This is a genomic window from Streptomyces pratensis (assembly GCF_037137275.1).
Lineage (GTDB): Bacteria > Actinomycetota > Actinomycetes > Streptomycetales > Streptomycetaceae > Streptomyces > Streptomyces pratensis_B.
In genome coordinates this window covers 1-49,856 of the sequence record NZ_JBBBEN010000045.1, presented here as the reverse complement: position 1 = coordinate 49,856, position 49,856 = coordinate 1, and the positions used below count along the sequence as shown (strand labels likewise).

41 protein-coding genes, 1 tRNA gene and 3 pseudogenes are annotated in these 49,856 nt (G+C 72.5%); 30 read left to right on the top strand and 15 right to left on the bottom strand.

Going from position 1 to position 49,856, the window contains the following annotated elements; translation table 11 throughout:
- Positions 1–858, bottom strand: an 858-nt coding sequence (locus V9U70_RS00735) for a questin oxidase family protein (RefSeq protein WP_336672422.1), incomplete at its 3' end; no start/stop codon positions are given.
- Positions 859–1,382: 524 nt separating this feature from the next.
- On the opposite strand from V9U70_RS00735, the gene V9U70_RS00730 reads away from it, so the two are divergent.
- Entirely contained in the window at positions 1,383–2,384 is a 1,002-nt protein-coding gene (locus V9U70_RS00730; RefSeq protein ID WP_336672421.1) for a sigma-70 family RNA polymerase sigma factor, read from the top strand.
- A 130-nt stretch (positions 2,385–2,514) separates the two neighbouring features.
- On the opposite strand, the gene V9U70_RS00725 is transcribed toward V9U70_RS00730, so the two are convergent.
- A complete protein-coding gene (locus V9U70_RS00725; RefSeq protein WP_336672420.1) occupies positions 2,515–3,588 on the bottom strand; it encodes a helix-turn-helix transcriptional regulator in 1,074 nt (357 codons plus the stop codon).
- 61 nt (positions 3,589–3,649) lie between these two features.
- Here V9U70_RS00725 and V9U70_RS00720 point away from each other — a divergent pair, with 61 nt between their 5' ends.
- A complete protein-coding gene (locus tag V9U70_RS00720) occupies positions 3,650–5,323 on the top strand; it encodes an MFS transporter (protein WP_419723908.1) in 1,674 nt (557 codons plus the stop codon).
- Between the two features lie 35 nt (positions 5,324–5,358).
- Here V9U70_RS00720 and V9U70_RS00715 read toward each other — a convergent pair whose 3' ends face one another.
- Positions 5,359–6,105 (bottom strand): DUF6227 family protein, encoded by a 747-nt coding sequence (locus V9U70_RS00715; protein ID WP_336672419.1) that lies wholly within the window; start codon positions 6,103–6,105, stop codon positions 5,359–5,361.
- A gap of 226 nt (positions 6,106–6,331) precedes the next feature.
- Positions 6,332–7,483, bottom strand: a complete 1,152-nt coding sequence (locus V9U70_RS00710) for a P1 family peptidase (RefSeq protein ID WP_336672418.1) — start codon at positions 7,481–7,483, stop codon at positions 6,332–6,334.
- A 205-nt stretch (positions 7,484–7,688) separates the two neighbouring features.
- Here V9U70_RS00710 and V9U70_RS00705 point away from each other — a divergent pair, with 205 nt between their 5' ends.
- From V9U70_RS00705 to V9U70_RS00680, 6 genes are all read left to right on the top strand, one after another.
- Positions 7,689–8,798 carry an MFS transporter gene (locus V9U70_RS00705; RefSeq protein WP_336672417.1) on the top strand — a complete coding sequence of 370 codons (1,110 nt, stop codon included), beginning with the start codon at positions 7,689–7,691 and terminating at the stop codon, positions 8,796–8,798.
- On the top strand, positions 8,795–11,122 hold the full coding sequence (locus V9U70_RS00700) for a molybdopterin oxidoreductase family protein (RefSeq protein WP_336672416.1): 2,328 nt from the start codon (positions 8,795–8,797) through the stop codon (positions 11,120–11,122). Before V9U70_RS00705 ends, V9U70_RS00700 begins: the two co-directional genes overlap by 4 nt.
- A gap of 6 nt (positions 11,123–11,128) precedes the next feature.
- Positions 11,129–11,731, top strand: a complete 603-nt coding sequence (locus tag V9U70_RS00695; protein ID WP_336672415.1) for a 4Fe-4S dicluster domain-containing protein — start codon at positions 11,129–11,131, stop codon at positions 11,729–11,731.
- Positions 11,728–12,522 (top strand): Rieske (2Fe-2S) protein, encoded by a 795-nt coding sequence (locus tag V9U70_RS00690; protein WP_336672414.1) that lies wholly within the window; start codon positions 11,728–11,730, stop codon positions 12,520–12,522. Before V9U70_RS00695 ends, V9U70_RS00690 begins: the two co-directional genes overlap by 4 nt.
- Positions 12,519–12,914, top strand: a complete 396-nt coding sequence (locus V9U70_RS00685) for a hypothetical protein (protein ID WP_336672413.1) — start codon at positions 12,519–12,521, stop codon at positions 12,912–12,914. Before V9U70_RS00690 ends, V9U70_RS00685 begins: the two co-directional genes overlap by 4 nt.
- Before the next feature lie 103 nt (positions 12,915–13,017).
- Positions 13,018–13,242 (top strand): hypothetical protein, encoded by a 225-nt coding sequence (locus V9U70_RS00680; RefSeq protein WP_336672412.1) that lies wholly within the window; start codon positions 13,018–13,020, stop codon positions 13,240–13,242.
- Positions 13,243–13,258: 16 nt separating this feature from the next.
- Here V9U70_RS00680 and V9U70_RS00675 read toward each other — a convergent pair whose 3' ends face one another.
- From V9U70_RS00675 to V9U70_RS00650, 6 genes are all read right to left on the bottom strand, one after another.
- Positions 13,259–13,786 carry a large conductance mechanosensitive channel protein MscL gene (locus tag V9U70_RS00675; RefSeq protein WP_336672411.1) on the bottom strand — a complete coding sequence of 176 codons (528 nt, stop codon included), beginning with the start codon at positions 13,784–13,786 and terminating at the stop codon, positions 13,259–13,261.
- Positions 13,787–13,899: 113 nt separating this feature from the next.
- A complete protein-coding gene (locus V9U70_RS00670) occupies positions 13,900–14,412 on the bottom strand; it encodes a hypothetical protein (protein WP_419723913.1) in 513 nt (170 codons plus the stop codon).
- Between the two features lie 384 nt (positions 14,413–14,796).
- Positions 14,797–15,687, bottom strand: a complete 891-nt coding sequence (locus V9U70_RS00665; protein WP_336672409.1) for an S-methyl-5'-thioadenosine phosphorylase — start codon at positions 15,685–15,687, stop codon at positions 14,797–14,799.
- A gap of 89 nt (positions 15,688–15,776) precedes the next feature.
- The gene (locus tag V9U70_RS00660) at positions 15,777–16,127 is read right to left on the bottom strand and encodes an FmdB family zinc ribbon protein (RefSeq protein ID WP_336672408.1); all 351 of its coding nucleotides are present in this window, start codon (positions 16,125–16,127) and stop codon (positions 15,777–15,779) included.
- A 66-nt stretch (positions 16,128–16,193) separates the two neighbouring features.
- Positions 16,194–17,474, bottom strand: a complete 1,281-nt coding sequence (locus tag V9U70_RS00655; protein WP_336672407.1) for an MFS transporter — start codon at positions 17,472–17,474, stop codon at positions 16,194–16,196.
- Between the two features lie 374 nt (positions 17,475–17,848).
- On the bottom strand, positions 17,849–19,447 hold the full coding sequence (locus V9U70_RS00650; protein WP_419723912.1) for a potassium/proton antiporter: 1,599 nt from the start codon (positions 19,445–19,447) through the stop codon (positions 17,849–17,851).
- A gap of 277 nt (positions 19,448–19,724) precedes the next feature.
- On the opposite strand from V9U70_RS00650, the gene V9U70_RS00645 reads away from it, so the two are divergent.
- A complete protein-coding gene (locus V9U70_RS00645) occupies positions 19,725–22,469 on the top strand; it encodes a penicillin acylase family protein (RefSeq protein WP_336672406.1) in 2,745 nt (914 codons plus the stop codon).
- 45 nt (positions 22,470–22,514) lie between these two features.
- Here V9U70_RS00645 and V9U70_RS00640 read toward each other — a convergent pair whose 3' ends face one another.
- Entirely contained in the window at positions 22,515–23,120 is a 606-nt protein-coding gene (locus V9U70_RS00640; RefSeq protein WP_336672405.1) for a 5-formyltetrahydrofolate cyclo-ligase, read from the bottom strand.
- Positions 23,121–23,214: 94 nt separating this feature from the next.
- On the opposite strand from V9U70_RS00640, the gene galU reads away from it, so the two are divergent.
- The 11 genes and pseudogenes from galU to V9U70_RS00585 all read left to right on the top strand — a co-directional run bounded on the left by galU (position 23,215) and on the right by V9U70_RS00585 (position 31,903).
- On the top strand, positions 23,215–24,117 hold the full coding sequence (gene galU, locus V9U70_RS00635) for a UTP--glucose-1-phosphate uridylyltransferase GalU (protein WP_336672404.1): 903 nt from the start codon (positions 23,215–23,217) through the stop codon (positions 24,115–24,117).
- 4 nt (positions 24,118–24,121) lie between these two features.
- A complete protein-coding gene (gene glp / locus V9U70_RS00630; protein ID WP_336672403.1) occupies positions 24,122–25,432 on the top strand; it encodes a molybdotransferase-like divisome protein Glp in 1,311 nt (436 codons plus the stop codon).
- 98 nt (positions 25,433–25,530) lie between these two features.
- The gene (gene moaC, locus V9U70_RS00625; RefSeq protein WP_336672402.1) at positions 25,531–26,031 is read left to right on the top strand and encodes a cyclic pyranopterin monophosphate synthase MoaC; all 501 of its coding nucleotides are present in this window, start codon (positions 25,531–25,533) and stop codon (positions 26,029–26,031) included.
- Positions 26,028–26,579: a MogA/MoaB family molybdenum cofactor biosynthesis protein gene (locus tag V9U70_RS00620; protein WP_336672401.1), complete on the top strand. Its 552-nt coding sequence runs from the start codon at positions 26,028–26,030 to the stop codon at positions 26,577–26,579. The genes moaC and V9U70_RS00620 overlap by 4 nt, the downstream gene beginning before the upstream one ends.
- 17 nt (positions 26,580–26,596) lie before the next feature.
- Entirely contained in the window at positions 26,597–27,226 is a 630-nt protein-coding gene (locus V9U70_RS00615) for a GNAT family N-acetyltransferase (RefSeq protein WP_336672400.1), read from the top strand.
- Between the two features lie 157 nt (positions 27,227–27,383).
- Positions 27,384–28,598, top strand: a complete 1,215-nt coding sequence (sepX, locus tag V9U70_RS00610; RefSeq protein WP_336672399.1) for a divisome protein SepX/GlpR — start codon at positions 27,384–27,386, stop codon at positions 28,596–28,598.
- An 87-nt stretch (positions 28,599–28,685) separates the two neighbouring features.
- Positions 28,686–28,759, top strand: a tRNA-Ala gene (locus V9U70_RS00605).
- Between the two features lie 181 nt (positions 28,760–28,940).
- Positions 28,941–29,526, top strand: a pseudogene (locus tag V9U70_RS00600) (TetR/AcrR family transcriptional regulator).
- A 132-nt stretch (positions 29,527–29,658) separates the two neighbouring features.
- A pseudogene (locus V9U70_RS00595) lies at positions 29,659–30,024 on the top strand (SDR family NAD(P)-dependent oxidoreductase); the annotation flags it as partial.
- Positions 30,024–30,203 (top strand): annotated as a pseudogene (locus V9U70_RS00590) (SMP-30/gluconolactonase/LRE family protein); the annotation flags it as partial. The pseudogenes V9U70_RS00595 and V9U70_RS00590, both read left to right, overlap by 1 nt.
- 491 nt (positions 30,204–30,694) lie before the next feature.
- Positions 30,695–31,903: a S1 family peptidase gene (locus tag V9U70_RS00585; RefSeq protein ID WP_336672398.1), complete on the top strand. Its 1,209-nt coding sequence runs from the start codon at positions 30,695–30,697 to the stop codon at positions 31,901–31,903.
- Between the two features lie 75 nt (positions 31,904–31,978).
- Here V9U70_RS00585 and V9U70_RS00580 read toward each other — a convergent pair whose 3' ends face one another.
- Positions 31,979–33,031, bottom strand: coding sequence for a helix-turn-helix domain-containing protein (locus V9U70_RS00580; RefSeq protein ID WP_336672397.1), 1,053 nt, complete (start codon positions 33,029–33,031; stop codon positions 31,979–31,981).
- Positions 33,032–33,224: 193 nt separating this feature from the next.
- Between V9U70_RS00580 and V9U70_RS00575 the strand changes: the two genes are divergently transcribed.
- Positions 33,225–34,715: a sigma-70 family RNA polymerase sigma factor gene (locus V9U70_RS00575; RefSeq protein ID WP_336672396.1), complete on the top strand. Its 1,491-nt coding sequence runs from the start codon at positions 33,225–33,227 to the stop codon at positions 34,713–34,715.
- A 44-nt stretch (positions 34,716–34,759) separates the two neighbouring features.
- Positions 34,760–35,221, top strand: coding sequence for a GNAT family N-acetyltransferase (locus V9U70_RS00570; protein WP_336672395.1), 462 nt, complete (start codon positions 34,760–34,762; stop codon positions 35,219–35,221).
- A gap of 143 nt (positions 35,222–35,364) precedes the next feature.
- Here the strand turns inward: V9U70_RS00570 and V9U70_RS00565 are convergent, their stop codons facing one another.
- Positions 35,365–35,850: a GNAT family N-acetyltransferase gene (locus tag V9U70_RS00565; RefSeq protein WP_336672394.1), complete on the bottom strand. Its 486-nt coding sequence runs from the start codon at positions 35,848–35,850 to the stop codon at positions 35,365–35,367.
- A gap of 49 nt (positions 35,851–35,899) precedes the next feature.
- Here V9U70_RS00565 and V9U70_RS00560 point away from each other — a divergent pair, with 49 nt between their 5' ends.
- A complete protein-coding gene (locus tag V9U70_RS00560) occupies positions 35,900–36,715 on the top strand; it encodes an exodeoxyribonuclease III (RefSeq protein WP_336672393.1) in 816 nt (271 codons plus the stop codon).
- 45 nt (positions 36,716–36,760) lie between these two features.
- Here V9U70_RS00560 and V9U70_RS00555 read toward each other — a convergent pair whose 3' ends face one another.
- Complete coding sequence (locus tag V9U70_RS00555) at positions 36,761–37,432, bottom strand: MerR family transcriptional regulator (protein WP_336672547.1); 672 nt, start codon at positions 37,430–37,432, stop codon at positions 36,761–36,763.
- A 168-nt stretch (positions 37,433–37,600) separates the two neighbouring features.
- On the opposite strand from V9U70_RS00555, the gene V9U70_RS00550 reads away from it, so the two are divergent.
- The 4 genes from V9U70_RS00550 (at position 37,601) to V9U70_RS00535 (ending at position 41,337) form a co-directional block, all read left to right on the top strand.
- The gene (locus V9U70_RS00550) at positions 37,601–39,211 is read left to right on the top strand and encodes a flavin-containing monooxygenase (RefSeq protein ID WP_336672392.1); all 1,611 of its coding nucleotides are present in this window, start codon (positions 37,601–37,603) and stop codon (positions 39,209–39,211) included.
- A complete protein-coding gene (locus V9U70_RS00545) occupies positions 39,208–40,152 on the top strand; it encodes an alpha/beta fold hydrolase (protein ID WP_336672391.1) in 945 nt (314 codons plus the stop codon). The genes V9U70_RS00550 and V9U70_RS00545 overlap by 4 nt, the downstream gene beginning before the upstream one ends.
- Positions 40,149–41,042 (top strand): SDR family oxidoreductase, encoded by an 894-nt coding sequence (locus V9U70_RS00540; protein ID WP_336672390.1) that lies wholly within the window; start codon positions 40,149–40,151, stop codon positions 41,040–41,042. Before V9U70_RS00545 ends, V9U70_RS00540 begins: the two co-directional genes overlap by 4 nt.
- Before the next feature lie 103 nt (positions 41,043–41,145).
- Complete coding sequence (locus V9U70_RS00535; protein ID WP_336672389.1) at positions 41,146–41,337, top strand: hypothetical protein; 192 nt, start codon at positions 41,146–41,148, stop codon at positions 41,335–41,337.
- Between the two features lie 365 nt (positions 41,338–41,702).
- Here the strand turns inward: V9U70_RS00535 and V9U70_RS00530 are convergent, their stop codons facing one another.
- Positions 41,703–45,092: a S41 family peptidase gene (locus tag V9U70_RS00530; protein WP_336672388.1), complete on the bottom strand. Its 3,390-nt coding sequence runs from the start codon at positions 45,090–45,092 to the stop codon at positions 41,703–41,705.
- Between the two features lie 186 nt (positions 45,093–45,278).
- Between V9U70_RS00530 and V9U70_RS00525 the strand changes: the two genes are divergently transcribed.
- The 3 genes from V9U70_RS00525 (at position 45,279) to V9U70_RS00515 (ending at position 49,818) form a co-directional block, all read left to right on the top strand.
- Positions 45,279–45,851 (top strand): TetR/AcrR family transcriptional regulator, encoded by a 573-nt coding sequence (locus tag V9U70_RS00525; RefSeq protein WP_336672387.1) that lies wholly within the window; start codon positions 45,279–45,281, stop codon positions 45,849–45,851.
- Between the two features lie 119 nt (positions 45,852–45,970).
- Positions 45,971–48,187: an MMPL family transporter gene (locus V9U70_RS00520; protein ID WP_336672386.1), complete on the top strand. Its 2,217-nt coding sequence runs from the start codon at positions 45,971–45,973 to the stop codon at positions 48,185–48,187.
- A gap of 395 nt (positions 48,188–48,582) precedes the next feature.
- Positions 48,583–49,818: an IS30 family transposase gene (locus V9U70_RS00515; RefSeq protein ID WP_419723911.1), complete on the top strand. Its 1,236-nt coding sequence runs from the start codon at positions 48,583–48,585 to the stop codon at positions 49,816–49,818.
- Positions 49,819–49,856: the final 38 nt, after the last annotated feature.

The window sequence follows — 49,856 nt, the reverse complement described above, 5'->3', positions numbered from 1 at the left end:
CGGGAGGGGAGCCGCCTCGCGGGGCGTGTACGCGGCGGTGACCGCCGCGCTCGCCGCCCAGGCCGCCCCCAGGCTCGGCGCCCACAGGGCCTCCGGGAGGGCCGGCAGGGTGCGCAGCACGGCGTTGGGCGCGGTGGCCGCGTGGACCAGCATGACCGGCGCGCCGTGCCCGTGGGCGGCGTACCGGTGGGTCGCCGCCCGGACCAGCTCGTCGAGCGCGGCGCGAGCCTCCTGCGGCCCGGCGGGCTCCTGCCCCGGCCACCGGGGGAACCCGGTCAGCTGCGGGAGCCGGGCCCGGATGCCCCCGCTGGGATCGGCCACCGGAGGCACCCGGTCCAGGGCCGCCGCCGCGCTCGGGGCGGGGCCGAGGAGCTCCAGGTCAGGCAGCGGCTGGTGCCGGGCCGCCCAGTAGCCGAGCGCGTGCGCGAGTTCCCGCACGCGCGGCGCGGTCTCCTCTCCCGCCAGCAGGGTCCGTACGGAGTGGCCCACCCGGATCACCGGATGCGTGGCGCCCGCCGCGATGCCGGGCAGCAGCCGGGGCCACCACTCGGCGAGGACGTCGCGCCAGGGCCGGCCGTCCGTCTCCTGTTCCAGGAACAGCGTCCAGTCGGCGACCCTGCGGGGGTCGCCCAGCGCCTCCCGCCAGTTGTGCGCGGTCACCGGGGCGACGGAAGCCGGCATGTCCTCCAGCTTGGGGCCGTACCGGTCCAGCCACCGGTGCACGGCCGGAGCCTGACCGTGCCGGACCAGGGCCTCCACCGCCATCGGCGCGTGGTTGCTGAGCCACCCCTCACGCTCCGGCCCCGAGGTGTGGAGGCGCGCCAGTGCTTCGTCGAGGGTGCCCGTGGTGTCATCCATGCCGTCACATGCTAGGGAGCCCCGGGCCGCGGCGGATCGGCCCGGAGTCCCGGCTTCCCTCGGTCCGCAGTCCCCCTCCCGGCGGCGCACTCCACCGGCTGCGGCGAGCCGGCGCGGCGACCGGCGCGGGGGCGCTCCCGGCTCCGGCGACCCTCCCGCTGAGCAACCAGGAGGTGGCATGGCCCGTCTTGAGGGTAGGAGCGCGATACCGGAAGCCGCTGCTCCGGAGCGTGAGGGCACCGGGTCGCGTGCGGGCGAGGAACCGTGCCGCATGTGAGCGCGGTCTCACGGCGAAGGCGTCGACGGATCGCGGTCAGGGGCGTCCCGCCCACCCCGAGACCGTTCTGACCTGCCCTTACGCGGGCGGATACGGCAAGCGGCCTCCCGTCGGAGTCGGACAGGGTACTGCATGATCGCGAAAGTGAATGCGTGGCTTGGGAATTCTGTCCGGATTCCAGTCGTTGTTTCCATCGGATGCAGGGCACCCGGAAGGGTGTCGCGACCTACTCAGCAAGGGAGCACGCATGGCAACCCGTGCCGTCGCCCGTCGTACGTCCACCGCCTCCGGTGAGACCGACCGGGCAAGCAGTGTTCGCGCCGTGGGCGGGGAAATCGCCGATCGCGACCTGGTCGGCATGTACCTGGACGAGATCGCCCGCACACCGCTGCTCGACGCCGCCAAGGAAGTCGACCTCTCGCAGGCCATCGAGGCGGGCGTCTACGCCCAGCGCATCCTCGACGGCGAGGTGGAGAGCGCCGCAGGTGGGGCGAAGCGTGAGGAACTGGAGGCGCTGGTCGCCGAGGGCGAGCGCGCCAAGGACATATTCATCCGCTCCAACCTCCGGCTCGTCGTCGCCGTGGCCCGCCGCTACCCGCGTGCGGGGCTCCCTCTGCTCGACCTGATCCAGGAGGGCAACGCGGGCCTGGTGCGCGCGGTCGAGAAGTTCGACTACGCCAAGGGGTTCAAGTTCTCCACCTACGCCACCTGGTGGATTCGGCAGGCCATCACCCGGTCCATCGCCGACCAGTCCCGCACGATCCGGCTCCCCGTCCACCTGGTGGAGGAGCTCGGCCGGATACGCCGCGTCCAGCGCGAGTTCAACCGTGAGCACGGCCGGGACCCGGAGCACGCGGAGATCGCGGCCGAACTCGACTCCAACGCCGAGCGCGTCGGCAACGTCCTGGACTGGGCCCGCGACCCGGTCAGCCTCAACATGTCCGTGGACGACGACGGGGACACCCAGTTCGGCGACCTGCTGGAGGACACCTCAGCGGTGTCGCCCGAGCAGTCGGTGATGACGCTGCTTCGCAGCGAGGAGCTGGAGGACCTGATCGGCAAGCTCGACAACAGGACGGCCTCGATCATCAAGATGCGGTACGGCATCGAGGACGGCCGTGAGCGGACCCTCACCGAAGTGGGCAAGCAGCACGGTCTCACGAGGGAGCGAATCCGCCAGATCGAGAAGCACGCGCTCCTCGAATTGAAGCGAATGGCTCACGACACGGGTTTTGACGCTGCGGCGTGAGCCAATAACCCGTAATCTCCCCATCAAGCCGGTTCGCACCGGCCGACCGACCGGGTCGTTCCGGTCGCCGACCGGTTTTTCGCCGGTCCCCGAGCTGAGCCCCGGCGCCCACCCCCCCCGGCGCCGGGGCTCACCCCTGTGCCGGGGCCGGCCCCTCCGCGGCCCCCGCCCCAGAGGCGGCGCGGGTCAGCCGGGCCCCCAGCCCCTCCAGGCACGCCACCAACCGCGACGGCCCCCGCACGGAGAACTCGCAGTCCACCAGGGCCAGCCGCAGCGCCACCCACTCCAGCGAATCGGTGCACGTCGCCCGCAGTCTGCACCCGCCCGTCCCGTCCGGCTCCGGCGCGCCGAGCATCGCGGGCAGCCGCGCCGCCACGAACTCCGCCGGAGCGCCGAACCACACGTCCAGGCGCAACTCCGGCTGCGACTGCCGCATCCGCCGCATCGACCGGGCCAGGAACGTCGCCGCGTCCCCCTCGCCGCTCCCGCCGCCGTCCCCCGGCCCTCGCCCCTCGCCGTGCCGGTCCCCCTGCGCGCCGTCGACGGGCAGGGGCCTGGGCGCGAAGCGGACCCCTGTCGCGAAGGGCTCATCGACCCGGTCCACCCGGAACGTGCGCCAGTCCTCCCGGCCGAGGTCGTACGCCACCAGATACCAGCGCTGTCCGGCGCTCACCAGCCGGTACGGCTCGACCTGCCGCTTCGTCCGGACGCCGTCCCCACTGCGGTACGCGAACCGCAGCCGCTCCCGGCCGGTCGCCGCCGAAGCCAGCGTCGTCAGGGTCTGCGGGTCGATGGTGGCGCCGTCGCCCCGGGTGAGGGGCACCGTGGCGTTCTGGAGCGCGGAGACCCGGTGCCGCAGCCGCGAGGGAAGCACCTGCTCCAGCTTGGCCAACGCCCTCACGGAAGCCTCGTCGACGCCCTCGATGGCGTGCCCCGCGCCGGCCCGCAGCCCCACCGCGATGGCCACCGCCTCCTCGTCGTCCAGCAGGAGGGGCGGCATGGCGGCCCCTGCGACCAGGCGGTAACCGCCCTCGGAACCCCGAGAGGCCTCCACCGGGTAGCCCAGGTCTCGCAGCCGGTCGATATCGCGGCGGATCGTGCGCGGACTGACGTCGAGGCGTTCGGCCAGCTCTCCGCCCGGCCACTCGCGCGGGGTCTGGAGGAGCGACAACAGCTTCAGCAGGCGTGCCGGGGTGTCGGTCATGCCCTCAGCATGGCGGGCCAACAGGTCACGGTCTGACCTATTGGGGATCTACGTTCTCGCCATGCCTTCTTCCGCACCCCCGCCATCCGGGGCACCGTCCCCCGCGCCGCCCACCCCACCCGTGATCCCCGGAGCGCCGGCCCGGTCCGCGACGGCGCCCACCGACGGGGCCGCGCCGGACACCGCGGCCCCGACCCCGGCCCCGCCCGCGCCGGCCGACCGGCGCCGCTGGTTCGCGCTCGCCATCGTGATGACCGCGGCCTTCATGGACCTGGTCGACGTCACGATCGTCAACATCGCGATCCCCAGCATCACGCGCGACACCGGGGCCTCGGTCTCCGCGATCCAGTGGATCACCGCCGGGTACGCCCTGGCGTTCGCGGCCGGACTGATCACGGGCGGCCGGCTCGGCGACATCTACGGGCGCAAGCGGCTCTTCCTCATCGGCATCGCCGGGTTCACCGTGGCCTCGGCCCTGTGCGGTCTCGCGGGCGGTCCGGAGATCCTGGTCGCCGCCCGCGTCCTCCAGGGCGCGACGGCCGCGCTCATGGTCCCCCAGGTGCTGTCGATCGTGCACGCCACCTTCCCGGCGCACGAGCGCGGCAAGGTCTTCGGACTCTTCGGCGCGGTCGTCGGCCTCGGCGCCGTCTCCGGTCCGCTGCTCGGCGCGCTGCTCACCGAGTGGGACCTCTTCGGGCTCGGTTGGCGGCCCATCTTCCTGATCAACCTGCCCGTGGGCATCGCCGGCCTGGTCCTCGGCGCGAAATTCATCACCGAGTCCAAGGCCCCCAAGGCCGTCCGGCTGGACCTGGCGGGCGTCGGCCTGGTCACCCTGGCCATGCTGATGCTCATCTACCCGCTCACGCGGGGACACGAGCTGGACTGGCCGCTGTGGGGCCATGTGTCGATGGTGGGCAGCCTCTTCGTCTTCGGGGCGCTGGTCCTTTACCAGCGGCAGAAGTCCCTGGCCGGCGGTTCGCCGCTGATCGAGATATCCCTCTTCCGGGTCAAGAGCTTCGCCGCCGGCATCGCCGTGCAGCTGACCTTCGGCGTCGCCCTCGGCATCTTCTTCCTGGTCTGGACCCTCTACATGCAGATGGGCCTCGGCTGGAGCGTGTTGCGCGCCGGCACGACGGGCATCCCGTTCTCCGTCGCCGTGTCGTTGGCCGCGGGGATCTCCGTACAGAAGCTCGTGCCGCGCTTCGGACGCAGGGTTCTCCAGGGGGGCGCGCTCCTCATGATCACCGGACTGCTGATCTACCTCTGGGAGGCCGAGCGGTACGGCCTGGCCATCACCTCCTGGCAGATGGCCCTGCCCCTGGTGGTCATGGGCGTGGGGATGGGGCTGATCGTGGCCCCGCTGACCGACGCGGTGCTCTCCGAGGTCCCCAAGGAGCACGCGGGTTCGGCGTCCGGGCTGATCAACACCGTGCAGCAGATGGGCATGGCGCTCGGCCTCGGCCTCGTCTCCGTCGTCTTCTTCGGCGCGATCGGTGACCGGCTCTCCCCCCTGGAGGTCGGCCCGGCCTACGTCGACGCGTTCCAGCAGTCGATGGGGTGGGTCGTCGGAGTGCTGTCGGTGATCTTCCTGGTGATGTTCGCGCTGCCCGCCCGGCCGCGCGCGCACGAGGCACAGAGCCCGGAGACGGCGGGCGAGCAGTACGTGGAGGGCGAGGGCGGCGCGGGCCCCGCTCCCGGCTCCCCTCCGGTCAAGGAGCCCGCACTGAACGGCTGACCGGCCGCCCCGGGCCGACGGCCGCCCTGCGGGTGTCAGCAGATGCGGGTGCGGCTCTCCATCGCCGTCCGGGCGGTGTGCTCGTCCTCGTACACCTCGCACATGTGGCGGCCGTCGGGCGTCGCCGTGTGCTCGACCTCCCACAGGCTCGTCTCCCTGCCGTCCAGCAGCAGGAACGCGTGCTCGTACAGCGTGAACCCGGCCTCCTGGTCGCCGACGCGGTACTGGCGCCCGAAGATCTGGGTGATGTGGTGGGCGAACGCGGTCCGCAGGAGCAGCGCCTTCCGCTCGGCCGGCCGGTCCGCGTTCTCCGCGCGGCGCAGGACCCGGCGGGCGTGGTCGGCGGAATTGTCGGGAGCGTAGGTCCGGGGGCGCGGGGCCGCCGGAGCGGACCCCGGGGCCGCGAGCGTCTCCTGGTCCCCCTGCACGCCCACGTCACCGAAGACCGGGGAGTCGGAGCAGCTCCCGGCGAGCCGGGAAGCGGCGGTGCGGGCGTCGCCCTCGTCGTCGTACAGCTCGTGTCGGCGCGGCTCCCGGACGCCCCGGCCGCCGCTGTGCACCAGCTCCCACAGGGTCAGGGCGGAACCGTCGGCGAGGAGATACGCGTGGCGGTAGGTCTCGCGGTGCAGCACGGAGCTGTGGTGCGAGGAGTGCAGCGAACTGCTGTGCGCCAGGGCCGAACCGAGGCGGTCGACCGTGCTGTCGGGAAGCTCGAAGGAATTGAGGGCGCGTCGCAGGAGTCGGTCGAGGTGCTGCTCGGTTGTCTCGTACGGATCGCTCAAGGTGCTGTCTCCAGGCCGTCGCCGCGTGTTACTTGGTGCGTGCTTAACGTAGTCCCTGGGTCTGACATCGTGACCGGGGTTCGTAAAAACGTAGGGCTCACGCAGAAAGTTCCCGGGGCGCACGCGGTGCATTTCGGGCGGTTGGGGCGAACTCCCTTGCTTCGAAGGCGAGTCGGCCTCGCGTGCGCCCCTGCCGATCCCCGCGCGCCCCCGTGGCGCCGCGCCCCTACCCGCCGTACAGGTCCGTGTACGAGAGGAACGCCCCACCGGGCCCCGCGGTGGTCCGGGCCGCGCGCACCGCCTTGACGACGGCCCGGGCCAGCACGTCGGCGCCCGCCGCCAGGATCTCGTTGACCGCCACCGGATCACGCGGAGGCAGGTGAACGTCTCCCGTGACCAGCGCGAAGACGGTGTCCCCGTCGGTCAGCAGGTGGACCGGGCGCACCGCGCGGGCCAGCCCGTCGTGTGCGGTGCCCGCCAGTTTCTGGGCCTGCGCCCTGACGAGATCCGCGTCCGTGGCGACGACCGCGAGCGTGGTGTTGAACGGCGGGGCCCCGCCCCCGGCCGCCTCCATCGCCTCCTGCTCCCGTGCCAGTCGCCGCACCGCCTCCGCGTGGACACCGGCCGGGGGGTGCGTCGGCGGCTCCCCGGCCCCGTACTCCCCGAAGAGCACGCCCGTCCGGGGGTCGACGACCGAACCCGCCGCGTTCACCGCGGCGAGGGCGGCCACCGTCACCCCGCAGGGCAGGCGCACGCTCGCGGTGCCGATCCCGCCCTTGAGGCGCCCGGCGACCGCACCCGTGCCGGCGCCCACACCGCCCTCGGCGACCGGGGCCCCAGAGTCCGTGGCGGCCGCCGCCTCCACCGCGGCGCGCCCGGTCGACGCGTCCGGCCGGGCCCGCCAGTCGCCGCCCCGGCCGAGGTCGAAGAGGGCGGCGGCCGGGACCACCGGCACCACCTGGCCGGGGCCGGGGCCGACCCGGACGCCCCGGCCCCGCTCCTCCAGCCAGGCCATCACGCCGGACGCGGCGTCGAGCCCGTACGCGCTGCCGCCGGTGAGGACGACGGCATCGACCCGCTGCACCAGGTTGCGCGGGTCCAGCGCGTCGGTCTCCCGCGTGCCGGGGCCGCCGCCCCGCACGTCCACGGCCGCCACCGCCCCGCCCTCGGGCGCCAGGACGACGGTCGTGCCGCTCAACGCGCCCTCACCGGCGACCTGGGCGTGGCCCACGCGCAGGCCCGCAACATCGGTCAGCGCGTCGAGCGCCGACGCGGGCCCGAAGCGCTCGGCGGCCTCACCGCCGTCGATCCCCTTCCCGCCGTCAATGCCCTCATCGGCCTCGGTGGCGCCGGTGTTCTCGGTGTCCTCGGGGGGCATGGCATGGCTCCTTCGGTCGGGGCCCGCCGGGCGAGAAACGGGCCGGTGCCTGGCGAACGTACCTGCGAACGGCGGCGCCCCGGGCGCCCTCGCGCGGAACCCGCGAGCCGTTTCAGGGGAAACCCCTGCGACTGTCCGAGCGACGCACACACCCTCTCGCCGCCCAAAGCGGACCAAAAGCCACCAATCGTCCTACGGTGGCCGGGTGACCGAGCCATCAGAAGCCTCCGCCGACGTCGAGCCCCCCGCCCCCGGCGCGCCGGCGGGCGCCTCATCCACTCCCTCCGGCCCCCGGTCCGTCACCACCCGGGCCACGCTCGCGGGAGCGGCCGCCTCCGGACTGCTGGTCCTGGCGATCGTGTTCGGCAGCCGCATGCTGCACAACTTCGACTCGGCCCTCCTCCCGTACGCCGTGGCCACGGTCTTCCTCGCCTTCGGCGTCGCCTACCGCTACACCGTGTGGATCTCCGCCCCCGGCGCCCGGCGCCTGTTCATCGAGGGCCGGCGCAGCCTCTTCTCCCTCGAGAACTTCCGCGGCGCCCCCACCGCCCTGCCGAGGATGGCCGCCACCTACCTGGGCTTCCAGAAGTTCCTCGGCGCTCGTTCCCACGCCCGGTGGGCCGCCCACCAGCTCATCTTCTGGGGCTGCGTACTCGCCGCCCTGATCACCTTCCCGCTCACCTGGGGATGGTTCACCTTCACCTCCGGCAGCGGCTCGGGTCCCGGCTACGAGATGCGGATGTGGGGCGTCAAGATCCTCGGATTCGACTCGCTCAGCCTCCTCGGCTGGCTGATGTTCCACGGCCTGGACATCGCCGCCGTGCTCGTCATCCCCGGCGCCTCCTACTTCCTGTGGCGACGGATGAAGGACCGCGGCGCCGTCACCGGCCAGCGCTTCGCCTACGACCTCCTCCCGCTGATCGCGCTGATCGTCATCTCCGTGACGGGTCTGCTGCTCACCTTCTCCTCGATCTTCCTGCACGGCGGCGGCTACCAGTTCCTGGCGATCCTCCACATGGCGTCGGTGGTCTTCACCCTCATCTACATCCCGTTCGGCAAGTTCTTCCACATCGTCCAGCGCCCGGCCGCGGTCGGCATGCAGCTGTTCAAGTACACCGGCCGCAAGGACGACGAGGTGTTCGCCTGCCGCCGCTGCGGAGAGCCCATCGACACCGGGCCCTACGTCGAGAACCTGCGCGGCACCATGCGCGACCTCCGCCTCGACTTCGACGCCTGGGCCGAGTACTGCCCCCGCTGCAAGCGGGTGCTGCGCGGCACCGCCTACCTCTCGCATGTGAAGAAGGGCTTCAAGTGACCGCCCGTCCACGAGCTGCCGCCGATCGCCGTACGTTCATCCCCCTCGACCCCTCCCTGGCCCCGCCCGGCGCCCGCGCCTTCCGGGACGCCGGCGGCATCCCGGCCGACCAGTGGCACGCCGACCAGAACGGCGAGACGCTCGTGCCCACCCACTGCTGCTTCTGCGGCGTCCAGTGCGGGATGTATCTGCGCGTCGACCGCGGCGGCAAGGTCTTCGGCGTCGAACCCCGCAACCACGACATCAACCGGATGCGCCTCTGCCCCAAGGGCATCAACGCCTATCAGCAGGTCAACCACCCCGACCGGCTCACCTCCCCGCTGATGCGCCGCTCCCGTGAAGAGGAGTTCCGCGAGGTGTCCTGGGACGAGGCGCTCGACTTCACCGTCTCCGAGGTCGAACGCATCCAGCAGGCCCACGGCAAGGACGCCTTCGGGCTCCTCGGCGGCGCGAGCCTGTTCTCCGAGAAGACGTACCTGGTGGGCAAGTTCGCCCGCGTCGCCCTCAAGACCCGGCACGTCGACTACAACGGCCGCCTGTGCATGGTCAGCGCCGCGGGCGCCAACAAACTCGCCTTCGGCATCGACCGCGCCGGCAACCCCTTCTCCGACATCCTCCTCACCGACTGCCTGCTCATCGCGGGCTCCAACGTCGGCGAATGCTTCCCCGTGATGACCCAGTACGTCTGGGGAGCGCGCGACCGGGGGGCGAGCCTCATCGTCATCGACCCGCGCGAGACCGCCATCGCCCGGACCGCCGACATCCACGTCGCCCTCAAGCCCGGCACCGACTCCGCCTTCTTCACCTCCGTCCTGCACGTCGTCATCGAGGAGGGGCTCACCGACGAGAACTTCCTCGCCGCCCACGCCACCGGCTGGGAGGAGGTCAAGGCCAAGGCCGCCGAGTACCCGCCCTCCCGCGCCGCCGCGATCTGCGGGGTCCCCGCCGAGCAGATCGTCCAGGTGGCCCGGGCCTTCGCCCGCGCGCCCAGGGCCATGGCCTGGCACGCCCGCGGTATCGAGCACCACTCGCAGGGCGTCGAGAACTGCCTCTCCGTGATCAACCTCTGCACGGCCACCGGCCACATCGGCAGGCCCGGGGCCGGATACGGCACCCTCACCGGCCAGGGCAACGGGCAGGGCGGCCGCGAACACGGCCAGAAGTCCGACCTGCTGCCCGGCGGCCGCTCCATCGCCAACGAGGAGCACCGCCGCCAGATCTGCGAGATCTGGGGCATCGAGGAGACCGAACTCCCACCCGCCGGGACCTCCATGATGGAAATGGTCTGGCAGATGCAGCGCCGCGAGATCCGCGGGCTGATCGGGATCTGCAACAACCCCTTCGTCTCCCTGCCCAACTACCGGGTGGTCAAGGAGGGGTACGACGCCATCGAGTTCCACGCCCAGTTCGACTTCTTCCTCTCCGAGACCGCGGCCAACGCGCACGTCGTCTTCCCCGTCACCACCTGGGCCGAGGACGAAGGGGTGATGGCCAACGCCGAAGCCCGTGTGGTCAAGCACAACAAGGCCCAGGACCCGCCCCCCGGCGTCCGGACCGACACCTGGGTGATGTGCGAGCTCGCCCGCCGCCTCGGCGCCGGGGACAAGTTCGACTTCCCCGACTCCCGGTCGGTCTTCGACGAGCTGCGCGTCGCCTCCGCCGGGACCGTCAACGACTACTACGGCATCACCTACGAACGGCTGGAGGAGACCGGCGGCATCGCCTGGCCCTGCCCCTCCACCGACCACCCCGGCACCCCCCGGCTCTTCGAGGACGGGAAGACCTCCCACCCCGACGGCAAGATCCACCTCCAGGCCGTCGCATGGCACCCGCCGATGGACCCGTACGACGACGACCACCCCATGTCGCTGACCACCGGCCGCACCGTCGCCCACTTCCTCTCCGGCAACCAGACCCGCCGGCTCGGCGCCCTCGTCGAGCAGACCCCCCGGCCCTGGGTCGAGATCCACCCCTCGCACGGCTTTTGCAACGGCGAGCCCGTGCGCGTCGTCACCCGGCGCGGCAGTGAGGTCTTCCCCGCCCTGGTCACCGAGGCGATCCGCCCCGACACCGTGTTCGTCCCCTACCACTGGCCCGTTCCCACCGCGGCCAACGCCCTCACCATCGACGCCCTCGACCCCCGCTCCAAGATCCCCGAGTACAAGGTGTGCGCCTGCCGCGTCGAGCACGCCGAGCGGATCGACGAGGTCCCCGCCCCACCGGTCGCTCCCGGCCATGTCGCCTACCCGCAGACCCAGGTCTCCCGAACCGATCCGCTGCCCCCCACGGCCCCCCAGGGCCGTGGCACCTCGGAAAGGAGCTGACGCCCCGTGATGGGCAGAACGATCTTCATCGACCCGGGGCGCTGCATCGGCTGCCAGGCCTGTGTCTCCGCCTGCCGCGAATGCGACTCGCACCGCGGAAAGTCGATGATCCACCTCGACTACACCGACGAGGGCCACTCCGTCGCCTCCCTCCCGACGGTCTGCATGCACTGTGAGGACCCGGTCGCCCCGTGCGCCGAGGTCTGCCCCGCCGACGCGATCCTCGTGACCGCCGACGGCGTAGTGCAGCAGGCCGACACCACCCGCTGCATCGGCTGCGCCAACTGCGTCAACGCCTGCCCCTTCGGCGTACCGAAGATCGACCTCCAGGCGAAGCTGCAGATGAAGTGCAACCTCTGCTACGACCGCACCGCCTACGGCCTGGCCCCCATGTGCGCCACCGTCTGCCCGACCGGAGCGCTCTTCTACGGGACCGTCGAGGAACTCCAGGCCGAGCGCCCCGGCGTCCAGGTCGCCGACACCTTCGTCTTCGGCGAGACCGAGGTCCGAACCGGCGTGGCCATGGTCGTCCCCGCCGAACGCGTCCAGTGGCCGGTGCCCGGCGGTCTGCCCGTCGTCGAGATCAACGGGAAGGACGTCCGCCGATGAGCGTCACCGAGCAGCAGCCGGGCGATGAACGCCCCGGCACAGGAGACCCGCGCGCGGCGCTCCAGGACCGGATCGCCGCCGACTCCCTCACCACCCGGCGGGACTACCTCCGCATCGTCACCACCGTCTCCGGCGGCCTCGCCGTCGGCGGCGTCGGCGTGGCCGCGGGAATCCTGCACCGCCATGGCGACGACGAGGAGGGGCGGGCCCCCGAGGCGAAACGCATCACCCCGCGTCTGCTGCCCGGCGAGTCCGTCGCCTTCCGCTACCCGGGCGAGGAGGACCGGGCCGTCGCCGTCCGCCTCGACGACGGCACGCTCGTCGGCTACTCCGCCGTCTGCACCCATCTGGCCTGCGCCGTGCTGTGGCGCAAGGACCGCGGCACGGAGGGCGAGCTGTACTGCCCCTGCCACGAGGGCGTCTTCGACGCCCGCTCCGGCGAGGTCACCGCGGGGCCGCCCCCGCGCGGGCTGCCCAAGGTCGTGGTCATCGAGCAGGACGACGGCAGTGTCTGGGCCGTGGGGACCACCCGCTCCGGCGAGAGCGTCGAGGAGGGCCTCTGCCGCCAGCTCGGCGGTGAGCGGCCGGACCTCGCCGCCCGTATCGGCTGCCCCGACATCGGCGGCGGAGCCGAGTCACCGCCCCGGGCCGCGCGGGCACGGTCCCGGGCCGCCGAAGGCCCGCCGCAGGGCAGGGCGCCGGGCCGCGGACCGGTCGGCGCCGCCGCCGGGCCGGGGCCGGGAACCGCAGAGGGGCCCGCGCCCGCCGGGAAGGGAGACAGGCGGACATGAGCGAATCCGGGCGCCCCGAACAGCCGCTGCCGCCCCCGGGCAGCCACTACCCGACCTACCACCCCGGCAGCGCCGACCCCGCGTTGAACCGGCCGGTCCATGAGCGGTATCCGCAGATCCGCCCCACCAGTGGTTACGGGGACCCCCGCGTCCGGCACACCGGCCCCGGCCCCGGAGCGGGCACCGACCAGGAGCCCGAGCGCTCCTCGAAGCTGACCGCCCGCCTCGTCCTGGCCATGACCGTCGTCATCGGCCAGCTGTGGGGGCTGACCGTGCTGACCGACGCGTGGATGGAGGGCAGCACGGGGACGGCGTGGTGGGGGGCAGGCTTCCTCTGTCTGTCGTTCCTGGCCGTGCTGGGTCTGTGGCTCATCGACCCGAAGGACCGCTGACGGCCGCCCGGGGCCCCGCAGGGCCTGAAGGCCCCCGCCGCCCCGGCCGCCCCGGCGGCCTCTGTGGTCCCCGATCGGCCTCGTGCCGCCGTACCCTGGAGGCATGAGCGCCGCCCCCGCCCCCCGCCCGCGCGATGCGAAGCGGCAGCAGCCGGCAGAGCAGCTGCCGAAGGAACCGAAGCCCAAGCCGGTTCTGGTCTTCGACGATCCGCTGGACCGGCGGTCCGCGGACGACACGGACCAGGGGTGGGGCGAGCGGGCTCCTGCCAGCGGCGGCGCCGCCGACCTCTCGCGCTTCCTGGACGAGAAGCCGCCCCACCACATCTGAGGGGATGGCCGAAGGGCTACCGCTCCTCGCCCCGCCCAGGGGCGGCCCCGCCACTTCCTCCGGAGGCCTCGCCCGAGCCGACCGGTCCGCCGGTGCGCTGCGCTACGAGGACGTCGCGGATCTCCTTCAGCACCTCCAGTTCGCTCACCTCCAGCGTCTCCCGAACGCCCTCCTCTGCGGCCTGCGCGGCCGCCCGCCCGGCCAGGTACCTGGCCATCGGCAGCACCATCAGGAAGTACACGACCGCGGCCGTGATCAGGAAGCTGAGGGCGGCACTGAGCACCGAGCCCCACAGGATCTCGATCCCGCCCCTCTGCCCGGTCTCCGGGTCCGTCGTGCACGGGCCCTGGAGGCAGGAGCTGTACTCCGCCAGATCCCGGGTGCCGAACGCGCCGACCAACGGGTTGATCACGCCCTTGACGACCGCGTTCACGATGTTGGTGAACGCCGCACCGATGACGACGGCCACCGCGAGGTCGATCACGTTTCCACGCGTCAGGAAGGCCTTGAAGCCCTCCAGCCGACTGGCCTTCTTCTCGCCCACAGGTGAGCCTTCCTTCGCGTGCGCGGGGACGGGAGCGGACTGCTCCGTCACCCAAGGCGGGGGAAGGCGGCACTGTCCAGTCCGCTCCTCCTCCTGGGCGAGGTGAGAGCACGTCAGTTCGCATCGGACACCGCCACGGCAAGTCGCCCCGACGTCCCGGCGCCGAGCAGCGCCGTGGCCGTCGAACGCTCCACGGACAGCATCACCAGGGCCCCCGCCCCCCGGTCCGCACCGTCCGCACCCTCGTACGCGAGGCCCGTGGCGGCCGGGCCCCGCCCGGGGCCGCGGGCGTCCGCGGGCACTCGCGGCATCTCCGTCACGCGCGCTCCCCGGGCCACGACGTGGGCGTCCTCGCCCGGGGCCCCGACCGCGATCACATCGACCCGGTCTCCCGGCCGCAACAGCCGTACCGTCTCCGCGTCCGCGATCCGGACCGGCGCGGAGACCAGCCGCACCGAGCCGCGATCCGCACCCGGCGGTGGGTCCGGGGCGGCGGCTTCTCCCTCTGCCCCGCCGGCCAGCCCCGCGGTGGCGAGAACGGCGCCTGCCAGTGCGAGTGCCGTGGCCGCCGCGCGCCGCTGCCGCAGGAGCGTCCGCCGCAGCCGGTCAGCACCCCCGCCCCGCACTCTCAGGGGGGCGAACGGGCCGACTCCGCACGGTGCGGGCACCGGGGCGGGAGGTTGGTGAGGCGACCGGCTCCGGTCCACGGAACGGGGAGAGCCACCGGGGGCGGTAGGAGGGCACGGAGTGGTGGGGGCGTGGGGCGCGGAGTGGAGGAACGGATTCATGGCACCACCTGGAATCGGGCGAGACGCGCGCACGGGAAAGGGGAGCCCGGCCGGAGTGTTCCGGCCGGACTCCCCTCACTTTCCTCCGCTCGCACAGATCCCGCCGGGCCCTGTGGACAGCTCCGGAACTGTGGACAACTTCGCCACCCGTTCCGGTGAAAAACCCCCGCAGGGCGCGCGGTTCGCGCTCTGCCGGCGCCCCCGCTCCGCACACGGCGGCCGCTACGGCAGCGCGATCCCCGTCTCGATGCCGTCCAGCGAGTGCGCGCAGGTGCAGTTGCGGGTCTCGGTCCTCGGCAGCCCCGTCACCGCGTCGAACAGCACCGTGCGCAGCCGGTCCACGTTGGCCGCGAACACCTGGAGCACCTCCTCGTGCGAGACGCCCTCGCCCGCCTCCGCCCCTGCGTCCAGATCGGTGACCAGGGTCAGGGTGGTGTAGCAGAGGCCCAGCTCGCGGGCGAGCACCGCCTCCGGATGCCCGGTCATGCCCACGACCGACCAGCCCATCGCCGCGTGCCAGCGTGATTCCGCCCGGGTGGAGAAACGGGGGCCCTCGACCACCACCAGGGTGCCGCCGTCCACCGGGTCCCAGCCGTGCCCGCGGGCCGCGGCGAGCGCCGCCTTGCGGCCCTCGGGGCAGTAGGGGTCGGCGAATCCCAGATGGACGACGTTGGGTACGGCCCCGTCGGCCCGGGTCTCCCCGTCGTAGTACGTCTGCACCCGGTTCTTGGTGCGGTCCACCAGCTGGTCGGGGACGAGCAGCGTGCCCGGCCCGTACTCCGGCCGCAGCCCGCCGACCGCGCACGGTCCCAGGACCTGGCGCACTCCGACGGAGCGCAGGGCCCACAGGTTGGCCCGGTAGTTGATGCGGTGCGGGGGCAGATGGTGGCCCCGGCCGTGGCGGGGGAGGAAGGCCACTCGGCGGCCGCCGATCTCGCCGAGGAAGACGGAGTCGCTGGGCTTTCCGTAAGGCGTGTCCACCGGGAGTTCGGTGACGTCCTCCAGGAAGGAGTAGAAGCCCGAGCCTCCGATGACACCGATCTCCGCGTGCCCCTCGGCGCCCTCGGCGGCTGATGTAGCCGTACCGGAGCTCGTATCCGTATGTGCGTCCATGCGGTCACCGTATCCGGGGGAGTGCGGGCGGTGGAACGCACGCGGACCCCGCCGATCGGGTCGGCGGGGTCCGGTGATGCGTAGGGAGCTCAGGCGGCTGACGTGCCGCTCGACGAGGCCGGCGCGGCGGCGGGCTTCGAGGAGGAGGCGGTCGACGAGGACGCCGACGAAGCGCTCGCCTTCGCGTCCGCACCCGACGACGAGGACGATGCGGAGTCGGACGACTTCGCGGTCGACGGCACGGGTGTGCTGCTCGACGACGAGCCGCGGCTGTCGTTCCGGTAGAAACCGGAACCCTTGAAGACGATGCCGACCGCGGAGAACACCTTCTTCAGGCGTCCGTCGCAGCTCGGGCACACGGTCAGGGCATCATCGGTGAACTTCTGCACCGCCTCAAGGCCTTCGCCGCACTCGGTGCACTGATACTGATAGGTCGGCACTTGCTCCTCCTGGCACTCTCACTCAATGAGTGCTAACGACGCTCCATACTGACGTATTCCGAGGAATCAGTCCACTGTCACCGGCTCGCGGTGACCGATCCCACGTGCCGCCGCCCCTTTCGAGGCCTTCGGCGTGAGCCGTGAGCGCAGGGCCAGCAGGGTCGCCAGGGCCAGCGCCGTGGCGGCCAGCGGCACCAGGAATCCGGTGCTCGCGCCGTGGGCGTCGGCGAGTTGCCCCGCCACGGTCACGGCCGCCGCCTGGCCGAGCGCCACCGCGCCCGTCAGCCAGGTGAAGGCCTCCGTGCGGGCGGTGGCGGGGACCAGCGCGTCGACGAGGGTGTAGCCGCTGATCATCGCCGGAGCGATGCACAGGCCGACCAGCAGGCCGAGTCCGGCCAGCAGCGGCACCGAGTGCACGGCCCACAGGCCCGACGCGGTCAGGGCCAGCGCCACGTATCCGACGAGCAGCCGGCGGCGCGGGGTGCTCTTCCAGGCGATGGCGCCGAAGGCGATGCCCGCCAGCATGTTGCCCGCCGCGAAGACGCCGTAGAGCAGACCGTTCACCCCGGGGTGGCCGATCTCCTCGGAGAACGCGGTCAGGGAGACCTGCATGCCGCCGAAGACCGCCCCGATGCCCAGGAACGCGACGGCCAGGACGCGCACGCCCGGCACGGAGAGCGCGGAGGCGTGCGGTTCGGCCGCGGTCGCGGCGCTGCGGGGGGCGGGCTGGGTGGCGCGCTGGGCGGCGAAGAGCAGGCCGCCGACCAGGGTGAGGGCCGCTTCCGCGATCAGGCCGGCCGCCGGGTGCACGCCGGCGCACAGGGCCGTCGCGATCACGGGGCCCAGGACGAACGTGAACTCGTCCGTCACGGACTCGAACGCGGCGGCTGTGGACATCAGCGGGGAGGCGGGCCGGTCCGGGGTCGCTCCCAGGACCGACGCCCAGCGGGCCCGCACCATCGGGCCGACCTGGGGGATCGAGGCGCCGGTCGGCACCGCGGCGGCGAACAGCGCCCACAGGGGCGCGTCCGCCAGGGCCAACGCCGTCAGCGCGCCGACGGAGGCGGCGTGCAGGAGCACCCCGGGCAGCAGGACGGAGCGCTGGCCGAACCGGTCGGCGAGCTTGCCGCTCTGCGGGGCGAACAGCGCCATGGAGACGCCGGAGGCCGCCGCCACGGCGCCCGCGCTGCCGTAGGAGCCGGTGGTGTGCTGGACGAGGAGGACGATGCCGATGGTGAGCATCGCGAAGGGCTGCCGTGCGGCGAAGCCCGGGAGGAGGAAGGTCCACGCACCAGGGGTACGCAGCAGCCGCCCGTAACCGGGGCGGTCGGAGACCGTGGTCGCCACGGTCCTTGCCTTTCTGCCGCCTGGTAGCCCTGCTTCCCGGCGCCCTTGTGGGGCGGGCCGAACGGAAGCGGCCGAGAGCTGTCCTCTTCGCGCGGAACTGCGGTAGATGCCGGGCGACTCGCTGCCATCGGCGAGGAGACGCCGGGCGAAGAGGCACCACGACCGCCATACGGTCGCGCCAGCTCTGCTTCAGACAGAGTTGGTCGATCAGGTTTACCTTCATGCTACAGGCGAAAGAGCGCCGTGCGCCTGCGAATGCGTACAGGAGCCCCGTACGGGCCTGTGATGTGCGACGCGTACCCGGCGGGACGCCTGCGCCATGACCTGTGGGGCACCGTCTTGGCGCCCGCCGCCTGCCGGGTACGACGCGCGCCTCAGGAGCGGGTCTTCGTCCCGCCACGGCCCTCGCCCGTGCCGCCGCGGCCTGGGCCGTGGTCGTCGTCGTGCCGGCCGCCGCCCAGTTTCTTGGCCAGCTTCATCGCCTGGGGGAGGCCGGACCTGCCCCCGGCCCCCGGCGCACCCGCGCCGCCCGGGGCCCCGGGTCCGGCCGTGCCCAGCCAGCCGGCCAGCTTGCCGCCGGCGCCGACCGCCCGCAGCCGGGCCTCCGCCGCGTCGCGCACCGGGTCGGTGGCGACCACCAGCAGTTCGTCCCCGCGTCGCAGCACCGTCGTCGGCGAAGGGACGAAGCTCTGCCCGTCCCGGACCACCAGCGTGACCGCCGCGCCCGCGGGGAGCCGCAGCTCGCCGATCTCGACCCCGTGCATCTTGGACTTCGCGGGGACCCCGACGGACAGCAGGTGTCCGCGCAGCCGCTCCAGCGGCGCGGACTCGATGCCCAGGTCGGCGGCCTCGGACGGGTCGTCGGCGATGTTCAGCTTTCTTCCGACCCAGGGCAGGGTCGGGCCCTGGATCAGTGTGTAGACGATGACCAGGACGAAGACGATGTTGAAGATCCGGGTGCTGCCCTGAATACCGGACACCATCGGAATGGTCGCCAGGATGATGGGCACCGCCCCGCGCAGCCCGGCCCAGGACATGAGGACCTTCTCGCGCGCCGGCAGCCGGAACGGCAGGAGGCTCAGGAAGACCGACAGCGGCCGCGCCACCACGGTCAGCACCAGACCCACGATGATGGCGGGCCAGAAGTCCTCGACCAGGTCGTGCGGGGTGACCAACAGGCCGAGCAGCACGAACATGCCGATCTGGGCGAGCCAGCCCAGCCCGTCGGCGAAACCGCGGGTGGCGGCCCAGTGCGGCAGCTTGGAGTTGCCGAGGACCATCGCGGCCAGGTAGACGGCGAGGAACCCGCTGCCGTCGGCCAGGGCCCCGGCCGCGTACGCGGACACGGCGATGGCCATCACGGCGATCGGGTAGAGGCCGGAGGCGGGCAGCGCCACGTGCCGCAATCCGAGCGACCCCAGCCAGCCCACTGTGACGCCGATGGCCGCCCCGATGGCCAGTTGCAGGGCGATCTGGCCGATCAGGACGTACCAGTGGTCGACCGGGCCGATCGTGGAGAACGCGACGACCAGGATGACCACGGGGGCGTCGTTGAAGCCGGACTCGGCTTCCAGGAGGCCGGTGACCCGGGGCGGCAGCGGCACTCTGCGCAGGACGGAGAAGACGGCCGCGGCGTCCGTCGAGGAGACGACCGCGCCGATGATGAGGGCCTGGCGCCATTCCAGTCCGACGAGGTAGTGCGCGGCGGAGGCGGTGACGCCCACGCTGATGCCGACGCCGAGGGTCGAGACCACCAGGGCGGCGGGCAGGACGGGCCGGACCTCTTTCCACTGCGCCCCGAGTCCGCCCTCGGCCAGGATCACGACCAGCGCGGCGTAACCGATCACCTGTGTCAGCTCGGCGTTGTCGAACTGGACGTCGAAGATACCGTCCTGCCCGAGGGCGATCCCGATGCCGAGGTACAGCAGCAGGCTGGGGAGCCCGCTGCGTGAGGAGATCCGCACCGCCGCCACGGCCACGAGCAGGACGAGCGAGCAGGCGAGCAGGAGTTCGTTGAGCGCGTCGACAGTCAGGGTCCGATCCTTCCCTGCGTGCGCCTGCCGGATCGTCCTCCGGCAGCCAGTTACTTCGTTACCTTACCTAATCTTTTACGGTTCCTTGACGCCTTCGCGTGTTCGTGCGAACAGGACGCAAATGGATGCATCTCCATACCGCGTCCGAGTGGCTTCCCGGCTGCGCCTATGGTTGCTCCTGCACTCCCAGGACCACCCTGCCCCTCGAAGGACAGCGATGCCCGCCAACACAACCGACTCTTCCGGCCCTTCCGACGCGAAGAAGTCCGGCAGGAAGAAGGGGCGACGCGCCCGCCTGATCGTGCTCGTCCTGGTGCTGGCGCTCGTCGCGGGTGTCGGGTACGGGGCGTACTGGTCCGTGTTCACCGTCCGGGCCTCGTACCCGCAGACCAGCGGGTCGCTCACTCTCGACGGCCTCTCCGGCGACGTCGAGGTCAAGCGCGACTCCTACGGGATTCCGCAGATCTACGCCGACTCCGACGCCGACCTCTTCCGCGCCCAGGGCTTCGTCCAGGCCCAGGACCGCTTCTGGGAGATGGACGTCCGGCGGCACATGACGTCCGGCCGGCTCTCCGAGATGTTCGGCTCCGGACAGGTGGAGACCGACTCCTTCCTGCGCACCCTCGGCTGGCGCGAGGTGGCGCAGAAGGAGTACGACGAGGTCCTGGACGAGAGCACCAAGAAGAACCTCCAGTCGTACGCGGAGGGCGTCAACGCGTATCTGAAGGGCAAGGAAGGCCGGGACATCTCGGTCGAGTACGCGGCACTGGGGCTCACCAACGACTACAAGCCCGGCGCGTGGACCCCGGTCGACTCGGTGGCCTGGCTCAAGGCGATGGCCTGGGACCTGCGCGGCAACATGCAGGACGAGATCGACCGTTCGCTGCTGACCAGCCGTCTCGACAAGGACCAGATCGAGGACCTGTACCCCGAGTACCCGTACGAGCAGCACAAGCCGATCGTCGACCGCGGGGCGGTCTCCCCGGTCACCGGGGAGTTCGACCCGGAGGCAGAACCGTCCGACACGCTCGGCTCGACCACCCCCGCGGGCGCTGCCGAGGGCCTGAACACCCAGCTCGCCGCCCTCTCCGACACCCTCGACGCGATCCCGGCGCTGCTCGGCCCCAACGGCAACGGCATCGGGTCGAACTCCTGGGTCGTCGACGGTGGTCACACGACGACCGGCAAGGCGCTGCTGGCCAACGACCCGCACCTCGCGCCGATGCTGCCCTCGCTCTGGTACCAGATGGGCCTGCACTGCCGGGAGCTGTCCGAGACGTGTCAGTACGACACGGCGGGCTACACGTTCTCCGGGATGCCCGGGGTGATCATCGGCCACAACCAGGACATCGCCTGGGGCCTCACCAACCTGGGCGCGGACGTCACCGACCTCTTCCTGGAGAAGGTCTCCGCGGACGGCTACCTGTACGACGGCAAGACCAGGTCGTTCACGACCCGCGAGGAGACCATCAAGGTCGCCGGCGGCAAGGACCGGAAGATCACCGTCCGCGCGACGAACAACGGGCCCCTCGTCTCCGACCGCAGCAAGGAGCTGGAGAAGGTCGGCCAGAAGGCCCCCGTCGCCAACGCCGCGCCGGACCGTGCCGACGGGTACGCGGTGGCGCTGAAGTGGACCGCGCTGGAGCCCGGCAAGTCCATGGACGCGGTCTTCGCGCTCAACCGGGCCAAGGACTTCGCCGGCTTCCGGGCGGCCGCAGAGCACTTCGAGGTGCCCTCGCAGAACCTCGTCTACGCCGACACCGAGGGCAACATCGGCTATCAGGCGCCGGGGAAGATCCCGGTCCGCTCCGAGGGCTACGACGGAACGGCGCCCGCGCCGGGCTGGGACCCGCGGTTCGCGTGGGAGGGGTACATCCCCTTCGACGAGCTGCCCTACGAGTACAACCCGAAGCGCGGCTACATCGTCACCGCGAACCAGGCCGTCATCGACGAGAGCGACTACCCCCACCTGCTCACCAAGGACTGGGGTTACGGCACCCGCAGTCAGCGGATCAACGACCTCCTCGCCAACAAGATCGAGCGTGGCGAGAAGATCTCGACCGACGACATGCAGAAGATGCAGATGGACAACACCAGCGAGATCGGCGCGCTGCTGGTGCCCGAACTGCTGAAGATCAACATCTCCGAGCCCAGCGTGCGCGAGGCCCAGAAGCTGCTGGAGGGCTGGGACTACACCCAGGAGCCCGACTCGGCCGCCGCCGCGTACTTCAACGGCGTCTGGCGCAACATCCTCAAGCTCGCCTTCGGTGACAAGCTCCCCAAGGAGCTGCGGGTCAAGGGCGACTGCATCAACGTGCCGCCGGCCAGGAACAGCGGCCCGGTCGACGAGCAGAAGAAGCTCGTGCGCGAGTGCGGGCAGCGCGCCAAGGACTCCGCGCAGCCCGACGGCGGGGACCGCTGGTTCACGGTGGTCCGCGACATCGTCGACGACCAGGAGAACGCGTGGTGGAAGGCGCCCGCCCGGGGTCGTGAGGACGCTCTGGAGAGCCGGGACGACCTCTTCGCCCGTGCGATGGAGGACGCCCGCTGGGAGCTGACCGCCAAGCTCGGCAAGAACATCTCCACCTGGAGCTGGGGCCGACTGCACCAGCTGACGCTGAAGAACCAGACCCTCGGCACGGAGGGGCCCGACCTGCTCCAGCGGGCCCTCAACCGCGGCCCCTGGAACCTCGGCGGCGGTGAGGCGGCGGTCAACGCCACCGGTTGGAACGCGGCGGGCGGCTACGAGGTGGTCTGGGTGCCGTCGATGCGCATGGTCGTCAACGTGGGGGACTGGGACAAGTCCCGCTGGATCAACCTCTCCGGGGCCTCCGGGCACGCGTTCAGCGCGCACTACACCGATCAGACCGACAAGTGGGTCGAGGGCGAACTGCTCGACTGGCCCTTCGGGCCCGACGCGGTCGCCGAGTCCACCGTCGACACGCTGAAGCTCACCCCGTGAGAGTCCGGCCCGCCGACTGGGGCCCACCCCTGAGGGGCCCGGCTCTCACCTGCCGAAGCTCCGCGCTCCGGCCGGAGTGACCACGGCGTCCACGGGGTGGTCGTGCGGTTCCGCGGGGACCCGGGCGACCACCTCGTCGTCGTACAGCAGCACGATGAGCGCTGGATGCGCCCCGGCCGCCATCAACCGGGCCAGCACCCGGTCGTAGCTGCCGCCGCCCCGCCCCAGCCGCATCCCGGCCCCGTCCGCCGCCAGGCCGGGCAGCAGCACCGCGTCGGCGTCCAGGACGGCGGCGGGCCCCAGGCGCGGGCCCGCCGGCTCAAGGAGGCCCCGCCCGGCGGGCAGCAGGCGCTCCGCGCCCTCGTAGACCGCCCAGTCCAGGTCGTTGTCGGGCAGGAGCACCGGCAGCAGCACCCGCACGCCGCGCCCGCGCAACGCGTCCAGCAGGGCGCGGGTGCCGGGTTCGCGCCCCACGGAGACATACGCGGCGACCGTACGGGCGTCCGCCAGCCGGGGCAGGCGCAGGGCGGAGGAGGACAGGGCCGCGGCGGCTTTCGCGACGTCCTCCTTCGTCAGGAGGGCACGCGCGGCGAGCAGTTCGCCGCGCAGGACGGCCTTCGCGGCCGCCTTTCCGGACTTGTCGGTGTTCAAGGGGGGCTCGCACCCTTCTCGTATGGGCATATATGGGGGCAAAGTTAACCGGAATATCATCTTCCGAGCGTGGGCACCCGTTAGGGTTCAGCGCATGACTCAGTCGCCCTCCAGGATCAGCAAGGCCGTCATCCCGGCAGCAGGTCTCGGGACCCGATTCCTGCCCGCCACGAAGGCCACTCCCAAAGAGATGCTGCCTGTCGTCGACAAGCCGGCCATCCAGTATGTCGTCGAGGAGGCCGTCGCCGCGGGCCTCTCCGACGTCCTGATGATCACCGGCCGCAACAAGCGTCCCCTTGAGGACCATTTCGACCGCAACTACGAGCTGGAGTCCGCGCTCACCCGCAAGGGCGACGCCGAACGCCTCGCCAAGGTGCAGCAGTCCAGCGATCTGGCCACCATGCACTACGTGCGCCAGGGCGACCCGCGCGGCCTCGGTCACGCCGTGCTGTGCGCGGCCCCGCACGTGGGGGACCAGCCCTTCGCCGTGCTGCTCGGCGACGACCTGATCGACCCGCGCGACGCGCTGCTGGCCCGGATGGTGGAGGTCCAGGAGCGCGAGGGCGGCAGCGTCATCGCGCTGATGGAGGTCGAACCCTCGCAGGTCCACCTCTACGGCTGCGCCGCGGCGGACGCCACGGTGGACGGCGACGTCGTCCGCGTCACCGACCTGGTCGAGAAGCCGGACCCGGCCGACGCCCCGAGCAACCTCGCCATCATCGGCCGGTACGTCCTGGACCCCGCGGTCTTCGGCATACTGCGACACACCCAGCCGGGCCGCGGCGGCGAGATCCAGCTCACCGACGCGCTCCAGCTGCTCGCCGCGGACGAGAAGATCGGCGGGCCGGTGCACGGCGTCGTCTTCAAGGGCCGCCGCTATGACACCGGCGACCGCAGTGACTACCTGCGCGCCATTGTCAGACTGGCGTGCGAACGTGAGGACCTGGGACCGGACTTCCGGACCTGGCTGCGCAAGTACGTCACCGAGGAGATGTAACCCCGTGAGCAGCACGATCTGGTCGGTGGAAGAGCACCTGGACGACATCCTCGCCGCGGTGAGGCCGCTCGAACCCATCGAGCTGCAACTGCCAGAGGCCCTGGGGTGCGTCCTGGTGGAGGACGTCGTCGTGGAGGTGGCCCTGCCGCCCTTCGACAACAGCTCCATGGACGGCTACGCGGTCCGGATCGCCGACGTCGAGGGCGCGGACGAGGAGTTCCCCGCGGTGCTGACCGTCATCGGCGACGTCGCCGCGGGCAGCGCGGGGCTCGCCGACGGCCAGGCCGTGGGGCCGGGGCAGGCCGCCCGCATCATGACGGGCGCGCCGCTGCCCCCCGGCGCGGAGGCCGTGGTCCCGGTCGAATGGACCGACGGCGGCACGGGCGAGGGCCCGGCCGCCGCCATGCGCGCCCACAGCGACGCGCCGGAGGGCGCGGCCGGAGAGGTGCGCGTCCACCGCTCGGTCACGGCCGGAGCCCATGTGCGCAAACGCGGCAGCGACGTCGAGCCGGGCGATCTGGCCCTGCGCGCCGGGTCGGTCGTCGGCCCCCCGCAGATCGGGCTGCTCGCGGCGATCGGCTGCTCGACGGTGGTCGTGCGGCCCCGCCCCCGGGTGGTCGTCCTGTCCACCGGCAGCGAACTGGTCCAGCCCGGCGAGGAGCTGACGCCCGGACAGATCTACGACTCCAACAGCTTCGCGCTGACGGCTGCCGCCCGGGAGGCCGGAGCCATCGCCTACCGGGTCGGAGCGGTGGCCGACGACGCCGAGACGCTGCGCGCCACGATCGAGGACCAGCTGATCCGCGCGGACATCCTCGTCACCACGGGCGGCGTCAGCGTCGGCGCGTACGACGTGGTCAAGGAGGCGCTGTCCTTCGCCGGGGACGAGGACGAACCGGGCGGCGGGGTCGAGTTCCGCACGATCGCCATGCAGCCGGGCAAGCCCCAGGGGTTCGGCTCGATCGGCCCGGACCACACCCCGCTGCTCGCCCTGCCGGGCAACCCCGTCTCCAGTTACGTCTCCTTCGAGCTGTTCGTCCGTCCCGCCATCCGGGCCCTGATGGGTCTGCCCGAGGTGCGCCGCCCCACGGCCCGCGCCCGGCTGAGCGCCGACAAGGCCCTCACCTCGCCGGAGGGCCGCCGCCAGTTCCTGCGCGGCACGTATGACGCGAAGGCGGGCACGGTCGCCCCGGTGGGCGGCTCCGGATCGCATCTTGTGGCCGCGCTCGCGCAGGCGGACGCGCTGATCGTGGTGCCCGAGGACGTCACGTCGGTCGAGCCCGGCACGGAGACGGACGTGATCCTCCTCCGCTGACCGCCGCCCGGTGGCGGTACGGTATCTGCCGCCGTGCCTTCCGGGGGTCCCCCTCCGGCCCGAGGTCAGCCGGCGCCCCTACCGCTAGGCGGAGTGAGTTGAGTACGCAGAACAAGCTGACGCACATCGACGAGGCGGGCGCGGCCCGCATGGTCGACGTGTCGGAGAAGGACGTCACCACCCGCGTCGCCCGCGCCGGAGGCCGGGTGCTCGTCTCGCCGCGCGTGATCGAGCTGTTGCGCGGCGAGGGGGTCCCCAAGGGCGACGCCCTCGCGACCGCCCGGATCGCCGGGATCATGGGGGCCAAGCGCACCCCGGACCTGATCCCGCTCTGCCATCCGCTGGCCGTCTCCGGCGTGCAGGTCGACCTGAGGGTCGCCGACGACGCGGTGGAGATCACGGCCACGGTGAGGACGACGGACCGCACCGGCGTCGAGATGGAAGCCCTGACCGCCGTGTCGGTGGCGGCCCTGACCGTGATCGACATGGTCAAGGCGGTCGACAAGAGCGCGGTCATCACCGACGTACGCGTCGAGGCCAAGTCGGGCGGCAAGTCCGGCGACTACCGGCGCACCGCACCCGAGGGCACGGACACGTGACGCCGCCCGAGCCTCAGGCCCCCGGCGGCGAACAGCGGCCCTCCGGGCCCCCGGCGGCCTACCGCGCTCTCGTCGTCACCGCCTCCAACCGGGCGTCGGCCGGGGTGTACGCGGACAAGGGCGGCCCGTTGATCGCCGAAGCCCTCGCCGGCCTCGGCTTCACGGTCGACGGCCCACAGGTCGTGCCCGACGGCGACCCGGTCGAGGCGGCCCTGCGCGCCGGAGTGGCCGCCGGATACGACGTGATCGTCACCACCGGCGGTACGGGCATCTCGCCCACCGACGCCACGCCCGAGGCCACCCGCCGCGTCCTCGACCACGAGATCCCCGGCATCCCGGAGGCGATCCGGGCCGAGGGCCTCGCCACGGTCCCCACCGCCGCGCTCTCCCGAGGCCTGGCGGGCGTCGCGGACCGCACCCTGATCGTCAACCTCCCCGGGTCCACCGGCGGGGTGCGCGACGGGCTCGCGGTCCTCGGACGGCTCCTGGTGCACGCCGTCGACCAGCTCCGCGGCGGCGACCACCCCCGGCCGGGGAGCCCGAGCTGAACAACGCGACCTGGCCGGTGACGCTGACGGACGGCGAGATCGTCCTGCGCCCGATGAAGATGCGCGACCAGCGCGCATGGCGGGAGGTCAACCGGCGCAACCGCGATTGGCTGCGCCCCTGGGAGGCCACCGTCCCGCCGCCCGCGCCCGGCGGCCCGGTGGCGCAGCGCCCCACGTACCGGCAGATGGTCCGCCACCTGCGCGCCGAGGCGCACGCGGGGCGGATGCTGCCGTTCGCCATCGAGTACGAGGGCCGGCTGGTGGGCCAGCTCACGGTCGCGGGCATCACCTGGGGGTCGATGTGCTCCGGCCACATCGGCTACTGGGTGGACCGCGGCGTCGCGGGGCGCGGGGTCATGCCGACGGCCGTGGCGCTCACCGTGGACCACTGCTTCCGCACGGTGGGTCTGCACCGGGTGGAGGTCTGTATTCGCCCGGAGAACGCGCCCAGCCGCAGGGTCGTGGAGAAACTCGGATTCCGTTCGGAGGGCGTGCGCCCGCGCTATCTCCATATCGACGGGGACTGGCGGGATCACCTGATCTACGCCCTCACCGCGGAGGAGGTGCCCGACGGGATGCTCCGCCGCTGGCGCCGGTCGCGTCCGGCGCCGGAGCGCAGCCCCGGACCTCCCGAGGAAATAAAATAAATGTTCGAATTTGATCGCCGAGTGACGGCAATGGGCCGCACTGGTCTCCGTTGTTGATCCGACCAGTCGGAAAAAATGGCCGCAATATCGGCCGGATCGTGCGACACACCGGGCCAATTGGCGGAGTCTTCCGTGCAAACCCCTCTACGGTGTGAGCGTGAGCAGCAGCGGCCTGATCTACGCAGTCATTGTCGGGGCCTGGGCCGCCTACTTGGTGCCGATGTGGCTCCGCAGGCAGGACGAGCTCAACGAGGCCCGTCCGACGGAACGCTTCAGCACCGCCATCCGGCTGCTGTCCGGACGGGCGGCGATGGAGCGCCGGTACGCCAGGGAGCTGCGGGAGCGCACCGCGCAGGAGGCGGCGCCCGACGTCGACCCGGACAGGGAAACGGACCGTATGGAATCCGTGGACGTCCGGGCCTTCGCCGCGCCTCCGGCGCACACGGAAGCCAGGTTGCGCGACCCGGCGCACGCTCCCGGTCGCAGCTCGGGCCCCCCGGCTTCCGACCCTCCGGCGCACGCCCATCGGCCGCCGGCGCCCCAGTCCGCCGGCCACCCGGCGCCGGAGCACCGGCCCGGCGAGCGGGTCGCCGTACCGGGGCCCGGGGCCCCGCGGCGCCCCCGCTCCGGCACGGCCGACGCCGAGCGGGCCCGACGGGCCCAGCGCTCCCAGGTCCTGGCGCGACGCAGGCGGACCACCATCGTCCTTTTCCTGGCCTTCACCCTCGGGGCGATCGTCGCGGCGGTCGGCGGTCTCGGATTCCTGTGGGCCCCGGCGGTGCCGGCCGTGCTGCTGAGCACGTACATCGTGCATCTGCGGACCCAGGAGCGCCGGCGGTTCGCCTTCACGATGGACCGTCGGCGGGCCGAGGCCGCGGCGCAACGGCTGCGGGAGAACAGGCCCCGCAGGCACCAGCCCGCGGCCCCCGCCCCCGCCGAGGCCGACGAGGACGCCGAGGCGCACCACCCGGAGCCGGAGCCCACCCCCGTCGTCTCCCCCCAGGAGGCCGGCCGTCGCGCCCTCGTCGAGCAGACGGACCACGCGGAGTGGGTGGACCAGCAGCGTGAGCGCGGCCGGGTCCAGGGGGACAGCTGGGAGCCCGTCCCCGTACCGCTGCCCACCTACGTCACCGCCCCCGTCGCTCCCCGGGCCACGGGCGGCGTCGAGGTCGGCGACCCGGAGACCTGGAGCGCGGCCCGCTCCAGCACGGCCGAGCCCACCCAGACGGGCACGTCGCACCCGACCGCGCCCGCGGTCGACCCCGCGCCGCGCCAGCGCACCAACCAGTCCCGCCGCACCCGCGACCGCGGCAGGACCCCGCTCTTCGACCAGTACGACGACGAGGACCGGCCGCGTGCGGCCAACGAGTGAGCTTCCCCGGAACCCGACACCGCTGACCAGCGGAGGAACGGATTTCCAAGCACCCCCACGAGGGTGCTAGAGTTTCACACGTCGCAAGGGCCTGTGGCGCAGTCTGGTAGCGCACCTCGTTCGCATCGAGGGGGTCTGGGGTTCAAATCCCCACAGGTCCACAACGCGACTGTTCTTGAGTCAGCTCAGGAATGGTGACGAGATCCCGTCCGATCGAAAGATCGGGCGGGATCTTCGTCGTTCTACGGGGTCGGTGGAGGCTTGTTCGCGGCGGCGGGCGGGACGTTCGACCGGAGGCCGCGGGTCGCGCAGGCGACAGGGCCGGGGCGCTACCCTCGCGAGGTGACGCAGCGACCCGTGCCCGACGCGCGGAGGCCCGCGAGCGGCGGTCCCAAGGCTGCCGCTCGCAAACGCGCTCATCGCCGCGGCCCGGGAGGTCTATGCGGAGCAAGGGCTGGACGCACCGCTGTCCGCGATCGCACGTCGGGCCGGGGTCGGCCAGGGCGTGCTCTACCGGCACTTTCCCGGCCGGGCCGCCGTGGCTACCGCAGTGCTGGACGAGAACGTCCGGCAGATCGAGGAAGCGGCGGCGCGCAACATGGACCTGGCCGGAGTCCTGGGCGTGGTGACCTGGCACCTGACGGAGTCGGCGGCCTTCATCAGCGTTCTTCACACCGACGGGAAGGCCAACGCCTCCGAGGCCCCCGCGTACGCTCTGGCACTGTCCCAGCGGGTCGAACGGGCTCTGCGTTCGCGGCTGCCTCAAGACCATCCGCTCGCCGCGGAGCCGGACGATCTGATGATCGCCGTCGGCATGATCTCCGGGGCCGTCACCGGTCCCACCCGCAAGCACCGGGAACGCCGGGCGCGGGCGGCCTGGCGGTTGCTCGGCGTCGAGGTGGGACCGGTGCAGCCCTTCGGGCAGTGAGCCGGGCGGAGGTGTCAGCGGCCCTTCGGGCCGGCGGATGCCGCTGGGCGAGGCGGTGAAGGCGTAGAGGCCGCCCTTCCCGGAAGCTGACGGGCCTACACGCCCGGGTCTCTCCGGGGCGGCGGACGCAGCGTGATCTTCACCGGAGCGGGGTCGGGGATCGGACGGGCTGCTGCGCTCGCCTTCGCCGCACAGGGCGACCGCGTCGTGGTGGCGGACCTCAACGTCGAAGGGGCCGCCACGGTCGTCAGGGACATCGAGCGGGCGGGCGGCACGGCCGTGGCCGTCACGGGCGACCTGAGCGATCAGGCCGTCGTGGACCGGGTGACGGCTACAGCCGTGGAGAGGTTCGGCGGCGTGGACGTCCTGGTGAACAACGCCGGGATCATGGGCAGCATGTCGGCCCTGGCCGACGTGAGTGACGCCGAGTGGGAGCGGGTGATCCGCGTCAACCTGACCGCGCCCTTCCTCCTCCCCCGCGCTGTCCTGCCGCACATGAGCACCTGGCGACCGTGGAAGTCCCGGCCCGTGCCGCCAGAGGGCTGGAGTCGGCGACCAACGTGGCCATCGCGCCCGGGGGCACGCGGGCGTACATGACCGTCAGTGGGCCGGGCGGGGGCTACCTGTACACCTTCGACGCGCCGGCCAAGGGCATTCGCCAGTCCAACGGCGGCTGACCCGGTCAGTCTTCACCGGGCCGCACAGGTCTCACCGCGACGCCCGGCAGCCGCCAGGCCGACCGTGCCGGCGCCCGGAAGGGAGGGCTCGCGGCCGGGGGCCGGCGGTTGGTTTCCCGGGTACGGCCGGACGGACGGAGAGCTGCCGGGCCGGGATCTTCCCCGTCGAGGCCACGACGCGTGGGCAGCACCTCCTCTGAGGTCAACTGCCGCTTACGGCAGGCCTGTTGGCGGTCGTGCTGGTAAGAGTGCGTCGGCGCGTCCGGCGGGTTTTGAAGGGTCTGTCTACAGTTCTCGGCCAGTTCTGTAGAAAAGACCTGCATCTTTGCTTCTTGTCCCGGCAGTTGCGGCTGCGCCAGAGTGCGGGGCGCGGCGACAGGAACATGTCATCGCCGCCGGGCAGTGTCCATGGAACACACCGCGTGTCCCCACACGCGGTGTGGCCACCCCCCCATTGTCTGGACGCTCGCCTGCGTAGCGGAAGGAAACGCGTGAAGCACGGTAGGAACAACGCGCGCACATACCTCGTGGCCGCCTCGATCGGCGTCCTCCTGTCGGCCGGAGCCGCCACAGGAGCCCACGCCGGTACGGTGCCGGAGCCCTCGGCGCCGGCGTACCAGCCGGAGATGGTCCAGGCCCTCGCGGAAAGCCTGGGCGTCAGCGAGAAGGCGGCTGTGGCGCGGCTGGACCGGGAGGCCCGGCAGCAGGACCGGTTCGCGGAGCTGCGGAAGGACCGGGTCGACACGCTCGGGGCCTTCTTCGCCGCCGACGGCTCCCTGGTCGTCAACGCCGCCGACGCGGAGGCGGCCGAGCAGGTCAGGGCGGCCGGGCTGAAGGTCCGCGTTCCGGAGCGCGGGGAGGCCGCCCTCGACCGCATCAAGGCCCAGCTCGACGCCAAGGCGGTCCGAAGCGCCCCGGCCGGGGTGTCCGCCTGGTCCGTCGACCTCGCGTCGGACACCGTGACCGTCGAGGTCAACGGCGCCTCTGACGCGGCCACCCGCGCCTTCCTCAAGGCGGCGAAGAGCAACGGCGACGCCGTGCGCGTCGTCGAGGGGCGCACGAAGCTGGAGACCCAGGCCGTCGTCCCGCCCGGCAGCCGGATGACCTTCGACGGTTACCTCTGCTCCGTGGGCTACGGGGCCACGGACCGCTCGGGCAACCAGGTCCTCGTCACGGCCGGGCACTGCGTGGAGGATCTGCCCGCCCTGTCCTACAACGGTTCGCGGTTCGCCACCGCCACGCACACCCGGTTCGCGCTGGGCGCCCGCAGCGTCGACATGGGCATCGCGGCGGTGGACTCCGACGACTCGATCGGCCTCGACGTCACCACGTACGGCAAGGCCGGCGCCGTCCCGGTCAGGGGCAGCAAGCGGGCCCCCTCCGGCGCCGCGCTGTGCAAGTCCGGCCAGACCACCGGATGGACCTGCGGCAAGGTCGGCTCCTACAACGTCAGCGTCACCTACACCGACCAGAACGGCGGCCCGGACACCGTGGTGACCGGGCTGGCCAGCTCCAGCGTCTGCACCCAGGGAGGGGACAGCGGGGGCGCGTACATCTCCGGCGACCAGGCCCAGGGCATGACGTCCGGAGGCCCCAGCGGCCAGCGGTGCGGCGGCGGGGTCAACGCGCGGGGCTCGTCCTACTTCCAGCCGCTCGACGACGCACTCGCGTACTACGGGCTGAGGCTCAACACCAAGTAGCCGCCCCTCCCGGCACGGGCCCACGCGAGGGGGTCCGTGCCGGGGAGCGCGCCTTTGACGCGGGAGACCGTCCACTCATCCTGGGCGGTCTCCCGCCCCACCCGTTCCCGGCCCGAACTCCCACGCCACCCCGTGGACGCCGGGCTTGCACCGGGAGGCGAGCACATGGACGTTGTGGGAGTCGCTGAGCGGGATGCGCCGTCGGCCTCGGGGCGGTTCGCCGACCTTCTCGCGGGTGTAGCGGTGGCAGTCCGACGGCAGCGCGCCGGGGTGGAAGAAGACCTGCTGGAGATACTCGTGGAGGTTCGTCCGCGACCAGCGTTCGTAGTGCGTGGCCGGCGTCCGGGACGGGCTCACGTCGACCGCGTAACTCACCACCGTGGTGTCCAGTTTGGCCAGCTCCCGGCCAAAACGGACTTCCAGGACGAGGGACTTCAGCCCCTTCAGGTACGTGGCGTCCACGAGGCGTCCGCAGGTGACCCGGATGTCGACGGGCTCGGCCTCCTCGTCGTCGAAGCTGTGCACGAAGATCACCCGGTCGGCCCCCGCCCGGTGGGCCCGCAGCACGTTGGTGGTGGAGATCGAGCTCAGCGTCGCGTTCTCACCGACCGTCACGATGTCGTGGACCACCAGCGAACTGGTCTCCTGGTTGAAGTGGCGGAACCGCGCGCCGAGCGCCTTCTCCACCACCGAGTCCTCCCCGAGCACATGGAGCGCGGCGCCCGCGTCGCCCGCCGGCGTGGTCCGGCCGCGAGGGCGGCGCGGCCCCACCAGCGAACGCAGGGCCCCGGCGGGCAGCTCCAGGATCTCCTCCAGGACGTCCACCGCACGCAGCGACCGGGCCCGCTCCGGCTGGCTGCGCCCGCGTTGCCAGCTGCTCAGCGTGGCCTGGCTGATGGCGATGCCGCGTACCCGGAGCCGTTCGCTCACCCGCTCCAGCGACAGCCCCCTGCGGCCCAGCGCCTCCCGCAGCGCGCCGGGGAAGGTGTCGGCGCCCGTCGCCGCCGCGTGCAGGGCCGATGCGGTGATGGCCTCGCCCGTCCGGGCCGCGGTGGCGTGCGCCCGGGCCGTGCGGGCCTCGTCCACAGCCTCCGTCGGCCCGCGACCGGTCTCTGTTCTGCTCGACATGTCCCTCCCGTTCCCGGCACTCTCCTGGCGGGGCGGCCGGCAGGCCCCCGCATACTGGTTGACCACCGGAGGGGGGACGGATAACAAAACCCCCAGGGGTGACCTGTCCCACACCCTCCCGGGGGCGCTGTCCGCGCTCCCGTCCGCGCCGGGACGAGAGCACGTGGTGAATCGGAACGAAGGGCGTGAACGCGTGGACAGCACCGCTGCGGTCATCGCGGCGAAGAACGGCGACCGGGCCGCCGGGGAACGGCTGGCCGCCCAGTACCTGCCACTCGTCTACAACGTCGTCGGACGGGCACTGAACGGCCACCCGGACGTGGACGACGTCGTGCAGGAGACCATGCTCCGGGCGATGTCCGGCCTGCCCGCCCTGCGCGACCCGGCCCGCTTCCGCTCCTGGCTCGTCGCCATCGCCATGAACCAGGTCCGCGCCCGCTGGTCGGGACTCGGCCGGCGGCCCGCCCCGCTGGACGGGGCCGAGGAGCCGGCCGACCCCGCCGCCGACTTCGTCGACCTGACGATCTGGCGCCTCGAACTCTCCGGCCAGCGGCGCGAGACCGCAGAGGCGACCCGCTGGCTGGACGACTCCGAACGCGATGTGCTGTCCCTGTGGTGGCTGGAGGCGACCGGGGAACTCACCCGGGCCGACCTCGCCGACGCGCTCGCCCTCTCCCCCCGGCACGCCGCCGTACGCGTCCAGCGGGTGAAGAACCAGCTCGACGTCGGCCGCACGGTCGTGCGCGCCCTGCGGGCCGAACCCCGCTGCCCGGCCCTGGAGGAGCTGGTGGGCGACTGGGACGGCACGCCGACGCCCCTGTGGCGCAAGCGGATCGCCCGGCACGTGCGCGGCTGCGCCTCCTGCTCGAAGAGCGGTACGGGACTGCTCCCGCCGGAGGGCCTGCTCTCCGGCCTCGCCCTCGTCGTGCCCCTCTACGACAGCGGGCAGCACGCCACGGCGGCCGTCGCCTCCTCGGTCGCCCCGGCCTCGTCCGCCGCGCCTTCCGCCTCCACCGCGTTCTCGGCCGGGAAGGCGGCGGGGCTCCTGGCCGCCGGGGCCGCCGTCGCCTCCCTCGCCGTACTGCTCTGGCCCTCCGCCCCCGCACCGCCGGAGCCCCGAGCCCAGCGCGCCACGCACCTGCCCGCGCCCCCGGCCGCCGCTCCGGCCGTGCCGGCCCCCGCGCCCTCCACGGCCGCGCCCTCGCCGAGCCCCGCCGCCCCCTCCCGGACGCCCTCCGCCGTCGCCCCGCGGTCCGCCGCCCCGCGACCCACCGCATCGCCCGCGCCCCCCGCCCCGCCCCCCGGACCGGAGGCCCGCCTCGTCTCCCGGGTCAACGTCCTGCGCGGGGAGAACGGCTGCCCCGAGCTGCGCACCGACCCCCGGCTGACGCGGGTGGCGCAGCGGCACTCCGCGGACATGGCCGCACGCGGCTCCTTCGGCCACACCGACTCAGCGGGCCGGGGCACGGGCGAGCGGGTGAGCGCCGAGGGCTACGGCTGGTCGGCCGTCGGCGAGACCATCGCGACCGGCATGAGCGACCCGGCCGAGGCAGTCGAGGAGTGGCGTCGCGACCCCGGCCGCGGCGGCTCCCTCTTCAACTGCGACTTCGTCCACGTGGGCGTGGGCATCGCCGACTCCCCGCGCGGCCCTTACTGGACCCAGGTCCTGGCCGCCCCGCGGTGAGCGGCCGGGCCGGTTGTCAGTGCCCGGCGCCAGACTCCGTGGGCATGGAGACCGTCGTACAGCTCAGAGATGTGGACCCGGCCGACCTGGAGGCCTTCCTCGCGTACGAGCACGACCCGGAGGCGGTCCGCAGGTCCCGGTTCGCCCCGCGGGAGAGGAAGGCCTTCATGGCGCACTGGCACGCGAAGGTGCTGGGCGACCCCTCGGTCTTCGTGCAGACGGTCCTCGTGGACGGCGAGCCGGCCGGGAACGTCGTCGCCTGGTGGGAGGGGGACCGGCGGTTTCTCGGTTATTGGTTCGGCCGTCCGTACTGGGGCCGGGGCGTCGGCACCGCGGCGCTGACGGCGTTCCTGGAGCGGGAGCCCGCCCGTCCGCTCCACGCCGATCCGGCCGTGGGCAACACCGGCTCGGTCCGGCTGCTGGAGAAGTGCGGGTTCAAGGCGGCCGGCCTGGCCGCGCACGGTGAGGACGAGCACGTGCTGCTGGTGCTCGGCCGAGAGGTCTGAGCGACCGCCCGGCAGCCGTGCCGCCACCGGGCCGCTTCCGGTCGGCCGCCGGTTTGGCCCCGGTCCCTGCGGCGTGCGCCCTGCGGAGTGCGCCCCGCGGACGGGGCGGGCGCGCGGGCTCCGCCGGGCGCCGGGGCCGGGGGTCAGGGGTGCTGGAGCTTCTTGGCCATGCAGATGCTGCTGTCGTACGTCCGGTAGTAGCCGAACTTGTCGCACACCTCGTAGCCGCTCGACGCGTAGAGCGCGATGGCCTCCGGCTGCTGGTCGCCGGTCTCCAGGACCATCCGGAGCCGGCCCGCGGCCCGCGCGTCATCCTCCAGGGCGGCCAGCATCCGGCGGGCCAGCCCCCGGCCCCGGTCCTCGGGGACCACGAACATCCGCTTGATCTCGGCGTCGCCGTCGAGATAGCCCTCGTCGTTGTGGTTCTGGGTCCGCCAGCCGCCGGTGGCCACCGGGCGGCCCAGCTCGTCGTAGGTGAGCAGATACAGACCGCGAGGCGGCAGGAACATCGAGGGGTCCAGCGGTGTGATATCGCCCTCGTCGCCATAGCGCTCGGCGTATTCGAGCTGCACCTGGTCATTGAGTTTGACGGCGTCGGGGTGGTCGAAAGGCCGAGGCTGAATAAACATGCTTTATATGGTACATCTATGCGTAGGGTGGAGTGGGTACTGTTTCGGAATGCTCACAGTGACCTCCGTGAATGTTAATGGGCTCCGCGCCGCCGCCAAGAAGGGCTTCGTCGAGTGGCTGGCGGGCACCGAGGCCGACGTCGTCTGCCTCCAGGAAGTGCGGGCCGAGCTCTCCCAGCTGCCCGCCGGAGTGGGCGCCCCCGAAGGCTGGCACACCGTCCACGCCCCCGCCGCGGCCAAGGGGCGGGCCGGGGTCGCGCTCTACTCGCGGCAGGCGCCCGAGCGGGTCCAGATCGGCTTCGGCGGCTTCGGGGCGCCCGGCGCGGAGGAGTTCGACACGAGCGGCCGGTATGTGGAGATCGACCTCCCCGGCGTCACGGTCGCGAGCCTGTACCTTCCCTCCGGCGAGGTCGGCACCGAGCGCCAGGACGAGAAGGAACGCTTCATGGCCGCCTTCCTGCCCTACCTCCAGGGGCTGCGGGCGCGGGCGGCGGAGGGCGGCCGTGAGGTCGTGGTCTGCGGTGACTGGAACATCGCCCACCAGGAGGCCGACCTGAAGAACTGGAAGGCCAACCGCAAGAGCTCCGGTTTCCTGCCGGAGGAGCGCGCCTGGCTGAGCCGGGTCCTTCAGGAAGCGGCGTATGCGGACGTCGTGCGCGAGCTGCACCCGGACGTCGCCGGACCGTACTCCTGGTGGTCCTACCGGGGGCGCGCCTTCGACAACGACGCGGGCTGGCGGATCGACTACCAGATGGCGACCCCGGGTCTCGCCGGGCGCGCGGTGAAGGCCTGGGTCGAGCGGGCCGCCACGCACGGGGAGCGCTGGAGCGACCATGCGCCGGTGACGGTCGTGTACGAGCGGTAGCGCCGACGGCGGTCGGGCCCCAGGGCGCCGGTCGCCCGACCGGCGTCAGCCTGCCTCCGGCTCCGCCCCGGCGTCCTCCTCCTGTGGCCGCCGCGTACCGTCCTCGCGGCGCAGCCGGCGGTCCAGGGCCATGGACAGCTCCGCGTCCACCACCGCGCGGGCCAGCGGGCGCAGTTGGGCCGGTTCGGTCTCCGCGGCGTGGGCATGCAGTACGCGTACGAAGATCTCGGCGAGCGCGTCCGCGTGCTCGCGGACGCGGCGGCCCGAGGAGAGCACCGTGGACAGCGGCACCCCTTCCCGTACGAGCTCGGCCGACACCTCCAGCAGGCGGCGGCTGATGTGGACGATCTCGTCCCCGTCGGTGGCGAGATATCCGAGGTCCAGCGCGGTGGCCAGATTCTCCGGGGTGACCTCGCTCTCGAAGTAGTCCGCGAGCTGTTCCGGGGTGAGGCGTACGGGGGTCTCCTCCGTCGGCTCGCCCAGACCCAGCACCTCGGCGACATCGCGTCCGCTCTCGAAGGTGGCGGCCAGGTCCGCGATGCCGTTGAGGGTGTGGCCGCGTTCCAGCAGGCCCGTGATCGTCCGCAGCCGGGCCAGGTGGTGGTCGTCGTACCACGCGATCCGGCCCTCGCGCCGGGGCGGTGGGATGAGCCCGCGCTCCCGGTAGAAGCGCAGGGTCCGCACGGTGATGCCGGCCTCCTTGGCCAGCTCCTCCATGCGGTATTCGCGGTGCTCGCGTCCTTCAGCCACAGGGGCACCCTATGTCGTACCGTCAGTAACTTTCCTCGGCCCGACCCCTACCCATCAGTACGCGCCTGCTCTACTCTCCGAACAATGCCAGTGATTGCTGGCAGAGTCGCGTGACGTACCGCGGGAGGCGGCAGCATGGCCCAGCAGGAGCACGTACGTGTGGCGGTGATCGGTACCGGATTCGGGGGCCTGGGGGCCGCCGTCCGGCTGCGCCGCGAAGGCATCACCGATTTCGTCGTCCTGGAGCGCGCCGACTCCGTGGGCGGCGCCTGGCGGGACAACAGCTATCCGGGCTGTGCCTGCGACGTGCCGTCCCACCTCTACTCGTTCTCCTTCGCCCCCAACCCGGACTGGCCGCGCACCTTCTCCGGCCAGGAACACATCCGGGCCTACCTGGAGGGCGTCGCCGACACCTTCGGGCTGCGTCCGCACATCCGGCTGAACCACGAGGTGAAGCTGATGAGCTGGGACAAGGAGAACCTGTACTGGGTGATCGAGTGCGCGGGCGGGACCACGCTCCGCGCGGACGTCGTCGTCTCCGCCACCGGCCCGCTCTCCGACCCCAAGACCCCCGACATACCCGGGCTCGACTCCTTCCCCGGCAAGGTCTTCCACTCCGCGCGCTGGGACCACGACTACGACCTGACCGGCAAGCGCGTCGCCATGGTCGGGACGGGCGCGTCCGCCATCCAGATCGTCCCGGCGATCCAGCCGAAGGCCGGAAAGCTCACGCTCTTCCAGCGGACGCCGCCCTGGGTGATGCCGCGGATGGACCGCACCATCAGCAAGGCCGAGCGCGCTCTGCACCGGGCCGTCCCGGCCACCGGCACCGCCCGCCGCGGACTGCTGTGGGGGATAAGGGAGTTGCAGGTCAGCGCCTTCACCAAGCACCCCGACCAACTGGGCCTGGTGGAGAAGATAGCCAAGTCCAACATGGCGCGGGCGATCAAGGACCCGGCGCTGCGGGCCAAGCTGACCCCCTCGTACCGCATCGGCTGCAAGCGCATCCTGCTCTCCAGCACCTACTACCCGGCGCTCGCGCAGCCCAACGTCGACGTGGTGGCCTCCGGACTCAGCGAGGTACGCGGCTCCACCGTCGTCGCCGCCGACGGCAGTGAGGCCGAGGTCGACGCGATCGTCTTCGGCACCGGCTTCCATGTGACGGACATGCCGATCGCGGAGCGGGTCGTGGGCGTGGAGGGCCTCACGCTCGCCGAGACCTGGAAGGACGGGATGAACTCGCTGCGCGGCGCGACGGCGGCCGGCTACCCGAACTGGATGACGATCATCGGGCCCAACACCGGGCTCGGCAACTCGTCGATGATCCTGATGATCGAGTCCCAGCTCAACTACCTGGCCGACTATCTGCGGCAGTTGGACGTGCTGGGCGGCCGCGCCGCGCTCGACGCCCGCCCCGACGCCGTCACCGCGTGGAACGACCGGGTCCAGGAGCGGATGAAGCGCACCGTGTGGAACACCGGCGGCTGCACCAGCTGGTACCTGGACGCGGAGGGCCGCAACACCACCGTCTGGCCGGGAACCACCGGCGAGTTCCGGCGGCAGACCCGGTCGGTGGACCTCGCGGAGTACGACGTCGTCCGCGCCGGGGGCGCACGGCGGCTCGGCGGCGGGGCCGGGCAGGTGCCCGTGCAGCCCGGCCGCGGCGACCGCGAGACCGTCGCCGCCCGCACGGCCCCCGGGGGCCGTGCGGCGGGCGGCTCCGTCGCAGAGGAGACAGCCCGATGAGCCGCCGCCCGCACCGCGTCGAAGCTCCGCCGGCGCCCGCGGCCGAGATCACGGCCCGCTCCGCCGACGGTTCGCGGATACACGTCGAACTCCACGGGCCGAAGGACGCGCCCGCGGTGGTCCTGGCCCACGGCTGGACGTGCAGCACCCGCTTCTGGGACGCCCAGATCAGGGAGCTCGCCACCGACCACCGGGTCATCGCCTACGACCAGCGCGGCCACGGGCTCACCCCCGAACCCGGCCCCGGCGGCTACAGCACCCGGGCACTGGCCGACGACCTCGAAGCGGTGCTCGCCGCGACGCTCGCCCCGGGCCGCAGGGCGGTGCTCGCCGGGCACTCCATGGGCGGGATGACGCTGATGGCCGCGGCCGCACGCCCCGGGCTGCGCGAGCACGCCGCCGCCGTCCTGCTCTGCTCCACCGGCAGTACGCGGCTGACCGCACAGGCCCTCGTCGTGCCGATCCGCGCCGGGGCGCTCCGGACCCGTCTCACAGCCGCCGTCCTGGGCGCGAAGGCCCCGCTCGGGCCCGTCAACCCGGTCTCGAAAAAGCTCCTCAAATACGCGACGATGGGGGCTGGTTCGGCACCGGACCGGGTCGACGCCTGCGCCCGTATCGTGCACGCGTGCCCGCGCCGGGCGAGGGTGGGGTGGGGGCAGGTGCTCGCCGAGCTGGACCTCGCGGCGGGCGTGCGCGAGCTGCGGGCGCCGACCGCGGTGATCGCCGGCACGGACGACCGGCTGACCCCGCCGGTCCACGCGCGCGCCATCGCCGCCGCCCTGCCGGTCGGCCTCGGACTGACCGAGCTGACCGGCGTGGGGCACATGACGCCGGTGGAGGCCCCGGAGGCCGTCACGTCGAAGATCATGGAGCTGGCCGTCCGTTATGTCACCGCGGAAGCTCCGCGGTCCGCCACCGCGGAGAAGGAGGATGTCGCATGAGCAGCAGGCGAAGTCTGGAGGGCCAGGTCGTCGTCGTCACCGGCGCGGCCCGGGGCGTGGGCGAACTGCTGGCCCGCAAGCTGTCCGCACGCGGCGCCACGCTGGCGCTGGTCGGCCTGGAACCCGGCGAGCTCAAGCGGGTCTGCGACCGGCTGCACGGCGAGAGCGGCCACTGGTTCGCCGATGTCACCGACCACGAGGCGATGGCCCAGGTCGCCCGCGAGGTCAAGGAGCGGTTCGGCAAGGTCGACGTGGTGGTCGCCAACGCGGGCGTCGCCGCGGGCGGCCCGTTCGCCGACTCCGACCCGGTGGCGTGGCGGCGGGTCATCGAGGTGAACCTCATCGGCGGCGCGGTCACCGGGCGGGCCTTCCTGCCGGTGCTGATGGAGAGCCGCGGCTACTTCCTCCAGATAGCGTCGCTGGCCGCGCTCACCCCGGCCCCGATGATGAGCGCCTACTGCGCGTCCAAGTCCGGCGTCGAGGCGTTCGCGCACAGTCTGCGGGCCGAGGTCGGCTACAAGGGCGTCCGGGTGGGGGTCGGTTACCTCTCCTGGACCGACACCGACATGGTGCGCGGCGCGGACCGGGACGACGTGATGCGCGAGCTGCGCCAGCGGCTGCCGTGGCCGATGAACCGCACGTATCCGCTCGGCCCGGCCGTCGAGCGGATCGTGGTCGGCATCGAACGGCGCTCGGCCCACGTGTACGCCCAGTGGTGGCTGCGTGGGATGCAGTCGGTGCGCGGCTGTCTGCCCTCCGTCATCGCGCTGGGCGGACAGCGGGAGATGCGACGCTTCGAACCACGTCTGCGGAGCATGCCGAAGGGGCTGGTGGGGGCCGGTGGCGCGGCCGACCAGGAGGCCCGCTCGGAGCGCGCTGACCTACCGTAACGGTACGAAATGCGTCGTATGCCGGGTCGTGTAACGCTGGGCGAGGCCTCGCAGGGGGCCGTTCCCCCCCCCGTACTCCCCAGCATCCCCAGGAGTGAACAGCATGGGCATCGCCGACCAGTTCAAGGACAAGGCGCAGGAGCTCGCCGACCAGGCCAAGCAGAAGACCGGCGAGGGCAAGGACCAGGCCAAGGACCGGGCCTCGCAGGACCGCGACCAGGAGTCGGACGCGCCGGGCATGAAGGACCGGGCCCAGGACGCGTCGGACCGGGCGCGGAAGCGTTTTGACCGCTGACGGTCGCTGAGATGTGACGCGTGCGCACGGCGCCGCACGCGCCACCTCAGGAGGCGCACCCGGGTGACNGGGTGCGCCTCCTCCTTGTCGGGGGCGGCCCGCTCGCGCCCCCTCGCGCGGAAGGTGGTCCCGCGGGCCTGCCGTCACGTCGCGGTGCGACGCCGTTGACCGCGCCGACCGGTGCGGAGGCCTCAGTGCTGAGCGAGCACTTCACGGCCGTGGCCGACCGGCAGACGCACGGCCGCCGGGTGACGCTCTACGAGCGGCGGACCCCGGCCGGCTGAGCCCGGCCCCCGCGCCCCGGCTCGTGAAACGGCCCCCGCGCCCCCGCCCCCGGCCTCCTGCCGCCCCGGGGCTCCAGGACCTCAGGAGTTCCGCGGCGGCAGGGGCGGCCGGCGCAGGTCCGGGGCCGTGTCGTACGACGGCGGGGTCGCCGCCGGGTGGGCGGCCAGCAGGTCCAGGGCGATGCGGACCGCGTCGTCCAGCACCGCGTACCGGCCCTCCGCCCAGTCCAGCGGGGTCCGCAGGGCCTCCACGTCGGGTTCCACGCCGTGGTTCTCCACCGACCAGCCGTACGTGTCGAACCAGGCCGCGTTCATCGGCACCGTGATCACCGTGCCGTCGCCCAGCCGGTGGCGACCGGTCATGCCGACCACGCCGCCCCAGGTCCGCTGGCCCACCACCGGGCCCAGCTTCAGCAGCCGGAACGCGGCGGTGATCATGTCGCCGTCGGACGAGGTCGCCTCGTCGGCCAGGGCCACCACCGGGCCGCGGGGCGAGTTGGAGGCGTAACTCACCGCCTGGGCGTTGCGGGTGAGGTCCCAGCCGAGGATCTTGCGGGTCAGCTTCTCCACCACCAGCTCGCTGATGTGGCCGCCCGCGTTGCCCCGTACGTCCACGATCAGCGCGGGCCGCGCCACCTCGAGCCGCAGGTCCCGGTTGAACTGGGCCCAGCCGGAGCCGCCCATGTCCGGGATGTGCAGGTAGCCGCACTTGCCGCCGCTCAGCTCCCGGACGACGTCCCGCCGTTTGGCGACCCAGTCCTGGTAGCGGAGCGGGCGTTCGTCGACCAGGGGCATGACCGCCACCCGGCGCGACGGCCCGCCGCCCGCCGGGGTGAACGTCAGCTCCACCGTCGTGCCGCCCGCCGCCGTCAGCAACGGGTAGGGACCGGCCACCGGGTCCACCGGACGGCCGTCGACGTGGGTGAGGACCGCGCCCTGTCTGATCCCGGTGCCGGCCAGCGGGGACCGCGCCTTGGAGTCCGACGAGTCGCCGGGCAGGATGCGCTGGACCGTCCACGCGCCGTCCCGGCAGACCAGGTTGGCGCCGAGCAGGCCGATCGCCCGCTGGTAGTGCGGCGGGCCCTCGTTGCGCCGGGCGGGGGAGACGTAGGCGTGCGAGGTGCCCAGCTCGCCCAGCACCTCGCGCAGCAGATCGGCGAACTCGTCGGGGGAGGCGACCCGTTCGACGAGGGGGCGGTACTGGTCCAGCACCGCGTCCCAGTCGATGCCGCACATGTCGGGCTCCCAGAAGTAGGAGCGGATGATCCGGCCCGCCTCCCCGTACGCCTGCCGCCACTCCGCCCCCGGGTCGACCTCGTGCAGGATGCGGCGCAGGTCCAGGTAGACGGTGGAGTCACCGTCGCCGGGCTCGGTCGCCGGCACGGCGCGCAGTTCACCGTCGTCCATCACGACGAGGCGCGAGCAGTCGCCGCTGACCGCGAACCAGTCGAGGTGGTCGACCAGTTCGGTCCTACGGGCCTTCGCGATGCTGAAGTGCTCCAGGGTGGGGCGCCCGGACATGTCGGCCGGGTTCGCGAACGTCTCGCCCAGCGCCCCGGAGATCGGCCAGCGCAGCCAGACGAGCCCGCCGCCGCTGACGGGGCGCAGCGCCGAGTACTTCGAGGCGGAGACCGGGAACGGCGTCACCCGGCTCTCCAGGCCCTCGAACTCCACCCGGACCGGCGACCCCTCGGCCGTGCCCGCGTCCGGGACGTCCACTGGGTCCAGACCGCCCGCCGCCGGCCGCCCGTCCGGGGAGAGCGCGAAGGGGGAGGGGGTGGCGGAGGAGAGCGGGACGAGGTAGGGGCGGCAGCCGAGCGGGAAGGACAGGTCCCCGGTGTGGACGTCGTAGACCGGGTCGAAACCCCGCCAGGACAGGAACGCGAGGTAGCGGCCGTCCTCGGTGAAGACCGGGTTCTCGTCCTCGAAGCGGCCGTTGGTGACGTCGACGACCGCCGGCGCGCCGGGGCCGGAGATCCGGGCCAGCTTGATCTGCCGCAGCGCCCGTCCGACACCCGGGTGCGACCAGGTCAGCCAGTCGCCGTCGGGGGAGAAGGCCAGATCGCGGACCGGGCCGTTGACCGAGCGGATCAGCTCGGTGACCCCGGGGTGCGCGTTCGGGGGCGTGCTGTCGGGGACGGCCGCGCCCGTGGCCGCGTGGAGGTCGGCGCGGGTCGAGCCGCCCGCTCCGGCCTCGGCCCCGGCGCCCTCCGGCCCGTCCCCCTCCGCGGTGTCCAGGAGCAGCAGGCGGCCGTCGTCAGAGGCGATGGCCAGGCGCTCGCCGTCCGGGGCGGAGACCATCTCCTCCACCCGGCCCAGCTGACCGGAGGCCAGCCGGCGCGGGGGGCGGTCGCCGCTGGCGCGCGGCAGGTAGGCGATCTCGACCGCGTCCTCGCCGTCCGCGTCGGTGACGTAGGCGACCTGGCCGCCGCTGCCGAGCATCTCCGGCAGCCGCACCCGGACGCCCGGGGTGTCGGCGATGGTGCGGGCGGGGCCGTCGCGGTGGGTGAGCCAGTAGAGGCTGCCGCGTACGGTGACGGCGCTGGCCCGCCCCGTCTCGTCCACGGACAGCGAGTCGACGTTGCTGGCGGCGGGCACCTGGGTGACGCGGCGGCCGGTGCGGGGGCCGCCGAGGCGTACCTCCAGCTTGCGGGGGGCGGCGTCCGGCGACCGGAGGTCCTCGACGAGCCACAGGTCGCCGGCGCACTGGTAGATCACCCGGTGGCCGTCGCTGGAGGCGTTGCGGGCGTAGAAGGCGTCGTGGTCGGTGTGGCGGCGGAGACCGGTGCCGTCCGGCCGGCAGGAGTACAGGTTGCCGACGCCCTCGTGGTCGGAGAGGAACGCGATGCGTCCGTCGACGAACATCGGGGAGGCGAGGTGGCCGTCGAGGTCCGGGAGCAGCCGTTCGCCGTGCAGCCACAGCCGGCCGGTGGCCCCGCCCCGGTAGCGCTTCCATGCGGCGGGCTCGTGCGGGGGCGTGCCGGTGAGCAGCAGGGTGCGGCGTTCGCCGTCGATGTCGGCGACCGCGATGTCGGAGACCGGGCCCCAGGGGAGCCGGCCGCCGGGGCTGCCGTCGACGGGGACGCTGTAGGCCCAGGAGAAGTACGAGAACGGCTGGAGGTGCGAGGAGACGGCGAGGATCTGGAGGGCGTCGCCCTGATCGGGGCTCCAGCCGCAGACCCGGGCGTCGGTCGAGCCCCAGTAGGTCAGCCGGCGGGCCGGGCCGCCGTCCACGGGGGCGAGGTGGATCTCGGGGTCCAGGGTGCGCCAGGTCGTGTAGGCGATGGAGCCGCCGTCGGGCGAGAAGCGCGGATGGCTGACCCGGGTCCGGTCGACGGTCACCCGCCAGGCCCGCCCGGGGCGGTGTCCTGCCGCGGCGAGGGGGGCGACCCAGAGGTCGTCCTCGGCCGCGAAGCACATCATGTCCTGGTGGAGGTGCGGGAAACGGAGATACGCGACGTCGTCACTCACCCCTCAATGCTTTCCGCGCCGGGGGCCCGGGGCAACTTGTGGTGCAGCACACAAGCGAAACGATTTCGTTTCGCTCTTTGTTCGAGGTACCTTCAGGTGTACGAAACGGTTTCGTTCGATCCCGGAGGGACGATGCGGAGCACACGACCGGGCCCCGAGGGGCGGGGCGACGAGGGAGGCCGGCACATGGCGCGCACCAGGCTCACACCTGAGCGCGAGGGCGAGCTGTACGCCGCCGTCCTCGACCTGCTCCGCGAGGTCGGTTACGACGCCCTGACCATGGACGCCGTCGCCGCCCGCACCCGGTCGAGCAAAGCCACCCTCTACCGCCAGTGGGGCTCCAAGCCCGCACTGGTCGTGACGGCACTGCGGCACAACAAGCCGGTGAGCCTCGCGGAGATCGACACCGGTTCGCTGCGCGGGGACTTCCACGCCGTGCTGCAACGGACCGACGACTGCCAGATGGAGAAGGACTCCGCGCTGATGCGGGGCCTGAGCCATGCCGTCCACGAGAGTCCCGAGCTGCACCAGGCCCTGCGCGAGCTGCTGATCGAGCCGGAGATGACCGGTCTCGACGAGCTGCTGCGGCGGGCGGTGGACCGGGGCGAGCTGCGCCCGGACAATCCGGCGCTGAAGTACATCCCGCACATGATGATCGGCGCGATCGCCGCCCGTCAGCTGGTCGAGGACCGCGCTGTGGACCAGGCGTTCCTCATCGACTATGTCGACTCCGTGGTTCTCCCCGCCCTCGGTGTCTGACGCCCCGACCCACCCGCACGGCCTTCTCCCCGACGCCCCACCTGACACGCCGCTCTCGTCGTCGGGCTGGTTTCTCACGCCCTTTCTCACGCACACGACCTGACCGGGAGTACGCCCCCGTGGCCACTTTCCTCTACAAGCTCGGACGGCTCGCCTTCCGGCGCCGCCGCTACGTCGCCCTGGTGTGGGTGGCACTGCTGGCACTCGCCGGGTTCGGCGCGGCCTCCGCGTCCACCGCCGCCTCCAGTTCCTTCTCCATACCCGGCACGGAGGCGCAGCGCGCCTTCGACCTGCTGGAACAGCGCTTCCCCGGCACGAGTGCCGACGGCGCGACCGCCCGTGTCGTCTTCAAGGCGCCCGAGGGCGAGAAGGTCACCGACCCTGCCAACAAGGACGAGATCACCGGCATCGTCAAGGAGCTGCGGTCCGGCTCCGACCAGATAGCCGGCGTGGCCGACCCCTTCCAGCAGCAGGCCGTGAGCCAGAACGGCTCGACGGCGTACATCTCGGTCTCCTACAAGGTCAACTCCATGGAGCTGACCGACGCGACCCGCGACTCCCTGAAGGACGCGGGCAAGGACGCCCGGGACAGCGGGATGAAGGTGGAGATCGGCGGTGACGCCCTCCAGGTGATCCCGCACACCGGGGCCGCCGAGATCATCGGTGTCGCCATCGCCGCCGTCGTGCTGGTCATCACCTTCGGTTCGCTGCTCGCGGCCGGGCTGCCGCTGCTGACCGCCCTCATCGGGGTCGGCATCGGGGTCTCGCTCATCACGGCACTGGCCAACGTCCTGGATCTGGGCTCGACCACCTCGACCCTCGCGATGATGATCGGCCTCGCGGTCGGCATCGACTACGCGCTCTTCATCGTCTCCCGCTACCGCGCCGAACTGGCCGAGGGCCGGGAGCACGAGGAGGCCGCCGGGCGGGCCGTCGGCACGGCCGGGTCCGCGGTCGTCTTCGCGGGCCTGACCGTGGTCATCGCCCTGGTCGGCCTCGCCGTCGTCAACATCCCGATGCTGACGAAGATGGGCTTCGCGGCCGCCGGCACGGTCGCCATCGCGGTCGTCATCGCCCTCACCCTCGTCCCGGCCCTGCTGGGCTTCGCGGGCAAGCGGATCATGGGCCGCAGGGCGCGCAAGGCCGCAGAGGCGGAGAACCGCCCCGAGGCCAAGCCGAACATGGGCACCCGCTGGGCGCGGTTCGTGCTGCGCAAGCCGGTCTGGGTGATGCTGGCAGGCGTCATCGGCCTCGGTGTCATCGCCGTACCGGCCGCCTCGCTGGAGATGGGCCTGCCCGACGACGGCGCCCAGCCGAAGTCGACCACGCAGCGCCAGGCGTACGACATGCTCTCCGACGGCTTCGGCCCCGGGTTCAACGGTCCGCTGATGATCGTCGTGGACACCCGGGACAGCTCCGACGGCGAGGCCGCGGTCGCACGGGTCACCGAGGAGATCGAGTCCATCGGCGTCGCCGCCGTCGCCCCGGCCGCCTTCAACGAGGCCGGCGACACCGCGACGATCACGGTCATCCCGAAGGACCGGCCCTCCTCCGTCGCGACGGAAGAGGTCGTCCACTCCATCCGCGACGCGGGCGCGGACATCAAGAAGGACACCGGGGCCGAGGTGCTGGTCACCGGCGCGACCGCGATGAACATCGACTTCTCGCAGAAGATGAACGACGCGCTGCTGCCCTACCTGGCGCTCGTCGTGGGCCTCGCGTTCCTGCTGCTGATGCTGGTCTTCCGCTCGATCCTCGTCCCGCTGAAGGCGGCCCTCGGCTTCCTGCTCTCGGTGGTCGCGGCGCTCGGCGCGGTCGTCGCGGTCTTCCAGTGGGGTTGGCTCGGCTCGCTCTTCGGGGTCGAGCAGACCGGTCCGATCATGAGCATGATGCCGATCTTCATGGTCGGCGTGGTCTTCGGTCTCGCGATGGACTACGAGGTCTTCCTGGTCACCCGGATGCGCGAGGCCTACGTCCACGGCGAGAGCCCGGGGCAGGCCATCGTGACCGGCTTCCAGCACGGCGCGCGGGTGGTCACGGCAGCCGCCGTGATCATGATGGCGGTCTTCGCCGGCTTCATCGGCTCCAGCGAGCAGATGATCAAGATGATCGGCTTCTCCCTGGCCATCGCCGTCTTCTTCGACGCCTTCGTGGTGCGGATGGCGATCGTGCCCGCCGTGCTGGCCCTGCTCGGCAAGCGGGCCTGGTGGCTGCCGCGCTGGCTGGACCGGGCGCTGCCCAATGTGGACGTGGAGGGCGAGAAGCTGCAGAAGCAGCTGACCGACGACTCCGGCCCCGGCGACGGGGGCGGAGAGCGCGAGCTCGTCCGCGCCTGACCGTTCCGCCGCCACGGTCCGCCGGGCCCGCCGGGTCTGGGGGCCCGGCGCGGCCCGTCCGACCCGCCCGGTCTGTTCGACCTGTTCGAGCGGGCCGGGGTCCGGGGCCGCGTTCCGAGTGGAGCGCGGCCCGGGAGCGCCGGCTCGCCCGTGAGGGGCGGGGCGCAGAGGAGGGCCCCCGTGCGCTTGGGTTCTAACGGTCCTCGCAACACCCGCGATCTGTGGGAGTTGCGAGGACCGTGGTCGTTGGACGCGATGACCTTGTGGGGTTGAGGGAGCGTTTCCTTGCGCGGCTTGATGCCGTGGAGAACGTGACCGTGGTGGCGCGGGAGCTGGGGGTGAACCGGAATACTGCCTTCGGCTGGGCCCGGAAGGCCGGACGGAGCTCGGTGCGTCTGCCGCGCCGGCATTCCGGGCGGGACGAGTACGAGCGGCTTCGGGTCGCCGGTGTCGCACGCCGTGTGGCGGCCCGGCAGGTCGGTGTGAACGAGCGCACGGCCAAGGACTGGGACTGGGGCGTCAAGAAGACCGGCACCACGCGCACCTATCCGGACGGGCGCCGTGTCGACTACACCACCGGGACCGTCACGATGGGCGGTGTGACCACGGCACCGGTGGGCCTGACGGCCCTGGACAAGCAGCTCAACCCGCGTTTCCTGACGCTCGCCGAGCGCGAGAAGATCCGCGATCTCCGCGCGGTGGGGCAGTCGCTGCGGGCGATCGGACGTGCCCTGGGACGGCCGGCGAGCACGGTCAAGCGGGAGATCGACGCGAACGCGGGCAGCGAGGGCTACCAGCCCTACGCCGCCCACCGCGCGGCCGCCGCACGCAGGCCCCGGCCCAAGGACCGCAAACTGCTGCGCGAGGGCCGGCTGCGCCGCTTCGTCCAGGACGGACTGCGCACGCGGTGGTCACCGGAGCAGATCTGCCACGCTCTGACGACGGAGCATCCCGACGACGAGAGCATGCGGGTGAGTGTGGAAACGGTCTACCAGGCGCTGTACTTCCAGGCCCGAGGCGGCCTGAAACGGGAAGTGCAGGCCGCCATCCGTTCCGGCCGGACCCGCCGCAAGCCACGCCGGGATCCCGAGCGGCGCACGCCCCGGTTCATCGACCCGATGGTGATGATCAGCGACCGCCCCGCCGACGTCGAGGACCGGGCGGTGCCCGGTCACTGGGAAGGTGACCTGATCATCGGCGCGGGCGGCCGTTCCGCGATCGCCACCCTGGTCGAGCGCTCCACCCGCTACACGATGCTGGTCCACCTGCCCGGCGGCGCCCATGACGCCGAGACCGTCCGCGACGGTCTCGTCCGCACCGTCCAGACGCTGCCCGCCCACCTGCGTGGCTCCCTCACCTGGGACCAGGGCAGCGAGATGGCACGCCACAAACAGTTCAGCATGGCCACCGGAATGCCCGTCTACTTCTGCGATCCCGCCTCGCCCTGGCAGCGCGGCTCGAACGAGAACACCAACGGGCTGCTGCGGCAGTACTTCCCCAAGGGCACCGATCTGAGCGTCCACAGCCCCGAAGACCTCGAACACGTCGCCCAGGAACTCAACGGCCGCCCACGCAAGACGCTCGGCTGGGCAAACCCAGCCGAGCGTCTACGTGATCTACTCACCACCTAAACCCAGTGGTGTTGCGACGACCCCTGGAACCCAAGGCG

Coding starts and splice junctions, on each gene's coding strand:
- V9U70_RS00730 (WP_336672421.1), top strand. CDS start 1,383: ATGGCAACCCGTGCCGTCGCCCGTCGTACGTCCACCGCCTCCGGTGAG.
- V9U70_RS00725 (WP_336672420.1), bottom strand. CDS start 3,588: ATGACCGACACCCCGGCACGCCTGCTGAAGCTGTTGTCGCTCCTCCAG.
- V9U70_RS00720 (WP_419723908.1), top strand. CDS start 3,650: ATGCCTTCTTCCGCACCCCCGCCATCCGGGGCACCGTCCCCCGCGCCG.
- V9U70_RS00710 (WP_336672418.1), bottom strand. CDS start 7,483: ATGCCCCCCGAGGACACCGAGAACACCGGCGCCACCGAGGCCGATGAG.
- V9U70_RS00690 (WP_336672414.1), top strand. CDS start 11,728: ATGAGCGTCACCGAGCAGCAGCCGGGCGATGAACGCCCCGGCACAGGA.
- V9U70_RS00685 (WP_336672413.1), top strand. CDS start 12,519: ATGAGCGAATCCGGGCGCCCCGAACAGCCGCTGCCGCCCCCGGGCAGC.
- V9U70_RS00680 (WP_336672412.1), top strand. CDS start 13,018: ATGAGCGCCGCCCCCGCCCCCCGCCCGCGCGATGCGAAGCGGCAGCAG.
- V9U70_RS00665 (WP_336672409.1), bottom strand. CDS start 15,687: ATGGACGCACATACGGATACGAGCTCCGGTACGGCTACATCAGCCGCC.
- V9U70_RS00645 (WP_336672406.1), top strand. CDS start 19,725: ATGCCCGCCAACACAACCGACTCTTCCGGCCCTTCCGACGCGAAGAAG.
- galU (WP_336672404.1), top strand. CDS start 23,215: ATGACTCAGTCGCCCTCCAGGATCAGCAAGGCCGTCATCCCGGCAGCA.
- V9U70_RS00580 (WP_336672397.1), bottom strand. CDS start 33,031: ATGTCGAGCAGAACAGAGACCGGTCGCGGGCCGACGGAGGCTGTGGAC.
- V9U70_RS00570 (WP_336672395.1), top strand. CDS start 34,760: ATGGAGACCGTCGTACAGCTCAGAGATGTGGACCCGGCCGACCTGGAG.
- V9U70_RS00565 (WP_336672394.1), bottom strand. CDS start 35,850: ATGTTTATTCAGCCTCGGCCTTTCGACCACCCCGACGCCGTCAAACTC.
- V9U70_RS00560 (WP_336672393.1), top strand. CDS start 35,900: ATGCTCACAGTGACCTCCGTGAATGTTAATGGGCTCCGCGCCGCCGCC.
- V9U70_RS00555 (WP_336672547.1), bottom strand. CDS start 37,432: ATGGAGGAGCTGGCCAAGGAGGCCGGCATCACCGTGCGGACCCTGCGC.
- V9U70_RS00550 (WP_336672392.1), top strand. CDS start 37,601: ATGGCCCAGCAGGAGCACGTACGTGTGGCGGTGATCGGTACCGGATTC.
- V9U70_RS00545 (WP_336672391.1), top strand. CDS start 39,208: ATGAGCCGCCGCCCGCACCGCGTCGAAGCTCCGCCGGCGCCCGCGGCC.
- V9U70_RS00540 (WP_336672390.1), top strand. CDS start 40,149: ATGAGCAGCAGGCGAAGTCTGGAGGGCCAGGTCGTCGTCGTCACCGGC.
- V9U70_RS00535 (WP_336672389.1), top strand. CDS start 41,146: ATGGGCATCGCCGACCAGTTCAAGGACAAGGCGCAGGAGCTCGCCGAC.
- V9U70_RS00525 (WP_336672387.1), top strand. CDS start 45,279: ATGGCGCGCACCAGGCTCACACCTGAGCGCGAGGGCGAGCTGTACGCC.